Genomic DNA, 57,005 nt, shown 5'->3' on the forward strand with positions numbered 1-57,005 from the left:
GTAGCGGCGCGAATCGACGGCGGGGATGGCGGCGTTGTGCGGCAGCGACGTGCCCAGCGCTTCAGCCATGCTGGCCATCGTCGAGGCCGTACCCATGGTGTTGCAGGTACCGGCCGAGCGCGACATGCCCGATTCGGCCGACATGAACTGGTGCAGGGTGATGGAACCGGCCTTCATCTGCTCGTGCAACTGCCATACGGCGGTGCCGGAACCGATATCCTTGCCATTCAACTTGCCGTTCAGCATGGGTCCGCCGCTGACGACGATGGTGGGGATGTCGACGCTGGCCGCGCCCATCAGCAGCGCCGGCGTCGTCTTGTCGCAGCCGACCAGCAGCACGACGGCGTCCATCGGGTTGCCGCGGATCGATTCTTCCACGTCCATCGAAGCCAGGTTGCGCGTCAGCATGGCCGTCGGGCGCAGATTCGATTCGCCGTTCGAGAAGACGGGGAATTCCACGGGGAAACCGCCCGCTTCCAGGATGCCGCGCTTGACGTGCTCGGCCAGCTGGCGGAAATGCGCGTTGCAGGGAGTCAGTTCGGACCAGGTATTGCAGATGCCGATGATGGGCTTGCCGTGAAACTCGTGGTCAGGTATGCCCTGGTTTTTCATCCAGCTGCGGTACATGAAGCCGTTCTTGTCCTGCGAGCCGAACCACTCGGCAGAGCGCAGGGCAACCTTCTTTTTTGTCTCAGACATGCCATTCTCCTGGTTGTGCTATGCCGGATCTAATGTCGTCGGCCCGGGCAGCGATGTTGGAATACTAAAGAATCCTGCCATGCCTTTCCAATCAATTTTTAATGCGTTCCGATACCGAAAACGGTATCAGCATGCCGTAATGAAAACGCCCTGCGGGCACGTGGCGGCAGGGCGTGGGCTGTTTTCGCAGGGGTACTTATCCGACGGAAAAGCGGTACACGGTGTGCGTCCGATATTCCTCGCCCGGACGCAAGATGCTGTTCGGGAAGTGGAACTGGTTCGGCGAATCCGGGAAATGCTGGGTTTCCAGGCATAACGCGCTGCGGTAGCCGTTGGCGCACAGCTTGCCGGGCTGGCTGCCGTCGAGGAAATTGCCGGAATAAAACTGGACGCCGGGCTCCTGCGTGTACACCTGCATCATCCTGCCCGATTGCGGATCGCGCACGGTGGCGGCCAGGCTGAGCAGCTGACCCGGCTGTTGATTCAGCACAAAGTTGTGATCGTAGCCACGGCCGATGCGGAGCTGCTCGTGCGGCAAATCGATACTGTCGCCGATGACGGTGCTCTGGCGCAAGTCGAACGGCGTGCCGGACACGTCCGCCAGTTCGCCCGTGGGAATCGAACCCGCGTCCACGGGCAGATAGCGATCCGCATTGATCGTCACCTCGTGACCGAGGATATCGCCGTGCCCCGCCAGATTGAAATAGCTGTGGTTGGTCAAGTTGACGGGCGTGGCCTGATCCGTCACGGCGTGGTAGCGCAGGCTCAGGGCATTGTCGTTGTCCAGTTCGTACACGACGGTCACGTCCAGCTTGCCCGGATAGCCATCTTCGCCGTGCGGGCTGCTGCGCGTGAACGTGACGCCGGCGGCATCGTCCCGCGTGAACGGCTCGGCCTGCCACATGACTTGGTGAAAGCCCTGGTTGCCGCCATGCAAGTGATTCGGTGCATTGTTGACGGCCAGCTGGTAATCCTTGCCGTCGAGGCTGAAGCGTCCCTCGGCAATGCGGTTGCCGAAACGCCCGATGACGGCGCCCAGGAAAGCGCCATTGGCCAGATAGGGTTCGAGGCGCTCGAAACCGAGCACCACGTCGGCCAACGTACCGTCGCGGTCCGGCACGTGGATTGCGCTGATGATGGCGCCAAAGTCGAGCACTTTGACTTGCATGCCCTGGCGGTTCGTCAGGGTAAACACGGTGACGTGCTGGCCACCGGGCAGGATGCCGAACGGCGCTTGCGTCACTGAAACAGAATCAACTGGGGTCATGGCGTCGGGTCCGAAACGTTACAGGGTCGATGAGCGGCCAAACACGGGCATGCCTTGCGCATCCCAGCGCAGCGGTTTGACGAACGTGTGGCGATCCGGGTTCCACAGCGGGTCGCCGACGATTTCCGTGTAGGTGCGGGCATGGTACACCAGCAATACGCCGTCGCCGTCCTCGGCCGTCGTGAAGCTGTTGTGGCCGGGGCCGTAGATGCCGTGCTCGTAGCATGTGGCAAACACGGGCTCGGGCGACTTGCTCCACGAGAACGGATCGAGCAAATCGGCCGACGCATCGGCCCACAGCAAGCCCATCGCATAATTTTCATCTGTGGCGCTGGCCGAATAGCTGATGAAGATCTTGCCATTGCGTTTCAACACGGACGGCCCCTCGTTGACCCAGAAGCCGCGGATTTCCCAGTCGAATTCCGGCTTGCTCAACATCACGGGCGGACCGGCCAGCTGCCACGGCGTGGCCATCGGCGCGATATACAGGTTCGAATTGCCTTCGATGGCCACGTCCTTCTGCGCCCACAGGTAATACAGCACGCCGTCGTGCGTAAAGGTAGTGGCGTCCAGGCAAAAGGTGTCGATGCCCGTGTCGATCTGGCCCATGAATTCCCACTCGCCTTCCAGCGGGTTGGCATTCGTATTGCGGATCGCATACATGCGGTGCTGGAACAATTTATGCTTGATTTCGCGGCTCGGCGCGGCGGCGAAATACACATACCAGGCGCCCTGGTTGAAGTGCAATTCCGGCGCCCACACCAGTTCGCTGTACGGACCCGTGTCCGGCTTGTGCCACACGTCGACCGTGGGCGCGTCGGCCAGGCCGGCGATGCTGTCGGCGCGGCGCAGTTCGATGCGGTCGTACTGGGGCACGGAGGCCGTAAAGTAATAATAGCCGTCGCTGTGGCGGTAAATGTGCGGGTCGGCGCGTTGTTCGATCAGCGGTTTCAAGACGTCTGCCATGTTGCTTACTCCATTCAGTTATTCTTACGCGGCGACAAAACCGCGTTTGTGCATTTCCGACTTGACGCCGCTGTAGTACGCATCGCTGATGCGGTACTTGAACATCAGCAAGCCCATCAGCAGGTGAAAGAAGCCGGGGATGATCGACAGCATCAGGGCGATGCCGTTCAGGGCGAATTGCGTTTGCTCATGGTTCGGCTGGTAGTCGAAATACGCGAGCAGCACGCCCACCAGGCCGCCCGCCACCGCCATGCCCGCCTTCTGGCAGACGGAAATGCCGCCAAAGGCGAAGCCGGAAACGCGCTTGCCCGTCTTGACTTGACCGTAATCAATGGTTTCCGCGATGGCCGACCAGAACACGGGCGCATGCAAGTCCACCACGAAGGACAGCAGGAAATACAGGGCGAAGGCCAGCACCGTGTCGCTCGGTTTTACGAAGAAATAGATCGCCAGGCTGATCAGCGCGACGCCGATCTGCGTGTAGCGGAACAGTTTAACTTTGCAATAGAACTTGGTGATCCAGGTCGAGGCGATCATGGCCAGGATGGCGGCCACCACGCCCGTGGTCAAAAAGGCAGCCACCGTTTCCGTGCTGCCGCCCAGATAGTATTTCGCGTAATAAATGGCGACGGAACCGCGCACCACGTAGCCGATGGTGCCCGTGACGCACACGCCGCACAGCACCAGCCACTGGTCGTTCTGCAGCAGCACTTTCAATTGCGCCAGCAGCGGTTGCTTTTCCACTACGTGCACGACCCGCTCGGTGGTGGAGAAATAGCAGAACAGGAACAGGGCCACGCCCATGACGGCCATCACGGCCATGGCCGCCTGGTAGCCGACGGCCGGGTTGCCGCCGCCCCAGCGCTGCGACAGGACCGGCACGACGATGGTCACCATGAAGGCGCCGATCTTGGCGAAGAACAAACGGTAGCCGTTGGCCGACAGGCGGTCCTGCGGGTCGCTCGTCAAGCCGCTGATCAGGGAAATATACGGGATGCCCACGCCGGCCGTCATGATCGTCATCAGGATATACGTGGAATATGCCCAGATCAGCTTGGCGTCATACTGCCACTCGGGCGTGCTGAAGACAAAGAAGACGCTGACGCCATACGGCACTGCAAGCCACAGCAGGTAAGGGCGGTAGCGGCCCGAGGCAAAGCTGTAGCGGTCCGTGATCTGGCCCATGACGAGATCGGCGATGGCGCCGATGACTTTCACGGCCACGAACAGCAGGGCCAGGTCCGTGGTTTTCAAGCCATAGATATCGGTATAGAAAAAGGTGATGATCAACATCATCGACGAAATGACGACATTGAGCGCCATGTCGCCGGCGCCGAAGCCGACCTTTTCAACGGTGGATAATTTTTGCGTCTCCATGCTTTCCGTCCATTCTTTTTATGATGAATCGTGCGTGACTGTCCAACTGACAGGGGCGTTGCCGGCCGAAACCATGGCAACGCCCTTGGATACTGCTTTTTTCACTCATGTAAAACGTTCAGGGCAAGGCGCGTTGCCGAAGACAGTACGAGGAGTACGGCGAGGCAATGCAACGCAGCCATGGACGTTTTACATTTTCCAGCGTAAAGAGAGGCCAACTGTCCGGTCATAGCGCCGCATATCGCGCGCATACACGCCCGGTTCGTTCCAGTAATCCTTGAACTTGGTATCGAGCAAGTTATTCCCATCGAGGGTCACGGTGAACTGCTCGTTGATCTTGTACGACAACGAACCGTCGAGCTGGGCCGTCGGCGCCACTTTCAAGTCCAGGCCGGGGCCGCCCTGGTTGTAGCTGTCGATGAATTTCGAGCGCCAGTTGTAGGCCAGGCGGCCAGACCACGCATCTTTTTCGTACAGCAACACCAGGTTGTAGGCGTAGCGCGACACGCCCGTGATCGCATGGCTGCCCGTCTCGTCGTCGGTGGTGCCGCTCATGTAGGTGCCGTTCGCTTGCAAGCCCAGGCCGCTCAAGATGCCAGGCAAGCCGTCATAGAACTGCTGGTAGCCGATTTCCAGGCCTTGCAGCTTGCCGGCCGCCGTGTTGTACGGGCGGTCCACGTCATACGTCTTGCCGGCAATGGTTTCGCTGGAAATGCGCTGCTGGATATACCCGTCGAACTTGTGGTGGAACACGGTGGCGGTGACGGAACCGGCCGGTGCGAAATACCATTCCAGTGCCGCGTCGACATTGTCGCCCACGACCGGTTTCAAATTCGGATTGCCGCCCGCGCCCGTCGCCTTCACCGTTTCCGTCGAGTTGACGAGGGCCACGCCCGGGTTCAGCTGGGCAAAGCCGGAGCGGCTGATGGTGCGGCCCGCCGCAAAGCGGCCAACCAGGTCGGCGCGCAGCTTGATTTTCAGGGCCACGCTCGGCAGCACATCGGTGCTGGACGTGTCGCTGATGACGGGCGTGTAGACGCCATCCTGCGAGCTGTTGCCTTGCAAGCTTTGCTCCGTGCGTACGACGCGCACGCCCAGGGTGCCGTCGACGGGATAGTCAGCCAGCTTGAAGGCGACCTTTGCCTTGGTGTAGATGGAATACGTCTTTTCCGTGTCCTTGAAGAACGAACCCGGATCCATGGCGCGCGCCGCGCTGCTGCCCGTGACGGCTTCGCGGATGGTGCCCGTGTTATTGAGCAAGAAGCTGGCGCACGGCGTGTACCACTGCTTCAAACCATAGTCGGGGCCGCCGCTGGACATCGGTTCCGACAAGCAATTGAGGCCTGGAATCGACGTCACGCTCTGGCGGCCGAACGGAAATGCGACGCCGGACACGTCCGGTGCTTCCGCATTGCCCTCGAAACTCTTGATCGATTCGGCTTCGCGCTTGACGCCGCGCAAGCCGACGCTGATTTCCTTGAAGATGCCGCTGGCACTCGGCGTGTACGCCAGGTCGGCGCGCACATCGTTCGAGCTACCCTGGTCCTGGCCATAGCGGTCGAAAAAGCCCTTCAAATAGTAATTCGACGGGTCTTGCAAGTCGATGCCCGTGTAATCGACGTGCAAGGTGCCGTTCTGGTTGGTATTGATGGTGGCGTTCGGCACGACGGTGATGGCGTCGAGGATGGGGTTGCGCCATTTGAAGGTACTTTTGGTGCTGGCCACTTCCGACGTGAAACGCCATTCCGGGTTGATATCCCACAAACCGCCGACGGCAAACTGGTGCGTTTTCGTCTCGTTCTTGTTCGCCTGCGTCGACATGATGGTGTTGACGTTGGTCGAGGTGAGGGTTTGCAGCTGGTTGGTGCCGGGAATTTTGGTGGCGGACACGGGCGTGCCCCACCATGGCAAGCCGACGAAGTAATCGGACTCGGCATCGAGCAGGAAGCGCGTGGCCATGCCTTCCGCATACAGCTCGACATCGGCGTTCGGACGCCATTGCAGCACGGCATTGGCGGTCGTGCGGCGGCGGTCGCCCTTGATCGGCAGCAAACCCACCTGGTCCGGCCCCGTCAAACCGGGCAACAGGAAACTTTTATCCACGGGCGCCGTATTGAATGCGCGTTCTTCATGGTAACGGTGCTGCTGCTGCGACAAGCCCAGCAGCGCGCCCACTTCGCCGATTCCCGTCTTCCAGCGGTTCGCCACCATGCCGCTGATGTTCGGGTCGGTGGCTTTCGATTTGTCGCTGTAGACGGCGCGCGTATTCACGCTGGCCGTGAACTCCTTGAAGTCGAACGGGCGGTTGGTGCGCACGTCGATGATGCCGGCCACGCCGCCTTCAACCTGGTCCGCGCCCTGCGATTTGTACACGTCCACGCGCTGCAGCATGGTGGCGGGAATGTCGGCCAGGTTGACGTAGCGGCCCGTGGTGGTGAACAGTTCGCGACCATTGAGTAGGGTCGTGACATCGCGCAAGCCGCGGATCATGACGGCGCTGGCCTCGCCCGAATCGCGGCGGATCTGGATGCCGGAAATGCGCGCCAGGGTTTCGGCAACATTGTTATCAGGGAATTTGCCGATGTCGTCGGCCACGATGGAATCGATGACCTGGTCCGAGCGCATCTTGATCTGCTGCGAATTTTGCGCCGAGCGGCGCACGCCGCTGACGGTCACGACCGACACTTCTGCAGCAGGCTCGGCACTGGCATCGGCCGTCACCGCCTCCTGCGCCCATACCGAAGCCGTGCTCAGCAAGCCAATACCGGCCAATGCCGCAACGGCAGCCTTCAAGGTGAATGGACGAGGGGAAGTGGCCGCGAGCGGACCGGTGGCGTTGCGCATCATGAATCTCCAGATATTGTATTGATATTTTTGCACTGCTTGCATGTCGTTCGCATGCTCGGCGTTTATCTTAGGGGCTGGGCGATAATCTCTCCAATCAATTTTTCCACTGTGTCGATATCAATTTTGATATCGGCGGCTGGAGGACTTTGGAGGTCGTAAACAGACAACGGCAGGGGCGTCAGAGGAAAGAAAGTGACGGGATGGACGAATACGGAAGAATGCGCAGGGGGCCTGACGAAAGTCGAGCCCTTCCCGGTGGGAGACATGCTCAGGGAAAACGGCGGCATTGACTCGAAGAGAGCGGACCGGGAGGCATATGTGCTAACGAGCGGAGTCTTGATCAGGGGCCAGAATCTGGTCTCGTTGGAAGCGGCGACATAAACCGCACCTCACGGTAGCGGAATAACAACTGGAGCGCGGCATGAAATACCACGTGCCGCTCACATATGGGCACGCGGCGCATGCAATTTATGCAGGTTTGTAGCGCAAGGTTTTCTTGATTATTTTGCCGTTAACCAAGTAAATGCTCATTTCCGTCTCGCTGAAAGGTTCGGAATCGACACAAATATAAACGTCTTTTTCACCAAGTGAGCCAACACTGCCATTACACAAACGCAGTTGACTGCTATCGCTCAATTCCACGCGTGTAACATCCGCGCTACCCGCCGAGACACAGCTGCTGCGTGTCGAACATCTAGCCAACAGCATCCCGCCGCCGCTTTCGGTCGCCAGATGCACCTGCGCCGTCTTCCCGGCACGTGCGGCAATCTCAAAAACCGGTAGCGCCACCAGCTCCAGGCGCTGTTGCTGAGTCAGCTTGAAAAACGCCTCATTTTGAGCAAAGGTGAATCCACTCGCCATGATACCGCTGTCCGGCGGCGTGATCACCGCAGGTTTCTCTGGCGCAGAAGAAGAGCCACCGCCACCGCAAGCAGCTAATAACAACGCCGCCGTTCCCATACCAATCAATGATTTCAAATTCAATTTATTTTCCTGTTCCCTGTACATGAATCAATACTAAAAAGGGACTGGCCCAGCCAGTTCTTCCCGTCTTCTCGAATTTAATATTTTCTCAATATCAAATTATTAGTGCAGGATAGCAATATTTATTTAAAAATCAAAACTGGCATGGCAATGCAAGACGCTGCGGTACAGGTATCCCGTACGCTGATTGGCCTGCGGACCATACGGATGATGTCGAATCTTGAAGGAAAAATCTTGGTGCGGCTGGCGGGGATCGAACCCACGACCCTTGGCTTCGGAGGCCAATACTCTATCCACTGAGCTACAGCCGCGTAGGGGGAATTTCTGAAGTGATGCGAAGGATACCGTTTTTCTTTACCTACGTCTACGGAAACTGTCGTATCGCTGGCAATTGCATGTCACTGCTCAATTTTTGTGCCTATAATTGTGGGTTTCATAAAGGTTTACATCCAAGCATGTAAAAATGCTACCTTACACGGCCATCAGTTTCAAATCTGGACTAAGGACATCATGAGCGACGCACATAACGAACAACAATCAGCGATCAAAACGCCTAAACAATTGCTTGCCGCCGTAGCTGGCTTCTTCCTCATCACCGTCATCGGCATCATCCTGCTGGTGCAGTTCGTCACGGCGCAAAAACTGACGGGCGCCGGTACGGACAGCCAGTCGCCGGAAGCCATCGCCGAGCGCTTGAGCCCAGTGGCCAATGCCGGCTTTACCTTCAAGGATGCCAGCGGTCCGAAAGTGCTGCAAAGCGGCGAAGCCGTCTACACGGCCACCTGCGTGGCGTGTCATGGCGCCGGCGTGGCCGGTGCACCGAAGTTTGGCGATGCGGGCAGCTGGTCGGCCCGCCTGGCCCAGGGCTACGATACGGTCCTGAAACACGCGATCGAAGGCTTGCGCGCGATGCCGGCCAAGGGCGGCAATCCCGACCTCGACGATGTGGAAGTGGCGCGCGCCGTCGTCTACATCGCCAACGCTTCGGGCGGCAAGTTCAAGGAACCGGAAGTGCCGGCACCGGCCGCTGCCGCTGACGGCGCCGCCGCACAAGCCACGGAACCGGCCAAGTAAGCAGCGTCACACCCGTTTCCAGGAACCGCCCGCCAGGGCGGTTTTTTTTTACCCATCGTTTGCGCCAGATCACACGGCGTAAAAAAGCCGCCCGGCTTGCGCGGGGCGGCTGGCAACTTATGCCTGGGACTAGCGTCTTACCACATGATGACGCGGTCTTTCGGCGGCAGATACATCTTGTCGCCCGGTTTCACGTCAAACGCCTGGTAGAAGCCGGGCTGGTTGCGCATGGTGCCGTTGGCGCGGAACTGGCCTGGCGAGTGCGGGTCCGTTTTCAGCAAGACCAGTTGCTGCGCTTCGCGCATCTTCATGCGCCAGACCTGGGCAAAGCCCGCATAGAAGCGCTGCTCGCCCGTGAAACCGTCGATGACGGGGGCTTTCTTGCCGTTCAGCGACAATTTGTACGCTTTGTAGGCGATCGCCACGCCGGAATTGTCGGCGATGTTCTCGCCCAGGGTCAGTTCGCCGTTGACGAAGTGGCCCTTGACGGGGCTGAAGCTGTTGTACTGCGCCACCAGCTGCTTGGTTTTCTTGGCGAAGTTTTTATGGTCGGCCTTGGTCCACCAGTCGCGCAGGTTGCCGTCGCCGTCGTACTGGGCGCCCTGGTCGTCGAAGCCGTGGCTGATTTCATGGCCGATCACGCCGCCGATGGCGCCGTAGTTGACGGCGTCGTCCGCGTTGGCGTCGAAGAATGGCGCTTGCAGGATGGCGGCCGGGAAGACGATTTCGTTCAGTTCCGGGTTGTAATAGGCGTTCACGGTCTGCGGCGTCATGCCCCACTCGTCGCGGTCGATAGGCTGGCCCAGCTTGTTCAATTCGCGATTGTAATTGAGCAAGTGCGAACGCTGGATGTTGCCCACCAGGTCGTCCGACTTGACGTCCAGGCCCGAGTAATCGCGCCATTTGTTCGGATAGCCGATCTTGGTCGTGAACTTGGCCAGCTTGATTTGCGCCTGTTTCTTGGTGACGGGGCTCATCCAGTCGAGCTTGTCGATGCTTTGCTGGTAGGCCGTCATCAGATTTTTCACCAGCGCTTCCATGCGCACCTTGCGCTCGGCCGGGAAATATTGCTCCACGTACAGTTGGCCCACGGCTTCGCCCAGCGCGCCTTCGACGGCGCCCACGCCGCGTTTCCAGCGCGGACGCATTTCCGTCACGCCCGTCAGGGTGGTGCCATAAAACGCAAAGTTTTCATCGACATACGCTTTCGGCAGGTAGCCGGCGTTGGCGTGCAGCAAGTGCCACTGGAAATACGCTTTCCACGTTTCCAGCGGCGTCTTGTTGGCTATCTCGGCAAAACCCTTCAGGTAGCTGGGCTGGCTGACGATCACATAATTGACCTTGCCGGCGATGCCCGTGTCCTTCAGGTAGCGGGCCCAGTCGTAGCCTGGCGCCACGGCGGCCAGTTTCGCCAGTTCCACCTTGTTGTAGGTCTTGACGGGGTCGCGGTTCTGCACATTGCTCCATTGCGCCTTGGCCAGCTCCGTTTCCAGCGCGAGGATGGCTTTCGCATTCGCGGCAGCGTTCGCGTCGCCGGCCAGGCTGAGCATTTTTTCCACGTGGGCCAGGTATTTGGCGCGCGTGTCGGCCTTGCCTGCTTCCAGGTAGTAATCGCGGTCAGGCAAGCCCAGGCCGCTTTGCACGATGTCGGCCACGTATTTGGTGGAATCCTTGGCGTCCTGGTGGATGCCGAAGTCATAAGGCGAAGTCACGCCCAGCTTGCTGAAGTGGGCGATTACGGCCGGCAATTCCGCCTTGTCCTGCAGCACGGCGATCTTCGCCAGCTCCGCGTTCAACGGCGTCAGGCCCAGGCTTTCCAGCTTGGCTTCATCCATGAAGCTGTTATAAAAATCGCCGATTTTCTGGGCATTCGAACCGGCCGCGCGGGCCTTGTCGGCGGCCGCGCCTTCGACGATGCCGCGCAGCTGCGTTTGCGTATCGTCAGCCAGCTTGGCAAAGCTGCCCCAGCTCGACTTGTCGGCAGGAATGACCGTTTCCGCCAGCCATTTGCCATTCAGGTGCTGGAACAGGTCGTCCTGCGCGCGCACGGCAGGGTCGACGTATTCGACGGCGATGCCGGACGTCAGCGCGGCGGCGGCGACGGCCGTGGCGGGAGCGGCGGCGGCTTTCTTGGCCGTATCAGCGGCGCCAGCCATGCCGGACACGCCGGCCAGCAAACTCAGGGTCAATGCACTTAACAAATAACGATTCACGGTTGTCCTCTATATTGTATTGTGTGAAATATAAGGGTCAGAAGGCCCAGGGCTTCTGGCCCGGTTTTTGACTGTAGCATACCGGCCGAAACGACAGAAAGAACTTTGGCCAGAATGCAAAAAAGACCACGCGAGGTGGCCTTTTCTGTTGTTACAGTAGTACGTTTTTCACGACGACGCGCATGCGCTTACCAGATGATGACGCGGTTTTCCGGCGCAACATACATCTTGTCGCCCGGTTTCACGCCAAACGCTTCGTAGAAGCCAGGCTGGTTGACCATGGTGCCATTGGCGCGGTACTGGCCCGGCGAATGGGGGTCGGTCTTGATCTGCACGATCTGCTGCGCTTCGCGCATCTTGCTGCGCCACACCTGGCCAAAGCCCATGTAGAAGCGCTGGTCGCCCGTCAAGCCGTCGAGCACGGGTGCCGGCTTGCCGCCCAGCGAAATTTTATAGGCCTTGTAGGCGATCGCCACGCCCGAGTTGTCGGCGATGTTTTCGCCCAGGGTCAGGGCACCGTTGACGTGGTAGCCAGGCAATGGGCTGTAGCCATCGTATTGCTTGGTCAGCGCATCAGCCTTGGCGGCGAAATTCTTGCGGTCGGCCGGGGTCCACCAGTCGCGCAGGTTGCCGTCGCCATCGGACTGGCTGCCCTTGTCGTCGAAGCCGTGGCTGATTTCATGGCCGATGACGGCGCCGATGGCGCCATAGTTGACGGCGTCGTCCGCGTTGGCGTCGAAGAACGGCGGCTGCAGGATGGAGGCCGGGAAGACGATTTCATTCATCGTCGAGCTGTAATAGGCGTTCACCGTCTGCGGCGTCATGCCCCACTCTTCGCGGTCGATCGGCTTGCCCAGCTTGGCCACCTGGCGCGCGGAGCCGAAGTTGGCGGCGCGCATCATGTTGCCCACCAAGTCGCCCTGGACGATCTGCAGCTTCGTGTAATCGCGCCATTTGTTCGGATACGCGATCTTCGGCGTGAACTTGGCCAGCTTGGCTTGCGCTTCCTTCTTGGTTTCCGGGCTCATCCAGTCCAGGGTGTCGATGCTGTCCTTGTAGGCGGCCAGCACGTTTTTCACCAGTTCCTGCATGTGCGCCTTGCGTTCTGCCGGGAAGTATTGCGCCACGTACAGTTTGCCGACGGCTTCGCCCAGCACGCCTTCGACGGCACCCACGCCACGCTTCCAGCGCGGCTGGTTTTCCGTCACGCCGCTGAGAACCGTGCCGTAGAAGGCAAAGCTTTCATCGACGAAGTTTTTCGACAGGTAGCTGGCATAGCTGCGCAGCAACTGCCATTCGAAATACGCTTTCAGGGTGTCCAGATCGCTTGACGCCAGCACCTTGTTGTAGCCGGCCAGGTAGCTCGGCTGGTTGACGATGACGTAATCGACCTTGTTGGCGATGCCCAGCGCGGCCAGGCCGGACTTCAGGTCGTAGCCCGGGGTCAGCTCGTTCAGCGTGTTGATGTCGGTCTTGTTGTAGCGTTTGACAGGGTCGCGGTTCTCGACCTTGGTCCATTGCACTTCGGCCAGGGCCGTTTCCAGTGCCACGACAGCCTTGGCGCGGGCGGCGGCATTCTTGTCGCCGGCCATGGCCAGCATTTTTTCCACGTGCGCCTGGTATTTTTCTTTGACGCCAGCCTGCTTGGCTTCCAGGTAGTAGTCGCGGTCCGGCATGCCCAGGCCGCTTTGGCTCACGTAGGCCGCATATTTCGTCGAAGCACGGGCATCCTGGCCCACGTAGACGGCGTACGGCGTGGCCACGCCCGTCTGGCTCAGGTGGGCGATCAGGGCCGGCACGCCCTTCTTGTCGCGCAGCGAGCGGATGCGGTTCAGTTCGCCGGCCAGCGGCTTCGTGCCCAGCGCCTCCAGCTTGGCTTCATCCATGTAGCTGGCGTACAGGTCGCTGATTTTCTGCGCTTCGGAACCGGCCTTCTTGTTTTTGTCCTTTTGCGTGGCTTCGATGATGCCGCGCAACTGTGGCGTGGTGTCATCGCGCAGCTTGGCGAACGAACCCCAGCTCGACTTGTCGGCAGGAATCTCGGCCGTGGCCAGCCACTTGCCATTCAAATGGGTGAAGAAATCGTCCTGCACGCGCACGGCGGGGTCGATGTACTGCACATCGATGCCGGAAACGACGCCGGCGGCGGCAGGTGCGGAAGGTGCGACACTGGGGGCCACGGTCGGGGCGGCAACGGCGGATGCGGGTTCGGCGGCATGGGCAAACGCAGCCAACAGGGTCAGGGTCAGACTGCTCAAGAGATAGCGATTCACGGATTGTCCTTATGGGGCATGTCAAAAAGACCGGGCGGATAGCTTCGGGCGGATAGCCTGCCGCGCCAGGCGCTGCAGGAATGTAGCACGCAAGCATGCCTTTTGGCCATCCTTGCCCCTTGCTTGCCCCCCGCGCTTACCCCCTGCTTACCCTCAGTTGCCGGGCAAGGTGATACCGGCGCCCCCGCTGCCCATGCTCACGCCCGCGCCGCTCATGCCGCCCTTGCCACCGCCCTTGCGCCCGCCGTGCTCGCCACCGGGCGCGCCGCGCGATTCGCTGTGGGGCGCGGCGGCGTCCATCACGCGCGCCATCTGGCCGGCGATGAACTGGGCCACCATCTGGCGCTGGTTCTCGTCCAGAGCATCGTTGACGCTCAGCCACCATTCGCGCAGCTGCTTTTCTTCGGCCAGGCTCTGCGTGCTTTCCGTGTCCAGGCCGGCGAGCAAGTCACGCAGCTCCAGCCGGGGCGTTTGCAAACCCTGCGCCACGCCCGCTTGCAGGCGTTCGCGGCGCGCCTTGCGTTCGCGCAACAATTGACGCGATTTCCCTTCCACCTGCTGCCACAAGGTGGTCTGATTCGCATTGAGCTTCAATTCCGTCCTGAAATCGGGCGCCATCGGCAGCAAGTCTTCCAGGCGCATGTCGGCAATCGGCACGGCCGAGGCGGTCAAGGCGGTGGCGCCCAGCAGCAAGGCCAGGCTGAAACGGCGCACGGCGGGGAGAAAGGTCAACGAGGTCATGGGGGCTCCGGATAAAAAAAAGCCTGCGTCCGCAGACGCAGGCAAAACCACTTCGGGTCGAGAATGCGAGTCCACTATAGGGCCGCGGCACACGCTTTTTTTCGACTCTTACAAATGCTTACTCCCCTCAAGAGTAACTATACATCGCATACAAAACCGCAACATATGGCAAGCTGGCGAGCCCGTTTTCGCGCATAGACTGGGCCCAGGCACGCTTTTTCCACGGCCGGCCCACGCCGGCAGAGATTCAGGTCTATACTTTCAGGAAAGCGCCGCTCCACGGGGACTGGCGCTTGTGCAAGACACGCTAGCTGCAAAGGTGCAATGATGGGCAAACTCAAAAATACCGGCTTGATCGGCCTGGGCGTGGTGGCCGGTGTCGCCGTGTCGCTGCAATTTTCCGCCATGGCGCAAAAAAACGTCGAGCCGCCCCTGCCGCTGGAAGAGCTGCGCCAGCTGGCCGATGTGTTTGGCCTGATCAAGTCCGATTACGTGGAACCCGTCGAAGACAAGAAATTGCTGGAAGACGCCATTTCCGGCATGGTCGCCTCGCTCGACCCCCATTCCGCCTATCTGGACAAGAAAGCCTACGCCGAACTGCGCGAAGGCTCCGAAGGCAAGTTCGTCGGCCTGGGCATTGAAATTGGCCTGAGCGAAGACGGCTACATCAAGATCGTCTCACCCATCGAGGATTCGCCCGCCTACCGCGCCGGCATCAAGGCAGGCGATCTGATTACCCGCCTCGACGGCCAGCCCGTGAAAGGCGTCAGCCTCGACGACAACGTCAAGCGCATGCGCGGCGAGCCGGGCACCAAGGTGTCGCTGACCATTGCCCGCAAGGATGAACCGCAGCCGCTGGCCTTCACCATCACGCGCGAGGAAATCCACCAGAAAAGCGTGAAGGCGAAGATGGTCGAGCCGGGCTACGCCTGGCTGCGCGTGTCGCAATTCCAGGAACCGACCGTCGACGACATGGCCGCACAGATCACGGCGCTCTACAAGCAAGACCCGAACCTGAAGGGCATGGTGCTCGACCTGCGCAACGATCCGGGCGGCGTGCTGCAAGGCGCCATCGGCGTCTCGGCCGCCTTCCTGCCGAAGGATGCGGCCATCGTGTCGACCAACGGCCAGTTGCCGGACTCGAAACAGGTGTTCTACGGCCGCGCCGAATACTATACGTTCCGCTCGGAAGGCGATGCCTTGGCGAAATTGCCGGCCGCCATCAAGAAAGTGCCGCTGGTGGTACTGGTCAACACGGGTTCGGCCTCGGCCTCGGAAATCGTCGCCGGCGCCCTGCAAGACTACAAGCGCGCCACCATCATCGGCACGCAGACCTTCGGCAAGGGTTCCGTGCAAACCATCCGTCAGCTGACTGCCGACACGGCCGTCAAGCTGACGACGGCCCGCTACTACACGCCGAACGGCCGCTCGATCCAGGCCAAGGGCATCGTACCCGACCTGCTGGTCGATGAAAATGCGGACGGCGACGGCTTGAACGGCTTGCGCATCCGCGAAGCGGACCTCTCCAAGCACCTGAGCAACGACCGCGACAAGGAAAGCGCCAAGGCCGCGCCCGTCAACGACGAAATGGAAGAGCAATTGCGCATCATCGCCCTGGAAAAGACCCGCAAACCGCTGGAATTCGGCAGCCAGGACGATTTCCAGCTGCACCAGGCGCTGAACCACCTGAAAGGTTTGCCGGTGCAACTGGCCAAGGCCGAACCGGTGGTGGTGCAAGCCGACGTCAAGCAAGAACAGAAGAAGTAAGTAAGTAGCCAAATAGCGCCAGCAGCACAGCGGGGGGCGCCATGCCCCCCGTTACCCCGTCCACGCGACAAAAATCAATCTTCCGCCACACTTCCCCCCGCCCCGCAACACGAAACTCTCTACAGTCGAGCCCGTTTGTGTAAAATTTGCTTCACTTATCGGCACCGCGCCGATTGCCAAATTTGAAAGTTTAACCATGAAACAAGTCGTCATCAGCGGTACCGGACTGTACACGCCGCCATTTTCGATCTCCAACGAAGAGCTGGTCACCTGCTTCAATGCCTACGCGGAAAAATTCAATGCCGACAATGCCGACGCGATCGCCGCGGGCACGGTGACGGCGCTGGACCTGTCGAGCGTGGCCTTCATCGAAAAGGCGTCCGGCATCAAGTCGCGTTTCGTGATGGAAAAGGAAGGCATCCTCGATCCGGCCCGCATGGTGTCGCGCATTGCGGAGCGGGGCGATGACGAACTGTCGCTGCAGGCGGAAATGGCCGTCGCCGCCGCGCGCGACGCCTTGGCGCGCGCCGGCCGCACGCCGGCCGATATCGACATGGTACTGGTCGCTTGCAGCAATATGCAGCGCGCCTACCCGGCCATGGCCGTGGAAGTGCAGGATGCGCTGGGCATCGACGGTTATGGTTTTGACATGAACGTGGCGTGCTCGTCCGCCACCTTCGGCATCCAGCAAGCCGTCGCCGCCGTGCAAAGCGGCCAGGCGCGCGCCGTGCTGGTGCTGAACCCGGAAATCACCAGCGGCCACCTGAACTGGCGCGACCGCGACAGCCATTTCATTTTCGGCGACGCCTGCACCGCCATCATCGTCGAAGCGAAAGACACGGCCGTGTCCCAGCACCAGTTCGAGATCATCGGCACGGAACTGAAAACGCGCTTTTCTAACGCCATCCGCAACAATTTCGGCTTCCTCAACCGTTTTGACGAATCCGGCGTGGGCAAGGCGGATAAACTGTTCCGCCAGCAAGGCCGCAAAGTGTTCAAGGAAGTGTGCCCGATGGCCGCCGAGATGATCAAGGCGACCCTGGCCAAGGCAGGCGTGGAAGTGGCGCAAGTCTCCCGCTACTGGCTGCACCAGGCGAATCTGAACATGAATCTGCTGATCGCGCGCCTGATCCTGGGCCGCGACGCGGAAGCCAACGAAGCGCCCGTGATCCTCGACACCTACGCCAACACCTCGTCGGCCGGCTCCATCATCGCCTTCCATAAGTATCAGGATGACATGGCGGCGGGCGCCACGGGCGTCATCTGCTCGTTCGGCGCCGGTTATTCCATCGGCTGCGTGATCGTGCGCAAGGTGTAGAGACACGGGGTGGCATAGGGTGGAGTCCTTGAATTAGGCGAAGATCCGGGTGGATAACATGCGTTCGTGGCCACCTGGACGAAGATATAGCACAGGTTTTTTGCAATAAAGCCGCAGGAAATTTTCCGGCAGGGGCTTTGATGCGTTTATACTTGGTCGCTGAGCAACATCTTTTTCCATCCGCACGTCCCCATAAGGAACCCCACACGCATGCCCCATGACATCAGCCTGATCACCACCATCGCCGCCGCCCTCGGGTTCGGCCTCATCTTCGGCTTCATCGCCGCGCGCCTGAAACTGCCGGCCCTGGTCGGCTATCTGGCCGCCGGCATCATCATCGGACCGGCCACGCCCGGTTTTGTGGCGGATGCGGAAATAGCGGGACAATTGGCGGAAATCGGGGTGATGCTGATGATGTTCGGTGTCGGCCTGCACTTTTCCATCGAAGACTTGTGGGACGTGCGCAAGATCGCGCTGCCCGGCGCCATCCTGCAGATCGGCGTCGCCACGGCGATGGGCATGGGCCTGGCCCACTGGTGGGGCTGGACCCTCGGTGGCGGACTGATCTTTGGACTGGCCCTATCGGTCGCCAGTACCGTGGTGCTGCTGCGTGCGCTGGAAGAACGGGGTATCCTCGATTCCCTGAATGGCCGCATCGCCGTCGGCTGGCTGGTGGTGGAAGACCTCGTCACCGTGCTGGTGCTGGTGCTGCTGCCGGCGTTTGCCGGCGTGCTGGGCGGCAAGGTCGCACCGGATGCCGAGGCCGTCAGCCTGTGGCAAACCCTCGCTATTACCCTGGGGCAAGTAGCCGGCTTCATCGTCTTCATGCTGGTGGTCGGCCGCAAGCTGTTCCCGTGGATTTTGTGGCAAGTGGCGCGCACCGGCTCGCGCGAACTGTTCACCCTGTGCGTGATCGCCGCCGCCGTCGGCATCGCCTATGCGTCGACCAAGCTGTTCGGCGTGTCCTTCGCGCTGGGCGCCTTCTTCGCCGGCATGGTGCTGCGCGAATCGGAACTCAGCCACCGCGCCGCGGAAGAGTCCTTGCCCCTGCGCGACGCGTTCGCCGTGCTGTTCTTCGTGTCCGTCGGCATGCTGTTCGAGCCGAACATCCTCATCGAGAAGCCCCTGCAAGTGCTGGCCGTGTGCGCCATCATTATCTTCGGCAAGTCGATTGCCGCCTTCCTGCTGGTGATGGCGCTGCGCTACCCGCCGAAAACGGCCATCATCGTCTCGGCCAGCCTGGCGCAGATCGGCGAATTCTCGTTCATCCTGGCCGCCCTGGGCCTGTCGCTGGGCCTGATGCCGCAGGAAGGCCAAAGCCTGATCCTGGCCGGCGCCATCCTGTCCATCGCCTTGAATCCGCTCGTGTTCAGCATGGCCAAGCCGCTGCTGCGCGTGATGAGCAACAGCGATTTCGCGCGCAAGTTCGAACGCACGACCGACCCGCTGGCCGAACTGCCGATGACGGTGCCGCAGGAAAAACTGTCGGGCCAGATCGTCCTGGTCGGCTATGGCCGCGTGGGCCGGCGCATCGCCGCCGCCCTGATGGAGCGGGGCATCCACTTCGTCGTGGCAGAGGAAAACCGCGAAATCGTCGACCAGCTGCGCAAGCAGGGCATTCCGGCCGTGGCCGGCAATGCGGGCGAACCGGCCGTGCTGATCCAGGCGCACATCACGCACGCCACCATGCTCGTCATCGCCACGCCGGACACCTTCCACGTGCGCGCCATGATCGAGACGGCGCGCGCGCTGAACCCCAACATCATGACGGTGGTGCGCACGCACAGCGAGGAAGAGGCGGAATTGCTGCGTGCGGAAAACGCGGGCAAGGTGTTCATTGGCGAGCACGAGCTGGCCAATGGCATGGCCGAGCACGTGCTGCAGAGTTTTGATGCGGCGAAGAAGGGGCATGGCGGGCATTAAGCCGGCGCCCTTTCCGTCCAGCAAGCCTGCCCGCTCCCCAGCCGGCAGGCTTTCTTTTTACAGGCTGGCGGCCAGTTCCGCGCCTTCCCGTATCGCCCTCTTGGCGTCGAGTTCGGCCGCCAGCGCGGCGCCGCCGATCTTATGGAAGCGGGGGCCGCCCGCCGCCAGCGGCTTGCCATCCTTGCCCATGTCCGGCATGAGCTCCGTCAAGCTGTCCTGGCCCGCGCAGATGACCACGTTGTCCACCGCCAGCAGGCGCTGCTCGCCGCCCACGGTGATGTGCAAGCCCTGCGCGTCGATCTTGTCGTAGCTCACGCCGGCCAGCATGGCCACGCCGTTTCTCGCCAGCGCCGCGCGGTGCACCCAGCCCGACGTCTTGCCCAGTCCCGCGCCCACTTTCGACGTCTTGCGCTGCAACAGGAAGATTTGCCGCACGGGCGCAGGCGCCACGGGCGGCACCAGGCCGCCGCCAGTGGCCGCATCCAGGTCCACGCCCCACTCGCCTGCCCAGGTGGCCACGGGCAGCGGCAGCGGGTGCGCCGGGTCGTGCAGCAGGTATTCGCCCACGTCGAAGCCGATGCCGCCCGCGCCGATGATGGCCACGCGCGCGCCGACAGGCTTCTTGCTTTGCAGCACATCCAGATACGACAGCACTTTCGGGTGGTCGATGCCGGGAATGGCCGGCAAGCGCACCTTGATGCCGGTGGCGACGATGACGTCGTCATAGCCGCCGGCCAGCAATTGCTCGCGCGTCACGCGCTGGCCCAGGCGCAGCTTGACTTCCAGCAGCGCCAGCCGGCGGGCAAAATAGCGGATGGTTTCCGTGAATTCTTCCTTGCCGGGAATTTGCATGGCCACCTTGAACTGGCCGCCCACGCTGTCGCTGCTGTCGAACAGGGTCACCTCGTGCCCGCATTCGGCCGCCACGCAGGCGGCGGACAGGCCGGCCGGGCCGGCGCCGACGACGGCCACCCGGCGCGGCACGGCCTTTTTCGCGTACACGAGTTCCGTTTCATGGCAGGCGCGCGGGTTGACGAGGCAGCTGGCGCGCTTGTTGGCGAACGTGTGGTCGAGGCACGCCTGGTTGCAGCCGATGCAGGTGTTGATCTCGTCCGTGCGCCCGGAGGCGGCCTTGGCGACAAAATGGGGGTCGGCCAGGAAAGGGCGCGCCATCGACACCAGGTCGCAGTCGCCCCGCTCCAGGATGGCATTCGCTTCGTGCGGCATGTTGATGCGGTTCGACGCCACCACGGGAATGCCGACTTCGCGGCGCAGCCGGCCCGCCACGGAGGCGAAGGCGGCACGCGGCACCGAGGTGACGATGGTGGGCACCCTCGCCTCATGCCAGCCGAAGCCCGTATTGAGAATCGTCACGCCGGCGTGTTCCAGGGCCTTGGCCACCGCCACCACGTCATCCCAGGTATTGCCGCCCTCGACCAGGTCGAGCAGGGAATGGCGGTACATGATGATGAAGTTGGGGCCGACGGCGGCGCGGATGCGGCGCACGATGTCCACGGGCAGGCGCATGCGGTTTTCGATGCTGCCGCCCCAGCGGTCCTGGCGCAGGTTCGTGCGCGCGCACAGGAACTGGTTCAACAGGTATCCTTCGCTGCCCATCACTTCGATGCCGTCATAGCCGGCCTTTTGCGCCAGGCGCGCGCAGCGCACGTAGTCGCAGATGGTGCGCTCGATGCCCCGTTCGCTCAGGGGACGGGGGCGGAATGGCGAGATCGGCGATTTCTTCGCCGACGCCGAGACGACGAACGGCTGATAGCCATAGCGGCCCGCATGCAGGATCTGCATGACGATCTTGCCGCCCTCCTCGTGCACGGCGCGCGTCACCTTGCGGTGGTTCGGCACGTCGCCGAGGAAATTGAGCGTGCCGCCGAACGGCAGCAGCCAGCCCTGGCGGTTCGGCGAGATGCCGCCCGTGACGATCAGCCCCACGCCGCCGCGCGCCCGTTCGCGGTAAAACGCGGCGAGCTTGCCATAATGATAAAAACGGTCTTCCAGGCCCGTATGCATGGACCCCATGATGACGCGGTTGCGCAAAGAGGTAAAACCCAGGTCGAGCGGGGCCAGCAGGTGGGGATAGGCAGTCATGGTGATCGGTCCGGTAGAGGTGGTATGCAGGCCGTACGGTAGCAAGCATTGCCGCTCGCCGCAGCGTATTTCTCTAGACCGGGAGTTCTAAATCGCCCGGCGCACGGGCCGGCGATGCGTACAGCTTGTGCCGGGCGCAAGTTTCCCGTAGGCTAGGTGCATGACGCGACTCTTCCTTTGCCTGCTGATGCTGTGCGCCGTCCCCGCTACCGCGCTGGCGCAGGCGATACGCATGGACAAGCTCAAGGTCGACGTCAAGCGCATCGAGGTCGACGGGCAGCGCATGTATGAAGTCGATGCCAGCGGCAGCGTGCAGGCGCCGCCGGCGTCCGTCTGGAAGACCCTGACCACCTACGAGCGCATGCATGAATTCGTGCCGGACCTGAGTTCCTGCCGCGTGCTGTCGCGCAACGGCAATGAAGTCATCATCGAACAGCAGGGCATGGCGCGCTTCCTGTTCATGAACCACCCCATCCACCTGGTGGTGCGGGCCACGGAAACGCCGTTTACGGCCATCGACATCGCCCTGATCTCCGGCGACATGCGGCATTACGAATCGCGCTGGAATCTGTACCCCATCCCCGAGACGGGCGGCACGCGCATCGTCTTTTCCAGCCGGCTGATGCCGGGCTTCTACGTGCCCGGCATGCTGGGCACGACCATGATACGCGGCGATATCGAGCGCATGATGGCGGCCGTGCTCGCACGCATCGACAGCCAGTACGCCGATAAATCCGGATAAAACTACGCCAGGTAGGTATCGCGGTCGCGGATTTCCGCGAAGTTTTCCAGGCTGCCCAGCTTTACCGTGACGGGATTCAGGCTCGCCTGCGGCTGCATCGAGCGCCAGGCGAACAGCCATTCCTGCTCGGGCGCCTCGGCGCGCGTCTTGGTGAAGGCGGCGCCCAGGGCGGCGCGCTGGCCATACTCGACCAGGCCATCGATGCCGGCCCAGCTGGGCAAGGTGCGCTGCACGGCGCGGTGCAGGCGTTCGCCGAATTCTTCCGTATTGTGGATGATCAAACAGGCGTCGGCCGGGGCGAACAGGTCGAACAGTTGCTTGTCCCACACTTGGGAAAAGCTCAGGGTCAAACAATTGCCCGCAGGCATCAGGCGGAACTGGCCCAGGCTCAGCGCCAGCTCAAGTTCGCTGCGCTGGCCGTAGCGGTGCAGGGTGGGGGGACGTTTGTAATCGTGCATGCTGGACTCGTTCTTCAATAGTAGGGTAAACCGGCGCGCCGCTTAACGTGGCGGGCGGATATGGCGCCGGATGCGCTGGGCCGTCGCGGCCAGATAAATTTCGCGCAGTAAATAAATAAAACAGCCGATCAGGCAAATCACGGCCAGCACAAAGAAGGCCGCGATGTATTTATCCAGGGTCAGGTTCAGAATATCGCCCAAAAACAGCATGGCGATGATGACGCAGACGAAGAAACCGCACGCCGTGCTGAGCGAAATCGAGTAATTGATCAGATGGGTACGCCGATACAAGGTATCTAGCTCATCCATATAGAAATCGTTATAGCCGATGTCGAGCCGGTCTTCCAGCACGCGCGTGCGGTCGATGATGCGGCCCAGGCGGTTGGTCAGCACCACCAGCATGGTGCCGATACCGGTCAACAGGAAAACCGGCGCAATCGCCAGCTGGATGATATGGCCGATGTCGCCGATCTGTATGTTCATGGATAAAAAGTCGTGGGTTTACACCGGCGCCCGACCGTGGCGCCAGCACAGGCCATAGTGTAGCAGGTGGCGCACGCCGGCTGGCCGCTTTGCCAACCGGCGGGCTCTGGCGTCATGCGAAACCGCGCCCCGGCACGAAGCGCTCGGTGGCGCGCACCAGCGCCGAAGCGATGCCGTGCTCGAGCGCGCCATGGCCCGCATCCGGAATCATTTCCAGCTGCGCGCCCGGCCAGGCTTGCTGCAGGCGGTAGGCCGACAGCGGCGGGCAGATGGCGTCGTAGCGGCCTTGCACGATGACGGCCGGCAAATGCGCGATGCGCGCCATGTTGCGGATCAGCTGGTCTTCCTCGAAGAAACCCAGATTGGCCATGTAGTGCGATTCGAGCCGGCCCACGCCCAGGTCGAGCGCATCGTTCGGCGCATCTTCCGGCTGCGGCATCAGGTACACGCGGCGGCCTTCGAAGCGGCTCCAGGCGCGCGCGGCGGGCCAATATACGGCGGGATCGCTGCTGAGGATGCGTTTCACGTAGGCCGCCAGCAAGTCGCCCCGTTCCTCTGCGGGAATAGGCGCGGCGAATTCCGCGTACAGTTCCGGATAAAACCAGCGCACGCCCTCGATGAACCAGTCGATTTCCGCCTGCGTACACAGGAAAATGCCGCGCAGCACGAAACCGAGGCAAGCCTCCGGATGCGCCTGGCCATACGCGAGCGCCAGGGTCGAGCCCCACGAGCCGCCAAACACCAGCCATTGCTCGATGCCGAACTGGGCGCGCAAGCGTTCGATATCGGCGATCAGCAGCTGCGTCGTGTTGTTGCGCCATTCGCCCAGCGGCGTGGACTTGCCCGCGCCGCGCTGGTCGAACAGGATCACGCGATAGCGCTGCGGGTCAAAAAAGCGGCGGTGCTGCGGCGACAGGCCCGCTCCCGGGCCGCCGTGCAGGAACAGCACGGGAATGCCGTCGGGATTGCCGCACTCTTCCCAATAAATGGTGTGGATGTCATCGACCGCCAGCATGCCGTGCCGGTTCGGCGACAGGACGGGAAACAGGGGGGACAAAGAATCGGGCATGGCGGTCCTCAGAATGGCAGTCGGGGCGCCAGGCACGAGTCCTGGCAACTGTTCCAATTATAGTGCGCCGCCGGCGCCTCAGGCCAGCAGCAAGGGCAGGCGGTTCGACGACTTGATTTCGCGCATCGACAGGCTGGACTGGATTTCCGCCACGCCAGGCAGGCGGCGCAGCACGGTCGAGACGAATTCGCCATACGCTTCCAGGTCGCGCGCCACCACTTGCAGGAAATAATCGGCTTCACCCGCCACATTGTGGCACGACAATATCTCGGGAATCGTCGCGATCGCCTGCTCGAACTGCGACGGCTGTTCGCCGCCATGGTTGGCAAACACGACCCGCACGAACGCCACCAGGCCGATGCCCAGCTTCTTGCGGTTAAGCAAAGCTTGGTAGCCGGTAATAAAACCTTCCTCTTCCAGGCGGCGCAAGCGGCGCCAGACGGGGGTTTCGCTCAGCTTCAAGCGCTCGGCCAGGCGCGCATTCGACAGCCGTCCTTCATCCTGCAACAGCCTGAGTATCTGCAAATCGGTGGCGTCGAGGCTAACTTCTGAAATTTTCATCTATTTTTTGTTTTTATACGAGTGGAATCTACCCGAATACTAGGGCATGCAGGGCAGGAAAAGCAAGCACATTTCATCGCTGCAAGAACATAATGGGACCCGGCGAGCAGGCCGCACCGTGTGCATGCTCCCGCTTTTCTTTTCGACCGAGCCATGTCCGATTCTACCTTCCTGATGTACCTGCTGGCACTGGCCGGCGCCTTTTTATTACCGGGCCCCGACATGGCGCTGGTGCTGGCGACGGGCGCCGCGCGCGGCGTGGCCACGGCGCTGGTGACGGCCGTGGGCATCGCCGGCGCGCGCGCCGTCCACGTGGCGCTGTCGGGCGCGGGCCTGGCGGCGCTGATGGTGACGCATCCGCAAGCCTTGCAATGGGTCAAATGGGCGGGCGCCGCCTACCTGCTGTACCTGGCGCTGCGCCTGCTGCAGTCGGCCCTGTCGAGCAAAACGGCACAGGAAGCGGCCGCCCCCGCCACGGCGCATGGCGCCCGCGCCAGCCTGGTGCGCGGCTTCCTGACGAATCTGCTCAATCCGAAGGCACTGCTGTTTTGCAGCATGTTCCTGCCGCAATTCGTCGTCGGCAGCGAGCAGGTCGGCATGCAATACCTGCGCCTGGGCGCCGTCCTGGTGCTGGTGGGCCTGCTGTTCGACGCCCTGTACGCCGTGCTCGCCGCGCGCCTGGCGCGCCGCCTGCGCGGCAAGCCTTCGCCTTACGGCAAGTTCGTGCTGCCTGCCGTGTTCGTGCTGCTGGCCGGGCGGCTGGTGCTGGGCTGATCGGCCATCGCATCCATGAAGAAGGCCGGGTAATCGGCCAGCAGGCTGCGCTCAAAGTCGTTGACCTTGCGAAATTGCCGCAGACCTGGCGCCATGGCCCGGCCCGCATCCCAGCTGCGCCAGGCATTCGGCGCATCGAATTGCGCCAGCAAGGCGTCGCCCAGGTCCTGGTACACGGCCGCCATGTGCGGCTTGGCTTGCAGCACTTGCAGATACAGGGCCGTCGCTTCCGGCCATTGGCCCAGCTTGGCGCGCAAATTGCCTTCGAACAGGGCCAGGACGGGCTGCTGCATCCCCGTTTGCGTCCTGGCTTCCTGCACGGCGGCCAGCGCGGCCGCGACGCCCTCTTTATCCTTGGCCAGCAGCGCGCGCGTCAAGTCGTGGATGGGCTGGCACTCCTGCATGGCCCGCTGCTGCTCACGCGACAGCTTGTCGACCAGCGCGCCCGTGGAAAAATGGTCTTCCAGCAAGGTCAAGAAAGCCTCGAAGGGTTTTTCTGCCGCAAACAGGCGCTCCGCCTCGGCGCGCAACGCCGGATGCGCCTGCGGACTCAGCGGCGGCAACAGCGCCGCCTGCGCCAGCACGCGCTCGAGCGGCGACGCGTCGGCCGCCAGCGGGCGTGGCCGGTACGCGGCCAGGGAATACGTGGCGGGCGCCCCCGCCGTCATGGCGCCGATGCGGAAATGGCGCGTGGCCGTGCCGCCCACCTCCTGGTAATGCAAAGTAAAGTCGGCGGGAATGCGCTTGCCATCGGCCAGCATCTTCAGCACCAGCGGGTGGCCGCCCCAGGTATAGCGCAGGAACTGGGCAAACGCCGTCGCATCGGCGCCGCTGACGGGGCTGCCGGCTATCCCCAGGCGCAGCAGGGGCTGCCCGTCGAGCGACCACAGCACGGCGCCGTCGAGCACTTGGGGGACCAGTCCGCCGCGCCGCCTTGGCGCCAGCACCGATAAAGTCTGCTCTTCATACACGGGCAAGGTCGCATGCTGTTCCAGCTTGCCGGCCTGCAGCATGCCGGCGATGCCCTGCCGGTGGCGCAACTCGATGGCGCGAAAGCCGACGGCGTCGAACAGCGAATAACCGTCATAGGTTCCCGCCGCCGTATCGATGAGGTAGCGGCGGCGCGTAGCAAAATCGAACATGGACAAGCTCATGCCATCGCGCACGCTCAGGTAATGGGGGCCCAGCACGACATCGCTTTCCTGCGTCTCGCGCGCGGGCAGGCTGGTTTTCACGCCGGGTTTGACGACCCGTTCGGTCACCACCGTGACGTGGAACGCGACGCTGGCCTGGGCCGCGCTGGCGCCCAGGAAAAGAATGGCGGCCACGCTGGCGCGGCGCAAGGCGGGAACTAGGGTCATGGAGATGATGCAGTGGAGAAATACTGATTTTAAGGCAAATCCGGCGATTCCCTTGTTTTTCTTGCAAGCATAAAAAAAGACAGCCGCAGCTGTCTTTTTGTTTTACCTCAACAACGATTACGACATGTGCTGGCCGCCGTTGATCGAGATATTGGCGCCCGTGACGAAGGCTGCTTCATCGGAAGCCAGGTAAGCCACCAGGCCGGCCACTTCTTCCGGCTTGCCCAGGCGCGCCATCGGAATTTGCGGGATGATTTTGCTGTCGAGCACTTCCTGCGGAATCGCCATGACCATCTTGGTGCCGATGTAGCCTGGCGAGATGGTGTTGACGGTGACGTTCTTGCGCGCCACTTCCAGCGCCAGCGACTTGGTGAAACCATGCATGCCGGCTTTCGCGGCCGAATAGTTGGTCTGGCCGAAGGCGCCCTTCTGGCCATTCACGGACGAGATATTGATGATGCGGCCCCAGCCGCGTTCCACCATGCCGTCGCAGACGGGCTTGGTCATGTTGAAGACGGAATCGAGGTTGGTGCCCATCACGGCGTCCCAGTTCGGCTTGTCCATCTTCTTGAACGTCATGTCGCGCGTGATGCCGGCGTTATTCACCAGCACGTCGACAGGACCGATTTCCGCTTCCACGGCCGCCACGCAGGCCGCTGCTGAATCGTAGTCGGCCACGTCGCACGGATACGCCTTGAAGTCGTAGCCCATGTCCTTGGTCGTCGCCAGCCATTCCGCGACCTTCGGATTGCCTGGGGAATATGTGGTCACCACGCGATAGCCGAGCGCCGCCAGCTTGAAACACACCGCTTCGCCCAGACCACCCATGCCACCAGTTACCAATGCAACTCTTGCCATTTTCATCCCCTCAGTGTCGTTCTGTTGCTAAAAAATTAATAATTTAATGAAAGCAATCCAGCTCCGCCGCGTGACGGCGGCGTACCGCACCCAGTCGTCACGCACAGCGCGCGACGGCCTGGGTGCGGTGCCAGCTACTTAGTCGCGCTCGATGGCTAAAGCTACACCCATGCCGCCGCCGATGCACAATGCGGCCAGGCCTTTCTTGGCGTCGCGGCGGATCATTTCGTGGATCAGGGTGACCAGGATGCGCGCGCCGGACGCGCCGATCGGGTGGCCGATGGCAATCGCGCCGCCGTTCACGTTGATCTTGCTGGTATCCCAGCCCATTTCCTTGTTGACGGCAATCGCTTGCGCGGCAAACGCTTCGTTGATTTCCATCAAGTCCAGCTCTTCATGCGTCCAGCCGGCTTTTTTCAGGCACAGGCGCGATGCGGAGACGGGGCCCATGCCCATGACGGCCGGGTCCAGGCCCGACGAGGCGTAGGCCTTGATGCGTGCCAGCGGCTTCAAGCCCAGTTCCTTCGCTTGCGAGGCGGACATCATGATGACGGCGGCGGCGCCGTCGTTCAAGCCGGAAGCGTTGCCGGCCGTGACGGTGCCGTCCTTGGCGAACGCGGGGCGCAGGCCGGCCAGCGATTCCAGGGTCGAACCGGGCTTGATGTATTCGTCGCTGTCGAAGACAACGGTGCCTTTTTTATTGGCGATTTCCAGCGGCAGGATTTCATCCTTGAACTTGCCCGCTTTTTGCGCCGCTTCCGCCTTCAGTTGCGACTGCAGCGCGAATTCATCCTGCTCGGCGCGCGTCACTTCGTATTTCTTGGCGACGTTTTCCGCCGTGATGCCCATGTGGTACTGGTTGTACACGTCCCACAGGCCGTCGACGATCATGGTGTCGATCATCTTGAAGTCGCCCATGCGGAAACCGTCGCGCGAGCCGTTCATCGCGTGCGGCGAAGCGCTCATGTTTTCCTGGCCGCCGGCGATGATGATGTTGGCGTCGCCGCACTTGATCGCTTGCGCCGCCAGGTGCGTGGCCTTCAGGCCGCTGCCGCATACCTTGTTGATGGTGAATGCCGGGATGCTGCTCGGCAAGCCAGCCTTGATGACGGCCTGGCGCGCGGCGTTCTGGCCGACGGCAGCCGTCAGCACCTGGCCCAGGATCGCTTCGCCGATCAGGTTCGGGTCGATGCCGGTTTGTGCCAGCAAGCCCTTGATTACATGCGCGCCCAGTTCGGACGCAGGAATCTTGGCCAGACTGCCACCGAATTTGCCGACTGCGGTACGGCCGGCGGCCACGATTACGACATCATCCATTTATTTCTCCGATATGCTGGCCACGAGGGCCAAGGTCAAGGTGCTAATAGAATCCCATTGGAATCCTGTGAATCCGGGAAGACACAGCAAGCTGTGTTTCATTCTAGCGCGGCATGCGCCGCAGTTCCAGCGCCGCACCGCAGGCGGCGGCGATGACAGCCTGCCTGCGGTGGCGGCGGGCGACCTGGCGCGGCGGATAGCCGCTGCCGGGCCGCAACGCGCTTACGCCTGGCGAGCAGGACGCGTGTTTTTATTTTTATCATACCCTTCATCGGTGCCGCCGAAAGTGGTTTTTAGAAAATTATTGAAGGGAATAATCAGGGGTACGGGCGTTTGCTTTACCACCTGCAACAGCTCGCCAAATTTTTGACGCGATGCAGCAAACTCACCCTTTGTCACAGTGTCGAATTTCTCCTGGGTTTCTTGAGCAACATCCTTTGCCTGGCGGCTATATGCACCGATGCGTTCGATGGCCAGTTGCGACTGCGCGCGCGACAGTTCCAGCAGCGCTTGCGGGTCCTTCGCGGACAGCAGCTGATTGCCCGCCACAGTAGCGGCCGCCAGCGCCGTGCGGGCCGCATCGAGCTGCAATTCCAGCACGCTGGCGCCGCTGTCGACAGCGGCCTGCGCATACGCTTGCGCGCTGATCAATTGTGCTTCCACCACGGCCTTGCCGGCCCGTGCCCATTGTTCGGAAAATGAAAACATCGTGTTCCTCCCCAAAGAGTAGGCAGCGCATGTTGCGCCGCACAGTGCTCAACTGTAAGCGGTGGTTCATTGCTGAACCTTGATATTTATCAAACTTTGCTGTTGGTTTGTTTCCAACCCAACGCTGGTCAGGACAACAACTTGATACCGTCCAGCGAGGCCGCGCACTGCTCGCGTATCACGCTGACGAAATCGCGCACGTACGCCTTGTCCTGCAGATGCTCCGGCACGGACACGTACAAATCGCTCCACAAGCCGTGCTCGCCCACCGGGCGCGCCACGACGTAATCGTAATCGACGTAATTCTTGATGGCCCAGTTCGGCAAGGCGGCAATGCCCCGCCGGCTCGCCACCAGTTGCAGCACGGCCACTGTCAATTCGGCCGTGCGGCGTTCAAACGCGATGCCGGCCGGCCGCAGCACTTCGCGGATCAGGTCGATGCGCTCTTCCGGCACGGGATAGGTAATTAATGTTTCGCCCGTAAAGTCGGCCGCCGCCAGCCGGCGCTGCGCCTGCAGCCGGTGCTTTTGCGCCATCACCACCAGCATTTCAAAGCAGAACAGGGGAAACACGGTGAAATCGGGGCCGTACGGCGAGCCGATCACGAGATCCGCCTCGCCCGAACGCAGCAAGTCCGCCGGTTCGCTGTGAAAGCCGGAAACCAGGTCGATCTCCACTTCCGGCCAGCGCTGGCGGAAGGCATCCATCACCGGCATGAGCCAGTCGAAACAGGTATGGCATTCGAGCGCCACGCGCAGCTGCCCCTTGTCGCCCTGCGACAGGCGCGCCACGTCGCGCTCGGCCAGCTCGATCTCGGGCAGCAGCTTGTCGGCCAGGGCCAAGAGCCGGCTGCCCGTGGCCGTAAACGCGATCGGCATCGACTTGCGCTCGAACAATGGCGCCTTGTAGCGCTCTTCGAGCAGGCGGATCTGGTGCGACAGGGCCGACTGGGTCAGGTTGAGCAGCTGCGCGGCGCGCACCAGGCTGCCGGACGAACGCAGGGCACTCAAGGTGCGCAGGTGACGGATTTCTAGCATCGGAGAAATGGATTCTGTGCGTGAATTATTTTCATGTTATTCGGTAAAATGTTTCGTTTTGATTATAGACCAAGTTGCCGCACACTCTAGCGCATTCACATTAAATCTCGATGACATCATGACCATTCGTACCCACGTCCTTGGCTTTCCCCGTATCGGCGCCGCGCGCGAACTGAAACTGGCGCTGGAAAGCCACTGGCGTGGCGAGCTTTCCGAGGCGGACCTGGAAGCGACGGGCCGGCAACTGCGCGCGCGCCACTGGGCCCAGCAGCGCGACGCCGGCCTCGATTACGTCACCGTGGGCGACTTCGCCTTTTACGATCAGGTGGCCAGCCATATCCAGCTATTGGGCTGCGAACCGGCCCGCTTCCACTTTGCGCCAGAGCAATCGCCGCTGGCGCGCTATTTCACCATGGCGCGCGGCGCAGACACCCACGCCGCCCATGCCGGCTGCGGCCACGCGCACCATGCACACGCCGCAGGCACTGCCGCGCTGGAAATGACCAAGTGGTTTGACACCAATTACCATTACCTGGTGCCCGAACTGTCGCCGCAGACCCGCTTTTCGCTCGCTTGCGAGCGCCTGCTGGCGGAAGTGGCCGAGGCGCAGGCCCTGGGCCACCCGGTCAAGGCGGCCCTGATCGGCCCCCTCACCTTCCTGTGGCTAGGCAAGGAAAAGACGCCAGGCTTCGATCGCCTGGCCCTGCTGGAACAATTGCTGCCCGTCTACGGCGCCCTGCTCGACCGCCTGAAGCGGCAAGGCGTGACGTGGGTGCAGCTCGACGAGCCGATCCTGGGCCTGGACTTGCCCAATGCGTGGCGCAGCGCCTTCGAAAGCACGTATTGGCAGTTGAACCAGGTGGGCGTGAATATCCTGCTGGCCACGTACTTCTCGCCGCTGGAAGAAAACCTCAGCCTGACGTGCCGCCTGCCCGTGGCCGGCCTGCATGTCGACGGCATCCGCGCGCCGCATGAATTGATCAGCGTGACGGACTGGCTGCCCGCGCATAAAGTCTTGTCGATTGGCATCGTCGACGGGCGCAATATCTGGCGCACCGACCTCGACGCGGCCCTGGCCGTGCTGCGGCCGCTGGCGGCCAGGCGCGACGGCCATTTGTGGCTGGCGCCGTCGTGCTCGCTGCTGCACGTGCCGTTCAGCCTGGAAGCGGAAACGGAGCTCGACACCGACATCCGCAACTGGCTGGCGTTCGCCACGGAAAAACTGGCGGAGATCGCCATCCTCAAGGGCGCGCTCGCCGACCACCCCGATGACGCCGCACTGGCACAGTCCCGCCGGGCTGTCGCCGGGCGGCGCGCCAGTCCCCGCGTGCACCGCCCGCAAGTGGCGCAGCGCCTGCAGGCGCTGTCTCCCACCGTCGACCGCCGCGATTCCGGCTTCCCGCAGCGCCAGGCCATGCAGCGCGCGCGCTTGCAACTGCCCGATTTCCCCACGACGACCATCGGTTCCTTCCCGCAGACGCCCGCCATCCGCGCCGCCCGCGCCAGCCACAAGCGGGGCGAACTGGCGAGCGCCGAGTATGAACGGCAGATGCGCGCCGAAATCGCCCGCACCGTGGGGCGCCAGGAAGCGCTGGGCCTGGACGTGCTCGTGCATGGCGAAGCGGAACGCAACGACATGGTCGAATACTTCGGCGAACAATTGGACGGTTTTGTCTTCACGCGCCACGGCTGGGTGCAATCGTACGGCTCGCGCTGCGTCAAGCCGCCCGTCATCTACGGCGACGTGCAGCGCCCGGCCGCCATGACGGTGGCCTGGACGGTGCACGCGCAAAGCCTGACCAATAAACCGATGAAGGGCATGCTGACGGGGCCCGTGACGATCCTGCAATGGTCGTTCGTGCGCGACGACCAGCCGCGCGCCGCCACGGCGCTGCAGATCGCCCTGGCCATGCGCGACGAGGTAGCCGACCTGGAAGGGGCCGGCATCGGCATCATCCAGATCGACGAGCCGGCCCTGCGCGAAGGCTTGCCGCTGCGCCGCGGCCAGTGGGACGCCTACCTGGACTGGGCCACGCGCGCCTTCCGCATCGCCGCCTGCGTCGTCAGCGACGCGACGCAGATCCACACCCACATGTGCTATGCGCAGTTCAACGACATCCTGCCGCAGATCGCCGCCATGGATGCCGACGTCATCACGATAGAGACGAGCCGCTCGGACATGGCGCTGCTGGCGGGCTTTGGCCAGTTCCAGTATCCGAACGAAATCGGCCCCGGCGTATACGACATCCACTCGCCGCGCATCCCCTCGACCCTCGACATGGTGACATTGCTGCAAAAGGCCAGCGCCGTCATTCCCCCGGCGCATTTATGGGTCAACCCGGACTGCGGCTTGAAGACACGGGGCTGGGCGGAAACGGAGGCGGCCTTGCGCAATATGGTGGCGGCGGCAAAGCAGATGCGCGCCGGCTAAGCGCTGCAGTACCGCCCTATCAGCTGCGCCAATAGTGCCATGGGAAAAACGGGGGCGCCTGCACTGCCGCAGCCGCCCCCGTTTTCTCCCATGCACATACTGTTCTTATAGCAACTTCAGCCAGGACATTGAAAAGCCATGTCAAACAAGTAGGTGATTTGCCAGCCTTTCTTTCCTCGACCGAGATATATGCGGGCATGCTCCTTGCACCACCCGCGGTAATAAGACAGGGCATACCTGTTGTCAGAAAAATCCCGCCATTGGGTATTCTTTAATGCCGCATCGATTTCGCCGACATCCGGTTCACCACTGAGCAGGCACGTTTCCGCAATCACCCCGCCACTTGCGCCTCCACAGTCAACAATATAGTTTTGCAGTGACGTTCCCTGTATTTTGAGCGAAAGATACAAATTCTTCGTCGATGGCGCTCTGTATTTCTCTTGAAGTAACAGTAGGGACATTAAAACTAAAACAAATAAGAACCCGAACCTATTCTTTTTCATCTTGCAAAGCCATGCATTTTTATTGTTGTGCCTGCGGAAGGCAAACCTTCCATTTCAGACGATGATTTCTTGCGAGGACCTCCCCCACCAGATAAGCTGCATTTGTTCCATTGTTAATGTTATCACAAGCAATCCAGGGTGGCGACGGCGCAGCGGATGCGCGCCGCTTGATCCTGAAACAGCACCGTCAGGGCGCATTCTCGGCTGCTTTCGGGGCGCCGTCCGTTTTTTTTGACATGAAGTAGGTGTTGCCCTGCGGAATAGCACGCGCCAGGCCCCTGATGCCGATTTTTTTGCAGTAGAATGCAAGAAATTTACTGCTCCCATTGTTGCCGTACGGAACATCTGGCCTGCCGCAGTTTCACTTTGATAAATGTTTATGTCCAAAAGCCCGTCGCAGAAGCCTATCGAAATCAAGATTTCCACCGTCGTTGCCGTCTCCGCCATTCTGCATAGCGCCGATACGCAGGCACTCGATGCCGCCTTGCGCGACATGACGGGAGGCGTGGCGGACTTTTTCGAGGACGACCTGGCCGTGCTGGACGTGGCAGCCTTGCCGCCCGGCAGCGTGCCCATCGACTGGGCCGCCCTCGTGGCCCTGCTGAAAAAATACCGTTTGAATGCCGTGGCCGTGCGCAATGCGCCGGCCGACATGCATGACGCCATCCTGGCGCAAGGCTTGAGCCTCGACAGCGGCAAGACGCGCGACGATGCGCCGCCCAAGGATGGTCCCAAGGATACCCCCACTGCCGCCGCCCAGTCGGGCGCCGACGCCCAGGTGATGGTGATCGACACGCCCGTGCGCGCCGGCCAGCGCATCTATGCGCGCGGCTGCGACCTGATCATCACCGCCGTCGTCAACAATGGCGCCGAAATCATCGCCGACGGCAGCATCCACGTATATTCCTCGCTGTACGGCCGCGCGCTGGCTGGCGCCTCGGGCAATGCCCAGGCGCGCATCTTCGCGCTGGCCATGGAACCGGAACTGGTCTCGATCGCCGGCGTGTACCGCACGTTCGAGGATGGTTTCCCCGCAGAAATGGCGCGCGGACCCGCGCAAATTCGTTTGGCTGGAGACAGAATCGATATACACTCTGTCAATCCGGTCACTCCCGTGAACCGCTCTTAAGCTGCACAATTCAAGAGATATCTGAAAAGGATTATTTGTGGCAAGAATTATTGTTGTGACGTCCGGCAAGGGCGGTGTCGGCAAGACGACCTCTAGCGCCAGTTTTTCCACTGGCCTGGCCATGCGCGGCCACAAGACAGCCGTGCTCGACTTCGACGTGGGCCTGCGTAACCTCGACCTGATCATGGGTTGCGAGCGCCGCGTCGTCTACGACCTGATCAATGTGATTAATAAAGAGGCCACGCTGAACCAGGCCTTGATCAAGGACAAGCACTGCGACAACCTGTTCATCCTGCCAGCCTCGCAAACGCGCGACAAGGATGCCTTGTCGGAAGAAGGCGTGGAACGCGTGTTGAACGACCTGATCAACATGGGCTTCGAATTCATCATCTGCGATTCGCCGGCCGGCATCGAGCATGGCGCGCTGATGGCGCTGACGTTTGCCGATGAAGCCATCATCGTCACCAACCCGGAAGTGTCGTCGGTGCGCGATTCGGACCGCATCCTGGGCATCCTGCAAGCCAAGTCGCGCCGCGCGCAGACGGGCGGCGAGCCCGTCAAGGAACATTTGCTGATTACCCGCTACTCGCCGAAACGCGTGGAATCGGATGAAATGCTGTCCTACCAGGACGTGCAGGAAATCCTGCGCATCCCGCTGGTGGGCATCATTCCGGAATCGGAGCAAGTGCTGGCCGCCTCGAACCAGGGCAACCCGGCCATCCATTTCACGGGTACGGACGTGGCGCAAGCCTATGAAGACGTGGTGTCGCGTTTCCTCGGCGAAGATGTCGAGTTGCGCTTTACCAACTATGAAAAGCCTGGATTACTCCAGCGCATTTTTGGGGCGAAGTGATATGGCCTTGCTTTCTTTCCTGTTCCCCCCCAAGCCGAAGACGGCCACCGCGGCCAAGGAACGCCTGCAGATCATCATCGCCCGCGAACGCAGCGGACGCGATGGTCCGGACTTCCTGCCCGCCCTGCACAAGGAATTGATCGCCGTCATTTCCAAGTACACCAAGGTCAATGCCGACGACATCAAGATTTCGTTGGACCGCCAGGGCAACCTGGAAGTACTCGACGTCAACGTGGTACTGCCGGACGCGTAAGGCCTAATCCGGCCTGACCGTAAGCAATTCCTGCGCCACCGCGGCGCAGGCGTTCACGTGCTGGTTGCCGATCTGGCGGAACACGGCGTAGCCGATGGCTGCCGCCACCGCCTGGCCGGCAAACGGCACGAAGCGCGCCACCTGCTTGGTGGCAATCTTGACGCCACTGCGCTTGAGCAGCTGGAGGATCAGTTCGCGCGACACCAACTTTCCCACCAGCATGCCGCCCATGCCCACCGCCGCGCGGTAGGCCATCATCTTGAACTGCGGGTTCAGGCGCTCGATCTGCTCGGGCGTGAGGCCGAATTCGTGGTTGATATCGTTGATCAGCATGGAAAACAGGCCCACGTCGGACATCAGGTCGATGCCGGGAATGGGAATGGCCGAAGCGCCCGCCGACATCATGGCACGCCGCTGCACCAGGCGCCGGCAACGCTCGCGCACTTGCTCGATGTCGGCATGGCTGGCCGGTATCAGGGTCCAATCGGTGGTGCTCTTGTCTGCCATGGCCGTTTCTCCGCGAGTGATGGGTAGATGAACAAGTGTAACGTAAAGGCCTCAGCTGCCGATTTCACTGGACACAGTTGCAATCTCTGTTATATTTCACTTGAGCATTCCTTAACATTACGATAAGCAGAGCGGACCGTCTGTTTGTTGCTACACACTCCAGCCAATTATGCGAATTGCCGTACTCGATAGCGACCATAGCCAGGCAGAACTGATCTGCCAGGTGCTCACCGCCGCCGGCCACGCTTGCCACGAGTTTCAGAGTGCCAAGGACATGCTGGGGCAACTGCGCAAGGACAGTTGCGACATGCTGATCCTCGACTGGCATGTGAGCGATCTGGACGGCGCCGAAGTGTTGCGCCGTGCCCGGGAAAAACTGGCGCCCAAGGCGCCCGTGTTGTTTATGACCAACAGTTCCGGCGAAGACGACGTGGTGGCGGGCATGACGGCCGGCGCCGACGACTACATGATCAAGCCCTTGCGGCGCAGCGAACTGACCTTGCGCACCCAGGCGCTGCTGCGCGTGGCGTACCCGGCCCAGAATGGCGCCGAAACCTTGCAATTCGGTCATTACACGTTTGAAACCCGTCCCGGCCGCCTGCTGCGCGATGGCGAAGTGCTCGACGTGACGCACAAGGAATTCGCCCTGGCGCTGCTGTTCTTCCGCAACCTGGGCCGTCCATTGTCGCGCGCCTACATCCACGAAGCCGTGTGGCAGCGCGACACGGCCCTGCCCTCGCGCACCATGGATACCCACGTCTCGCGCGTGCGCAACAAGCTGCAGCTGAAACCGGAACACGGCTACAGGCTGGTACCCGTCTACAGTTACGGTTATCGCCTGGAAAAACTGGGCGGCTGAACGGCGGCAAACGGCTGACCTGCTCAAAGCACGGGCACAAAGCGTTATAATGTCGGCATAAGCCATCCCAACAGCCCTGAAATGCAACTGCTCGCCGTAGGCCTCAACCATACCACCGCCCCAGTGTCGCTCCGCGAACAGCTGGCGTTTGCGCCTGAGCACTTGGGCCAGGCGGTGATGGCGGCGCGCACCTGGTTCCAGCGCATCGACTTGCGCGACAACGACGAAGCGGCCATCTTGTCGACCTGCAACCGCACCGAGCTGTACGCGGCCAGCCACGTGCCCAATCCGCTCGACGCGGGCGCGCATTTCCTGGCCGATTATCACAAGCTCAACTACAGCGAGCTGCGCCCCCACTTATATATGTTGCCGCAGCACGATGCCGTGCGCCACACCTTCCGCGTCGCCTCCGGGCTCGATTCGATGGTGCTGGGCGAAACGCAGATCCTGGGCCAGATCAAGGACGCCATCCGCACGGCCGACGAGGCGGGCGGCCTGGGCACATATCTGCACCAGTTGTTCCAGCGCAGCTTTTCCGTCGCCAAGGAAGTGCGCAGCAGCACGGAAATCGGCGCCCACAGCGTGTCCATGGCGGCCGCCGCCGTGCGCCTGTCGCAGCGCATCTTCGACAAGATTGCCGAGCAGAACGTGCTGTTCATCGGCGCCGGCGAAATGATCGAATTGTGCGCCACGCACTTTGCGGCGCAAAACCCGAAAAGCATCACCATTGCCAACCGCACCATGGAGCGGGGCGAAGAACTGGCGCACCGCTTCAACGGCAAGGCCATCCGCCTGGCCGACTTGCCGGAACAGTTGCACCAGTTCGACATCGTCATCTCGTGCACGGCGTCGTCGTTGCCGCTGCTGGGCCTGGGCCTGGTCGAGCGCGCCATCAAGGCGCGCCGCCACAAGCCCATGTTCATGGTCGACCTGGCCGTGCCGCGCGACATCGAAGCGGAAGTGGGCCGTTTGAACGACGTCTTCCTGTACACGGTCGACGACCTGGGCAAGGTCGTGCAGACGGGCCTGGAAAGCCGGCAAGCGGCCGTGGCGCAAGCCGAAGCCATCATCGAGACGCGCGTGCAATCGTTCATGAGCTGGGTCGACGACCGCGCCATGGTGCCCGTCATCCAGCATTTGCATGAAAACAGCGAATCCTTGCGCCTGATGGAAGTGGAACGGGCGCGCAAGATGCTGGCCAAGGGCGCCGACATCGACGCCGTCCTGGAAGCGCTGTCGAAAGGCTTGACGGCCAAATTCCTGCACGGCCCGCAGCAAGCGCTGCACCACGCGCAAGGCGACGAGCGCAAGCAGCTGGTCACCCTGTTGCCGAAACTGTTCCGCCCCCGCCGTTAGCGCAGCCCCGCTGGCCGCCCGCGCGGCCGCCCCTGCCCGCCTGCCGGGCCCGTATCATCCCTACACCTTTTACCGCGAATCGCTATGAAACCATCCATGCTGGCCAAACTCGATCAACTGGCGAACCGCCTGGTCGAACTCGACGAACTGCTGATGCATCCGGACGCCACGTCGAACATGGACAGCTACCGCAAGATGACGCGCGAGCACGCCGAACTGGGCCCGCTGGTGGCCCTGTACCATTCCTACCAGGAAGCGGGCAACGATATTGCGACAGCGCAAGAGATGCTGGGCGATCCCGACATGAAGGAATTCGCCCAGGAAGAAATCGAGGCGGCCAAGACCACCATGGCGCGGCTGGAACGCGAATTGCAAACCATGCTGCTGCCGAAGGATGTCAACGACGAGCGCAATATCTTCCTGGAAATTCGCGCCGGCACGGGCGGCGATGAATCGGCCCTGTTCGCCGGCGATTTATTGCGCATGTACACACGCTTTGCCGAGCGCAACCGCTGGCAGGTGGAACTCGTGTCCTCGTCCGACTCCGACCTGGGCGGCTACCGCGAAGTGATCGTGCGTATCGTCGGCAATGGCGCGTATTCGAAACTGAAATTCGAGTCGGGCGGCCACCGCGTGCAGCGCGTGCCGGCCACGGAAACGCAGGGCCGCATCCACACGTCGGCCTGCACGGTGGCCGTGATGCCGGAAGCGGATGAAGTAGAGGACGTCAACATCAACCCGGCCGACCTGCGCATCGACACCTACCGCGCCTCGGGCGCGGGCGGACAGCACATCAATAAAACGGATTCCGCCGTGCGCATCACTCACTTGCCGACCGGCATCGTGGTGGAATGCCAGGATGACCGCAGCCAGCACAAGAACAAGGCGCAGGCGATGAAAGTGCTGGCCGCACGCATCAAGGACGTGCAGCTGCGCGAACAGCAGTCGAAGGAAGCGGCCACCCGCAAGAGCCTGATCGGCTCGGGCGACCGCAGCGAGCGCATCCGCACGTATAATTTCCCGCAAGGCCGCCTGACGGACCACCGCATCAATTTGACCTTGTACAAGCTGGACTTCATCATGGATGGGGATTTGACGGACTTGACGAATGCCTTGGCGGCAGAGCACCAGGCGGAGCTGCTGGCAGCGCTGGGCGATTAAAAAGCGTCCATGGCGGCGTTGCAGCGCCTGGCCGTACATTCGTACTGCCTGCGGCGCTGCGCCTTGCCCTGAACACTTTTTAACGCGCTCAGCCAAATCAAGGGTTTAAGTAGCGGCTAATCAATAAAAATCCGCCCTTGTGCGAAAATGACCAGCTCGATTCCATCCACCTCACCGTGTCGCCCATGAAAAATTCACGCACCGTCCTCCTGTTGACCGCCGCCCTGTGTTTCCTGATGCTGGGCGTGGCCATGTATTTGCAGCATGCCATGAACATGGCGCCGTGCCCGCTGTGCGTGATCCAGCGCTACCTGTTCCTCGCCATCGGCATCGCCTGCCTGGCCGGCGCGGCGGCCAACCGGCCGAAGATCGGCGCGGGCGTCGGCGTGCTGGCGGCCCTGGGCGGCCTGGGCGTGGGCGCCAAGCACCTGTACGTGCTGGCCAACCCCGGCTTTTCGTGCGGCATCGACCCGGTGGAAACGGCGCTGAACAAGGTCTTCACGGCCGAACTCATGCCCTTCATGTTTGAATCGTATGGCGCCTGCGAAAACGCGGGCGAGCCATTCTTCGGCCTGTCGATCCCGCAATGGGCGTTCATCTGGTTCGCCATCTTCGCCCTCACCTTGCTGTGGACCTTGCTGCGCCGTCAGAAATAATTGAAAGCACTATGCCAGAAACACTGATCCCCGCCGGCAGCACTGTCGGCGCCCTGCAAATCCGTCCCCTGCTCGATCCGCTCGACAACCGCATCCTGCTGGGCCACGCGCTGGGCCTGTCGCGCGTGAGCCTGATCACGCAATCGGAGCGAGTCCTCACTTCCGACGAAGCGGCGCGGTTGTCAGCCTTGCTGGCACGCCGCCTGCAAGGCGAGCCGATCGCCTACATCGTCGGCCAGCGCGAGTTTTTCGGCCTGCCGTTCGAAGTGAACGACGCCGTGCTGATCCCCCGCCCCGACACGGAAGTGCTGGTGGAACTGGCGCTCGAACGCCTGCCGCCCGGCGGACGGGTGCTCGACATGGGCACGGGCAGCGGCGCCATCGCCGTCGCCATCGCGCACACGCGGCCCGACGCCGTCGTCACGGCACTCGATGTGAGCAGCACGGCGCTGGCCGTGGCGCGCCGCAACGCCAGCGCCAACGGCGTCAACATCACCTTCATGGCCAGCGACTGGTTTGAGGCGCTGGGCACGGAAAAGTTCGACCTGATCGTCTCGAATCCCCCCTACATCGCCAGCGGCGACCGCCACCTGGCCGAAGGCGATCTGCGCTTCGAGCCGGCCGGCGCGCTGACCGACCACGCGGACGGCCTGTCGGCCCTGCGCACCATCGTCTCCGGCGCCGCGCGCCACCTGGCGTCAGGCGCCTGGCTGCTGATGGAACACGGCTACGACCAGGCGGCATCCGTGCGCGGCTTGCTGGCCGACGCCGGCTACAACAAAGTGCAAAGCTGGCGCGACCTGGCCGGCATCGAACGGGTCAGCGGCGCCCGCCACGGCTGACCGCCATTCGCTGCGCAAAGCTTGATCCGGCAGCGCGCCAGATCCCCCGCAGTTTGTTAAAATATCAAGCGAATTCCTGACCGAAGCGCCGTCCCTGTTCCCCGGGGCGGACGCTGGCGACGCGGCGTTTTTTGGGCCGGCGCCGACGCATTTGCCAAAATTCGGTTAATCTCAGCACAAATTATTTATATGCTGCACAAGAAAGGAAGCTCAAATTGCCCAACCTGTTGACTCGCCGCCTGGCATTGCTGACCGAAGATGCCAACCGCGCGCTGCTGGGCGGCTTGCGCGGCATCGAGCGTGAAACCCTGCGCGTCGACCATGCCGGCCATCTGGCTTCCACGCCCCACCCCGCCGCCCTGGGCTCGGCGCTGACGCACCCTGAAATCACCACCGATTACGCCGAAGCGCTGCTCGAATTCATCACCCCGGCGGAACAGGACATCGCCACGACATTAAGCAAACTGGACACCGTGCACCGCCACGCCTACAGCCGCCTCGGCGACGAGCTGCTGTGGAGCCAGTCGATGCCGTGCCAGCTGCCGCCCGAAGCGGACATCGAAATCGCCAACTACGGCAGCTCGAACATGGGCATGCTCAAGCACGTCTACCGGCGCGGTCTGGCCTTGCGCTATGGCAAAGCCATGCAATGCATCGCCGGCATCCACTACAACTACTCGCTCGACGAGCAGCTGTGGCAAGCGCTGGCCGGCAATCCGGACACCAGCGCCAGCCCCACCCACGCGGCGGCCACGCCGAAAGACGTGCAGTCGGAAAGCTACCTGGCGACGATCCGCAATTTCCGCCGCTACAGCTGGCTCCTGATGTACCTGTTCGGCGCTTCGCCTGCCCTATCCAGCGGTTTCCTGCGCGGCCGCGCGCACAAGCTCGACACCCTGTCCGACGATACCCTGTTCCTGCCGTACGCCACCAGCCTGCGCATGAGCGACCTCGGCTACCAGAACGATGCCCAGTCCGGCCTGCGCCCGCACGAAAACAGCCTGGACGACTACGTCAACGCCCTCACGCACGCCGTCAACGACCCGTATCCGCCGTATGCTGCGCTGGGCACAAAGAAGGATGGCGAGTGGATTCAGCTCTCCACCAACGTGCTGCAGATCGAAAATGAATACTATTCGACCATCCGTCCGAAACGCGTGATCCGCACGGGCGAGCGCCCGATCCAGGCCCTGTGCCTGCGCGGCGTGCAATACATCGAAGTGCGCTGCATGGATGTCGACCCGTTCGAACCGGTGGGCATCAGCCTGGAAACGGGCCGCTTCCTGGACGCCTTCCTGCTGTTCTGCGCGCTCGACGACAGCGGTCCCATCTCGGCCGAGCAAAGCGCCTGCTACACGAACAATTTCGCCCGCACCGTCAAGGAAGGCCGCAAGCCGGGCCTGACCCTGCGCCGCGACGGCGAAGAGATCACCCTGCAGGCCTGGGGCGAAGAGTTGCTGGCGCGCATCGCGCCCGTGGCGGCCTTGCTCGACGCGCGCCTTGGCGGCACGCAGCATGCGGACAGCCTGGCTGCGCAAGCCCGCAAACTGGCCGACCCGGATGCGACGCCATCGGCGAAGGTATTGGCCGAACTGCGCGCCAACGGCGGCTCGTTTGCCGCCTTCGGCCTGCGCCAGAGCGAACGCCACGCCGCCTATTTCCGCGCGCAGCCGGCAACGCAGGAACAAAGCGCGTATTTCGACGAGATGGCCGCCAGCTCGCTGGCCGAGCAGCGCGCCATGGAAGCGGCGCCAGCCGGCAGCTTCGACGATTTCGTCGCCGCTTACCGCGCCAGCACCCTGTGCTCGCACACCTGAGTCTGACCTTGCGCAAAGCGCCCCCATGCTGACCTTCTACAATGAATTGCACAGCCAGCACCGGGGCCGCTTCGAAATGTTTCGCGGCACCCTGGTGCCCTGCTTCGAGACGCCCGAGCGGGCCGACATGGTGGTGGCCGAACTGGGAAGGCGCAACCTGGGCCGCATCGTCACGCCGCACGGCGTGCCGCTGACGTCGCTGGAGCGCATCCACACACCCCGCTACCTGCATTTTTTGCGCCACGCCTGGCACGACTGGCTGGCGCTCGATCCCGACAACGCGGGCAAGGACGCCTTGCCATCCGTGTGGCCCGTGCGCACCTTGCGCAGCGATATCGAACCGGATGACTTCACGGCCAAGCTGGGACTGTACTCGATGGACAATGGCACGCCGCTGACGGCCGGCACGTGGACGGCGGCCAAGACGGGCGCCGACTGCGCCGTCAATGCGGCCCATGCGCTGCGCCTGGGCGAGCGGGCCACGTTCGCCCTGACGCGCCCTCCAGGCCACCATGCGGGCAGCGATTTCTTCGGCGGCTACTGTTTTCTGAACAACGCGGCGCTGGCCGCGCAGCATCTGCTCGACGACGGCGCGCGCAAGGTCGCCATCCTCGATATCGATTACCACCACGGCAACGGCACGCAAAGCATCTTTTACCAGCGCGACGACGTGCTGTTCGCCTCGCTGCACGCCGACCCGCGCAGCGAATATCCGTTTTATCTGGGCCACGCCGATGAAACGGGCAGCGGCGCGGGGCTCGGCTACAACGTCAACTTGCCGCTCCCCCCGGGCACGTCCACGGCCAGCTGGTTCGCCGCGCTGGAAACGGCTTGCCTGCGCATCAATATGTATGCACCCGACGCGCTGGTGGTCTCGCTCGGCGTGGACACCTTTGCCGGCGACCCGCTGTCGCACTTCGCCCTGCAAAGCGGCGACTACCTGCGCGTGGGCGAACGCCTCGCGCATCTGAACCTGCCCACCGCCTTCATCCTCGAAGGGGGCTATGCGGTGAAGGAAATCGGCATCAATGTCGTCAACGTGCTCGAAGGCTTTGAAACGGCCGATTAAGCCAGCCTACATATTGCGGAACAGCGCCATGAACGGCTGGCTCACGGCCAGGGTTTCCGGCCGCGTTTTCAGGCGCAAGGCGCCACGCCCCACCTCGTCGCGCGTGACGGACGCCACCATCTTCATGTTGACGATGGTGGAACGGTGGATCTGCTTGAAGATGGCCGGGTCGAGCACGTCGAGCAGTTCGCGGATCGGCTTGCGCAGCAGCGCCTCGCCTTCCGCCGTCATGACGGCCGTGTACTTGGTGTCGGACTGAAAATAGGCGATGTCTTCCACCATGATCAGCCGCGTATCCTTGCCGCTGCTGGCCGTCAGCCACACCAGCGGCGGCGACTTGGCCGCCGCCGGCAAGGCGCTGCTCAATTGCTGCAGCAGGCCGGCCAGCGCGCCGTCGCCCGCCTGGTTCTTGCCGGCCCGTGCCTGCACGCGCTGCACGGTCGCCTGCAGGCGCTCGCGGGCTATCGGTTTCAATAAATAATCGACGGCGCCGTTATCGAAGGCGTCGATCGCGTACTGGTCGTAGGCGGTGACGAACACCACCTGCGTGGCGGGACTCGCTTCCAGCGCGCCGGCCGCCACTTCCAGCCCCGTCAAGCCCGGCATGCGGATGTCGAGGAAGGCGATGTCGGGGCGCAGGGTGGCGATGGCCTCGAGCGCCGCGCCGCCGTCGTCGCAGGCGGCGACGATGCGCAAGCCGGGCCACTCTTCGGCCAACAGGCCCACCAGCGCATCGCGCAGCAGGGCTTCGTCTTCGGCGATGACGCAAGTCATCTCAGGCTGATGCATAGGAAACTCCTTGCGCCGTGCTGTCGGGCACCGTGATGGTGGCCGTCACGCCATCGGGGAAATTGGCGACAATGGCAAACGCGGCGGCATTGCCGTAGGTCAAACGCAGGCGCTCGCGCACATTGCGTAAGCCAATGCCCGTGCCGGCGCCGTCGTCGCTGAGCCCCTTGCCATCGTCGGCCACCGTGACGATCACCGTGCCGTTGCCGCTGCGCGCCATGATCCAGATGGTGCCGCCGCCGCTTTTCGGCTCCAGGCCATGCTTGATGGCGTTTTCCACCAGGGTTTGCAGCATCATCGGCGGCAGTTCCGCCTGGCGCAGGTATTGCGGCACCTCAATCTGCAGGTTCAGGCGTGCACCCATGCGGATTTTCAGGATATCGAGGTAGGCGCGCGCCCGTTCCAGCTCCGTGCCCAGGGTCGACATGGCTTGCTCCGTGCGCGGCAGCGAGTGGCGCAAATACAGGATCAGGTTGCCGAGCATTTCGTCGGCGCGCACGGGGTCGCTGCGCGTGAGCAACTGCGCGCTGGCCAGGGTGTTGTACAGGAAGTGCGGCTCGACCTGCGCATGCAGCAGGCTCAGCTTGGCCACCGTAAGTTCCTTTTCCGTCACCGTCTGGCGCGCCTCGGCCTGCTCGCCGCGGCGGCGCTGCGCCACCCGGCGCGTCATCGCCCGCGTCACCGCTTCCGCGTTTTCCAGGTTGCTGCCATGGTCGACGAGGAACCAGTCGGTCCAGGCGTTGCGCGCCGGTTCGCAGATCAGGGTCACGCTGCCCGCCTCGCCATTCGGCGTGACGGTGGCGAGAATCTGGTTCGGCCGCGGCTCAAGAAAGCCCAGCAGGCGCATGCGCGGCAAGCCCGTGTGCGTGTAGGGCGCCGCGCGGCGCACGCGGGCCTGCACCTGCAGGCTGTCGCGCGCGCTTTCGACCACTTCGCTGCCCGGCAGTTCGCGGATGGCCGCATCGATCATGTCGAACGCCTCGCCCGCCTCGAACGGAATCTCGATCTGGCGCCGCTGGCGGCTCGACAGGGTGCCGGCATTGACGGCGCCGGCGATCAGGCGCACGCGCCGCACGTGCGAAAACGCATTCGTGACGACGGCGCTGGCCAGCAGCGCGCCGACGATGACAAAAAAGCCTTCCGTCTGCCCGAAGATATGGCGCAGGAAATTCTCGACCAGAATCGCCGTGGCGATGATGTAGGCGACCATCGTGGCCACGGTGATGCGCAGGATAAAGAAGAGGCTGGTCATGATTTTTCCTTGGGGAGTGAAGTGGGGCCAAGCATAACTATCGGCGCCAGCGGCGGTGGCCATTATGCGATGGAAGGGCAATACTGGCGACAAAGGCAAGAAAATAAAGCTTCAATCCGCGCCACGCGCAAATAAAATCGCTTGCAATTAAATAGCGCACGATATATATTGTGTACATGGACGCCGCACACCGCTTCTTCAGACGGGCATCCTGGGGCACCAGCCCACGAAACAAGTAGCACACTATTTAGTAGTCAACTATTTAATCAACTCAAGGAAAACCATCATGTCGATCAAACAAGTCCTGTACCGCGCCCAAGCTACCGCCACCGGAGGCCGCGAAGGCCGCGCCGTATCGTCCGACAATGTGCTGGACGTCAAGCTGACCACGCCAAAAGAACTGGGCGGCAATGGCGCCGTCGGCACCAATCCGGAGCAACTGTTCGCCGCCGGCTACTCGGCCTGCTTCATCGGCGCCATGAAATTCGTCGGCGGCCGCGACAAGATCGCCCTGCCGGCGGACCTGTCGATCGAAGGCAACGTCGGCATCGGCGCCATCGAGACAGGCTTCGGCATCGAAGTGGAACTGAAGATCTCGCTGCCAGGCATGGAACGCGCCGCCGCCGAAGCGCTGGTCGCCGCCGCCCACATCGTGTGCCCGTACTCGAACGCCACGCGCGGCAACATCGACGTCACCCTGACGATCGTGTAATAGCACACGCGGCGCTGCACGCGTTGCACCTCCCCGGCCGCGCCCTAAGGCGCCGCCGGGGATTTTTTTCAGCGCAGCGCCTGCAGCAGCTTGTCCGCCAGGGCCGGCGCCGAGGCGGGATTCTGCCCCGTGATCAGTTCGCGGTCGACCACCACGTTGCTGCTCCACGGCGCCTGGTTCTGCACATACTGCGCGCCGGCCGCCTGCAAGCCCGACTGCGGATAGAACTTCATCGTGCCGCCGCCGAGCGCGCCCTGCGCCGCCAGTTCTTCCTGGTTGCTGATCACCGTCATGCGGTAGCCGCTGTAGATCCAGCCGGCCGGCGCGGGCGGCGTCTGGCCCGCTTCCAGCGCGGCCGTAAATTGGACCGCCTGCGGCAGGGCCGACAGCAGGGCGATTGGGCCGTGGCACAGCAGCGCCGTCGGCTTGCCGTCCGCGTGGAACTGGCGCAGCAAGGCGCCCAGGCCGGCATCCTTCAACAAGTCCTGCATGGGCGCGTGGCCGCCCGGCACCAGCACGGCCGCATAGTGGCCATAGCCGATCTGCGCCACCCGTTTCAGGCTGATCACGGGCGAGCGGCCCGGCACCGTCAGCGCCAGCTGGTCCAGCAGCGCCTTGTGCGCCGCGTGCGCGGCCGCGTCTCCGCCAAAGTAGTCAGCCGTATCCGAGCTGGCGTCCAGCGTGGGCGCCTGGCCCTGCGGCGTGGCGAACGTCACCGTGTGGCCCGCGTCGAGCAGCTTTTTGACGGGTTGCATCAATTCATTCAGATAAAAGCCCGTCGCGAAGACCTTGCCATCGCGCAGTTCGAGGTGGTTCGCGTCGGACAGCACGACGAGAACGTCGGCCGCCTGGGTGGTGGAAAAGGCGGCGAACAGCACACTGCTTAAGAGTAATTTTTTCATCATGAGGATTCCAGTAGAGAAGCCGCCAGCATATTCCGAATCAAAATGGAGAAAAATGATGAATAATGCAGCTGACTAATGCCGAATACGACCGAATTGGAATGAAATGGATAAATTGCAGGCGATGCAGCTGTTCCGCCGCGTGGCCGAGCTGGGCAGCTTTCGCCGCGCGGCCGATGAACTGGACCTGTCGGCCTCGTATGTGAGCCGGCGCATCGGCCAGCTGGAGCAGGAACTGGGCGGTCGCCTGATGACGCGCACCACGCGCCAGCTGGCCCTGACGGAAACGGGCGCCGCCTACCTCGAGCACTGCCGCAAGCTGCTCGACGAACTGGCGCAGGCCGAGGACATGGTGGCCCACTCGACGGCCCACGTGACAGGCCGCCTGCGCATCAACGCGCCATTATCGCTGGGCGTGGGCGAGCTGGCCGAGGGTCTGGCCGATTTCATGGCCGAGTGGCCGGCCTTGCGCCTGGACGTCGACCTGAAGGATGAATACGTGGACCTGGCGGCGGCCAACTACGACCTGGGTTTCCGCGTCACCACGGCGCTCACCGATTCGAGCTATGTGGCGCGCCACATCCACGACTACCGCCTGCACATCTGCTGCGCGCCCGCCTACCTGGAACGCCACGGTCCCCTGTTGGACCCCACGGACCTGACGCGCCAGCGCTGCTTCATCTACAGCCACGCCCTGTTCGGCAGCCGCTGGCCGCTGCGCCATGCGGGGCCGCACAGCGACATCGAAGTGCCGAACTGGGTGCGCACGAATAACACCCTGTTCATGCGCAGCCTGATCCTGCGGGGACTGGGCATCGGCATCCTGCCCACCTTTGTCTGCCGCGCAGAACTGGCCAGCGGCGCGCTGGTCGAGCTGTTTCCCGAGGTGGAGCGTCCCAGCCTGGCGCTGTTTGCCATCTACCCGTCGCGCCAGCTGGTGGCGCCCCGCGTGACGCGCTGCATCGAGCACCTGAAGCAGTGGTATGCGCAGCGCTATCCCGCGCCGGCGGCGTGAAGCCGGTAAAATCATGGCCACTCTCAATCAAGGATGACCCATGATCAGCTGGCAATGGAACACGTTCGACGAACTCGGCCCCCACGATTTGTACCAGGTGCTGGCCTTGCGCCAGCGCGTGTTCGTCATCGAACAGCAGTGCATTTACCCGGACCTCGATGGCCATGACCAGCAAGCCATGCACTTGCTGGGCTGGCAAACGGTCGACGGCCAGCGCCGGCTGGCCGCCTATCTGCGCGTGCTGGCGCCGGGCGCCAAGTATGTGGAAATGTCGCTGGGCCGCGTGCTGACGGCGCCCGAGGCACGCACCACGGGCGCGGGCAAGCAGCTATTGCTTGAGGGCATCTCGCGCGCCGAACGCCAGCACCCGGGCCACGCCATCCGCATCGGCGCGCAGCAGTACCTGGAGCGCTTCTACCAGTCCTTCGGCTTTGTCACCGTCAGCGCGCCCTACGATGAAGACGGTATCGAGCACGTCGACATGCTGCGCGCCGTGCAGCCGGGCGCGGCGGCATGACGACGGCCCTGATTTCCTGGAGCGGCGGCAAGGATTCCTGCCTGGCCCTGTGGCGCGCGCGCAACGCCGGCACGAGCGTGCCGCTACTGATCACGGCCATGGATGAAGATGGCCGCAAATCGCGCTCGCACGGCGTGCCGCCGGAGCTGCTCGAGGCACAGGCGGCCAGCCTGGGCGCGCGCCTGCAGCGCTATCACGCCAGCTGGGCCAGCTACGAGGAGCAATTCATCGCCATGCTGCGCGCGGCGAAAGACGCAGGCATAGAACACGCCATCTTCGGCGACATCGACTTGCAGCCGCACCGCGACTGGGAAGAAAAAGTCTGCGCCGCGGCCGGCCTGACGGCCCATTTGCCCCTGTGGGGCGGGGATCGCCGCGCGCTGGTCGATGAGTTCCTTGCCGCCGGCTTCAAGGCCATCGTCGTCTGCATCAATGGCCAGCACCTGCCGCGCGAATTTTGCGGACGCGAGTTCGACGCCGCCTTCCTGGCCGACCTGCCGCCCGGTGTCGACGCCTGCGGCGAAAACGGCGAATTCCACACCTTCGTCTACGATGGGCCCGCCTTCAGCGCACCGGTGGCGCTGCGCCGCACGCAAGTGCTGCAATATGACGCGCCGGCCAATCTGGGCGGCGCCACGTATTACTTCCAGGAACTGGCGCCAGTTTGAATTGGCCGCAAAAGCAACAAGGGCGACTCCATGGAGTCGCCCTTTGTCCGTGCACCTTGCGCGTACTTACTTTTTCACCACTTCTCGCAGCGTGATATCGAACACCAGGCCGGCGTAAGGCGGGATCACCACCGCACCCGACTTGTCGCGGGTGCCGCTCACGCCATAGCCCAGGTCATACGGAATGAGCAGACGGCGCGTGCCGCCTTCCTGCATGCCGACCAGGCCACGGTCCCAGCCCAGAATCATTTGTCCGATGCCGAGGATAAACGTAAAATTTTTGGGAGGAACTACCGTTTCGAATTGCACGCCTTTGCCGTCCGGCTTGCTCGCGTCATACAGCCAGCCCGTATAGACCACCGTCAGGGTATCGCCCGCCGCGGCCGCCTTGCCGGTACCTTTCACCAGGTCGGGAAAGAGGAATTCCTTCACTTGCGTATTCGGGTCAAGCACGACCGGCTTCTCGGTGTTGGCAGCAGCGCCGCAAGCGGTCAGGGCCACGGCGCAAGCGAGGGTGGCGATCATTTGAAATACCGATTTCATGGTTTCCCTTTAAATATTGGTGTGTGGCTAAGCCCGTACGGTGCGGACCGGTACGGGCTGGAGTTTAACAGGACTCGCGTAGCCCATTTGTAAGCAGACGTAAGCAGGGCAATAAATGTGCCTAAATGCAACGTTGACACAATATCTATATTTCCACCTGCGTGCCCAGTTCGATCACCCGGTTGCTCGGAATCTGATAGTAGTCGGCCGCCGTGCGCGCATTGCGCGACATGGTGACGAACAGGTGCTCGCGCCACGGCATCATGCCGGCGCCCGGCGTCGAGATGATGGTCTGGCGGGCGATGAAGAATGACGTTTCCATCATCTCGAAGTCCAGTCCCTGCTGGGCGCACTGCGCCAGCGCGGCCGGAATGTCCGGTTCATCCTTGAAGCCGTAATGCACGTTGACCTGGTAGCACTGGTGGCCCAGGTCCACCACGCGCACGCGCTCGGAAGGCGCCACCCACGGCTCTTCATGCATGAAGACGGTGAGGAAGATCACCCGTTCATGCAACACCTTGTTGTGCAGCAAGTTATGCAGCAGCGCGTGCGGCACGCCATCCGTTTCGCCGCGCAGGAAGATGGCCGTGCCGGGCACGCGCAGCGGCGGCGCGATGAACAGCGACGAGAGGAAATCGTCGAGCGGAATCGCATGCTTTTCCAGGTTCTGGAACACCAGCTGGCGGCCCCGCTTCCAGGTCAGCATGACGATGAACAAAATCGAGCCCAGCAGCAGCGGGAACCAGCCGCCGTGGAACAGTTTCAGGGCAGTCGCCGACACCAGGTTGACGTCGATGATCAGGAAAAAGCCCGTGGCGGCCCAGCACAGGGCCAGGTTCATCTTCCAGCGGTAGCGGATGACGAAGAAGGTCAGGATCGTCGTCGACAGCATGGTGGCCGTCACGGCGATGCCGTAGGCGGCGGCCAGGTTTTCCGAGGAACCGAAGCCGATGACGGCCAGCAGCACCACGGCCAGTTGCAGCCAGTTCACGGCGGGGATGTAGATCTGCCCGATTTCGCTTTCCGACGTGTGCCGCACGCGCATGCGCGGCAGGAAGCCCAGCGCGATCGCTTGCTTGGTCATCGAGAAGGTGCCGGAAATGGTCGCCTGCGAGGCGATCACGGTGGCCATGGTCGACAGGATCACCAGCGGATACACGCTCCACGCGCCCAGTTGCTGGTAAAACGGATTCGAGACGGCTTCCGGATGGGCCAGCAGCAAGCCGCCCTGGCCCAGGTAGTTCAGCGCCAGCGCGGGAAAGGCGATCAGGAACCAGGCCAGGCGGATCGGCTTCTTGCCGAAGTGGCCCATGTCGGCGTACAGCGCCTCGGCGCCCGTCAGCGCCAGCACCACGGCGCCCAGGGCGACAAAGGCGACGAAGCCGTTATTCATCAGGAAAGTGGCTGCGTGCAGGGGATTGAGCGCGGCCAGGATGGCCGGCGACTTGATGATGTTGACCACGCCCATGCCGGCCAGCGCGGCAAACCACAGCACCATGACGGGAGCAAAATAGCGGCCGATGCCGGCCGTGCCGTGCGACTGTACCGAGTACAGGCCCACCAGCACGGCGATCGTCAGCGGCACCACGTAGGGACTGAAGGCGGGCGTGGCCACTTCCAGGCCTTCGATCGCCGACAGCACGGAAATGGCCGGCGTGATCACGCTGTCGCCATAGAACAGGGTGGCGCCGAAGACGCCGATCACCATCAGCGGGAAATGCCAGCGCGACAGGCGGCTGACGGACGACAGCACCAGCGCCATCAGGGCCATGATGCCGCCCTCGCCGCGGTTGTCGGCGCGCAACACCAGGGTCACGTACTTGAGCGAGACGATCAGGGTCAGGCCCCAGAAAATCAGCGAGACAATGCCCAGCAGGTTCTCGTGCGAGAGCAGCAGGCCGTGGGCCGGGTCGAAGACGGTCTTCAGGGTGTACAGCGGACTGGTGCCGATATCGCCGTAAACGATGCCGACGGCCGCCAGCGTCAAGCCGGCAAGGCCGCTTTTTTTATGTTCCGACGTCAAGGTTGCACCCGTTTTTGTTTTGTTGCATCGCACAATATGATAGGTATTAGCAAATAGCAAGAGTATTTTTGCATGGTTCCGCAGCTGCCCCAAGGTCGTGGTTTTGTGCCGCTCCGCCTTGCTGCGCGGACATGCGGCCATTGATTTGTTGCCATTCTACGCCTCGCCAGCGGCGCCGGGCAGCCCCCGATGTTTTCAGCCATAATGACAGACTGTCTACTCTCCAGCGAAGCCCATCATGAATCCAGGCATGCTCTACGCCTCCCTCGCCTTCCTGTGCTGGGGCCTGTTCCCCCTGTATTTCCACGCCATCGGCGAGATCGCGCCACAGGAAATCCTGGCGCACCGCATGGTCTGGTCGCTGTTGTTCCTGGGAATCGTGCTGACCGTGCGCCGGCAGTGGAGCTGGCTGGGCAGCCTGAAGGCGCAGCCCAGGGTCGTGGCCAGCTTCGTCGCCAGCGCGTTTTTGCTGTCCGCCAACTGGTTCATCTATATCTGGGCCGTCAACAACGGCCACGTGGTCGACGCCAGCCTCGGCTACTTTATTACGCCCCTGATCAATGTCATGCTGGGCTTTTTGCTGCTGCACGAGCGCCTGCGCCGCCTGCAATGGTTGGCCATCGGCCTGGCCGCCTGCGGCGTGGCCTGGCTCACTTGGCAGGCGGGACAGGTGCCGTGGATCGCCCTGCTGCTGGCGGCCACCTTCGGCGGCTATGGCTTGCTGCGCAAGACGGCCGCGCTGGGCGCGCTGGAAGGCTTGTCGTTTGAAACACTGATTTTATTTCCCCTGGCGCTGGCCTACATGCTGTGGCTGGCGTGGCATGGCCAGAGCGGCTTCGTCAACACGGATTCCACCGCCACGCGCGCGCTGCTGCTGGCGTCCGGCCCCATCACGGCCATTCCCCTGCTGCTGTTTGCGGCCGGCGCGCGCCGCCTGCCGCTGGCCGTGCTGGGGCTGTTGCAATACATCGCCCCCACGGGCCAGCTCTTGATCGGCGTGTGGGTCTTCCACGAATCGTTCACGCCCGAGCGCATGCTGGGCTTCCTCGTCATCTGGACGGCGCTGGCCCTGTACGCGGCCGAAGGGCTGTGGACGGCCCGCAAGGCGCGCGCCGCCGCCTAGTCCTGCCCCTGGCGTCCGTTTCCGCAGCGCGCAGCGCTGGCCGGAAGCGGGCGTTTACCGTATCCTGTCCGTCTTTGTATATCACCCGAGATTTCTAATGGCAAATTACGTCTACACCATGAATCGCGTGGGCAAAATCGTCCCGCCCAAGCGCCAGATTCTGAAAGATATTTCCCTGTCCTTCTTCCCAGGCGCGAAGATCGGCGTGCTGGGCCTGAACGGCTCCGGCAAATCGACCCTGCTGAAAATCATGGCAGGCATCGACACCGACATCCAGGGCGAAGCCGTGCCGATGCCGGGCCTGAACATCGGCTACCTGCCGCAGGAACCGCAGCTGGACCCGGCAAAAACCGTGCGCCAGGAAGTCGAGTCGGGCCTGGGCGAAGTGTTTGAAGCGCAAGCCAAGCTGGAAGCCGTGTACGCCGCGTATGCCGAGGAAGACGCCGATTTCGACGCCCTGGCCACGGAACAGGCACGCCTGGAAGCGATCATTTCGACCTCCGACGGCGGCAATCTGAATCTGCAGCTGGAAATGGCCGCCGACGCGCTGCGCCTGCCGCCATGGGACGCCACCATCGGCGTGCTGTCCGGCGGTGAAAAGCGCCGCGTCGCGCTGTGCAAGCTGCTGCTGTCGAAACCCGACATGCTGCTGCTCGACGAGCCGACCAACCATCTGGATGCGGAATCGGTCGACTGGCTGGAACAATTCCTGCTGCGCTTCCCCGGCACCGTGGTGGCCATCACCCATGACCGCTACTTCCTCGACAACGCGGCAGAGTGGATTCTGGAACTGGACCGCGGCCACGGCATTCCATGGAAGGGTAACTACTCGACCTGGCTGGACCAGAAGCAAGCCCGCCTGAAGCAGGAAGAAGCGACGGAATCGGCGCGCCAAAAGGCGCTGCAGAAGGAATTGGAATGGTCGCGCCAGAACCCGAAAGCGCGCCAGGCCAAGTCGAAAGCCCGTCTGGCCCGCTTCAACGAGCTGTCCGAACACGAATACCAGAAGCGCAACGAAACGCAGGAGATCTTCATTCCCGTGGCAGAACGCCTGGGCAATGAAGTCATCGAGTTCAAGAACGTGTCGAAAGCGTTCGGCGACCGCCTGCTGATCGATAACCTGAGCTTCACCGTGCCGCCAGGCGCCATCGTCGGCATCATCGGCCCCAACGGCGCCGGTAAATCGACCCTGTTCAAGATGATCACCGGCAAGGAAACACCGGACAGCGGCGAAGTGGCCATCGGCCAGACGGCGCGCGTCTCCATCGTCGACCAGAACCGCGATTCGCTGGCCGACAACAAGTCCGTCTTTGAAGATGTGTCCGGCGGTGCCGACATGCTGACGGTGGGCCGCTTCGAAATGCCGTCGCGCGCCTACCTGGGCCGCTTCAACTTCAAGGGCTCGGACCAGCAAAAGCAAGTGGGCAACCTGTCCGGCGGTGAACGCGGCCGTCTGCACCTGGCGAAAACCCTGTTGATGGGCGGCAACGTCCTGCTGCTCGATGAACCGTCGAACGATCTGGACGTGGAAACCTTGCGCGCGCTGGAAGACGCCCTGCTGGAATTTGCCGGCAGCGTCATGGTCATTTCCCATGATCGCTGGTTCCTCGACCGTATCGCCACGCACATCCTCGCTTTCGAAGGCAACTCGCAGGTCACCTTCTTTGACGGCAACTATCAAGAATACGAAGCCGACAAGAAGAAACGCCTGGGCGAAGAAGGCGCGAAACCGAAACGTATCCGCTACAAGCCCTTGACCACGTAATTTCGGTCCGGCAACGCAAAAAGGCAGTTACCTCGCGGTAACTGCCTTTTTTTCAGCATACTTCCAGTTTTTAAAACCGTAGCGAGCGGCAACGAATTGTGGCTGAGAAGCGGAGCTGTGCTGTAGCACAGTGAGCATCGGAGGCCGCAAAGCGTGCCGCGCAGTAGGTTTTTAGAAGTTGTAGCGTGCGCCCAGTGCCAGGCCGGTTGCCTTGCGGCCCTGGTCGGCGCTCTTGCCGAAGTGTTCCACTTCCGCCGTCAGCGAGACTTTCTCGTTGATCGCGTACTGGGCGCCGACGGAAGCGTACACGCCCGTCTTGTCGTTGCCGCTGATGCCGGTCGACAGGCCGGTGCCGCTCAAGCTGTTCTTGACCTTGGCCACACCCAGCTTGCCGAACACGCCGACTTTGTCGGTCACGGGCATGGTGGCCTTGCCGGCCAGGTAATAGCCGTGCGAATCGCTTTTCACGGAACCGTTGCCGGCGCCGGTGACATAGCTGTAATCCTTGCTGCCGAAATCGGCATAGCCGCCTTCGATTGCCCAGGTTTTATCGAAATCGTAACCGGCGAAGATCTTGGCGCCAGCCTTGTAGCCGCTGTGATTATCGGCGCTGGTGGCGCCAGGAATATCGAAGTTATAACGGTTGCCCGTGACGCCAGCACCCACATACGCGCCTTCGGCGTGTGCGGCGCTCATGCCGGTCAGTGCGGTAACGGATGCGATCATTGCAAACAGGATTTTCTTCTTCATCATGTTCTCTCTCTCAATTAGTGAATGGTGCCTGGATTCGCAGTTCAGCGAAGTGCGATGACTACACAATAACAGCCGAAAAAAGCTACGTCTTTCTCCATTCCGTAAGAACTGTGACAAGATGTAAGCTGACATTGCAAACTGACAATAACCGTAAAATGCGCACTGTTGAGCGAACTTAAGATAGACTTAAGAACATTAGCGATTTTCAGTCCAGAGGAGAAGTGCATGCACAAACGCCAGTTTCTCGCCGCCGGCATGGCCGCCGCGGCCCTGCCCGCCATCGCCCGGGCGGCGCCCGCCGGCCTGCGCGGTCCTGCCCTGCTGACCATCACGGGCAGCATCGACAAGCCGAACCGGGGTCCGTTCGACGCCGTGCGCGACCAGATGATGCACAAACAAAAGATCAGTTTTGAACGGGCGCGGGCCTTCGACTTTGCGGCGCTGGCGAACTTGCCGGCGCGCACCATCCACCCCACCCTGGAATACGATGGCAAGGCGCATGCCCTGCGCGGACCGCTGCTGGTCGAGGTATTGAAGGCGGCCGGCGCGCCCGAGGACGATGCCGTGCGGCTACTGCTGCGGGCCGT

General features: G+C 62.5%; 51 protein-coding genes and 1 tRNA gene (2 of these 52 running past the window's edge). 24 read left to right on the forward strand and 28 right to left on the reverse strand.

Annotation, left to right across the window (positions count from 1 at the left end; translation table 11 throughout):
* The 7 genes from OX459_RS17055 to OX459_RS17085 all read right to left on the reverse strand — a co-directional run.
* On the reverse strand, nucleotides 1-699 hold the 5' end (the start) of the coding sequence (locus OX459_RS17055) for an IlvD/Edd family dehydratase (protein WP_289905912.1). It extends 1,044 nt beyond the left edge of the window; the window shows 699 of its 1,743 coding nt (coding positions 1-699); the start codon lies at nucleotides 697-699; its stop codon lies off the left edge, out of view.
* 196 nt (nucleotides 700-895) lie between these two features.
* Nucleotides 896-1,966 carry an aldose epimerase family protein gene (locus OX459_RS17060; protein WP_289905913.1) on the reverse strand — a complete coding sequence of 357 codons (1,071 nt, stop codon included), beginning with the start codon at nucleotides 1,964-1,966 and terminating at the stop codon, nucleotides 896-898.
* An 18-nt stretch (nucleotides 1,967-1,984) separates the two neighbouring features.
* Nucleotides 1,985-2,932 (reverse strand): glycoside hydrolase family 43 protein, encoded by a 948-nt coding sequence (locus OX459_RS17065; RefSeq protein WP_289905914.1) that lies wholly within the window; start codon nucleotides 2,930-2,932, stop codon nucleotides 1,985-1,987.
* 24 nt (nucleotides 2,933-2,956) lie between these two features.
* On the reverse strand, nucleotides 2,957-4,309 hold the full coding sequence (locus tag OX459_RS17070) for an MFS transporter (protein WP_289905915.1): 1,353 nt from the start codon (nucleotides 4,307-4,309) through the stop codon (nucleotides 2,957-2,959).
* A 189-nt stretch (nucleotides 4,310-4,498) separates the two neighbouring features.
* A complete protein-coding gene (locus OX459_RS17075) occupies nucleotides 4,499-7,156 on the reverse strand; it encodes a TonB-dependent receptor (protein WP_289905916.1) in 2,658 nt (885 codons plus the stop codon).
* 468 nt (nucleotides 7,157-7,624) lie between these two features.
* Entirely contained in the window at nucleotides 7,625-8,164 is a 540-nt protein-coding gene (locus OX459_RS17080; RefSeq protein WP_289905917.1) for a hypothetical protein, read from the reverse strand.
* A gap of 211 nt (nucleotides 8,165-8,375) precedes the next feature.
* Nucleotides 8,376-8,451, reverse strand: a tRNA-Arg gene (locus OX459_RS17085).
* Nucleotides 8,452-8,650: 199 nt separating this feature from the next.
* On the opposite strand from OX459_RS17085, the gene OX459_RS17090 reads away from it, so the two are divergent.
* Nucleotides 8,651-9,214: a c-type cytochrome gene (locus OX459_RS17090; protein ID WP_289905918.1), complete on the forward strand. Its 564-nt coding sequence runs from the start codon at nucleotides 8,651-8,653 to the stop codon at nucleotides 9,212-9,214.
* A 137-nt stretch (nucleotides 9,215-9,351) separates the two neighbouring features.
* Here OX459_RS17090 and OX459_RS17095 read toward each other — a convergent pair whose 3' ends face one another.
* From OX459_RS17095 to OX459_RS17105, 3 genes are all read right to left on the reverse strand, one after another.
* Complete coding sequence (locus OX459_RS17095; protein ID WP_289905919.1) at nucleotides 9,352-11,427, reverse strand: M13-type metalloendopeptidase; 2,076 nt, start codon at nucleotides 11,425-11,427, stop codon at nucleotides 9,352-9,354.
* Between the two features lie 188 nt (nucleotides 11,428-11,615).
* Complete coding sequence (locus tag OX459_RS17100; protein WP_289905920.1) at nucleotides 11,616-13,700, reverse strand: M13-type metalloendopeptidase; 2,085 nt, start codon at nucleotides 13,698-13,700, stop codon at nucleotides 11,616-11,618.
* A 153-nt stretch (nucleotides 13,701-13,853) separates the two neighbouring features.
* On the reverse strand, nucleotides 13,854-14,441 hold the full coding sequence (locus tag OX459_RS17105) for a hypothetical protein (protein ID WP_289905921.1): 588 nt from the start codon (nucleotides 14,439-14,441) through the stop codon (nucleotides 13,854-13,856).
* 324 nt (nucleotides 14,442-14,765) lie between these two features.
* On the opposite strand from OX459_RS17105, the gene OX459_RS17110 reads away from it, so the two are divergent.
* From OX459_RS17110 to ybaL, 3 genes are all read left to right on the forward strand, one after another.
* Nucleotides 14,766-16,208: a S41 family peptidase gene (locus tag OX459_RS17110; RefSeq protein WP_099665870.1), complete on the forward strand. Its 1,443-nt coding sequence runs from the start codon at nucleotides 14,766-14,768 to the stop codon at nucleotides 16,206-16,208.
* 196 nt (nucleotides 16,209-16,404) lie between these two features.
* Complete coding sequence (locus OX459_RS17115) at nucleotides 16,405-17,526, forward strand: beta-ketoacyl-ACP synthase III (RefSeq protein ID WP_289899626.1); 1,122 nt, start codon at nucleotides 16,405-16,407, stop codon at nucleotides 17,524-17,526.
* A 210-nt stretch (nucleotides 17,527-17,736) separates the two neighbouring features.
* Complete coding sequence (ybaL, locus tag OX459_RS17120; protein WP_176381492.1) at nucleotides 17,737-19,449, forward strand: YbaL family putative K(+) efflux transporter; 1,713 nt, start codon at nucleotides 17,737-17,739, stop codon at nucleotides 19,447-19,449.
* Between the two features lie 57 nt (nucleotides 19,450-19,506).
* On the opposite strand, the gene OX459_RS17125 is transcribed toward ybaL, so the two are convergent.
* The gene (locus OX459_RS17125; RefSeq protein WP_289905922.1) at nucleotides 19,507-21,552 is read right to left on the reverse strand and encodes an NADPH-dependent 2,4-dienoyl-CoA reductase; all 2,046 of its coding nucleotides are present in this window, start codon (nucleotides 21,550-21,552) and stop codon (nucleotides 19,507-19,509) included.
* A gap of 160 nt (nucleotides 21,553-21,712) precedes the next feature.
* Here OX459_RS17125 and OX459_RS17130 point away from each other — a divergent pair, with 160 nt between their 5' ends.
* Nucleotides 21,713-22,294 carry an SRPBCC family protein gene (locus tag OX459_RS17130; RefSeq protein WP_289905923.1) on the forward strand — a complete coding sequence of 194 codons (582 nt, stop codon included), beginning with the start codon at nucleotides 21,713-21,715 and terminating at the stop codon, nucleotides 22,292-22,294.
* 2 nt (nucleotides 22,295-22,296) lie between these two features.
* Here OX459_RS17130 and OX459_RS17135 read toward each other — a convergent pair whose 3' ends face one another.
* From OX459_RS17135 to OX459_RS17150, 4 genes are all read right to left on the reverse strand, one after another.
* Nucleotides 22,297-22,752 carry a hypothetical protein gene (locus tag OX459_RS17135; RefSeq protein ID WP_099408108.1) on the reverse strand — a complete coding sequence of 152 codons (456 nt, stop codon included), beginning with the start codon at nucleotides 22,750-22,752 and terminating at the stop codon, nucleotides 22,297-22,299.
* 42 nt (nucleotides 22,753-22,794) lie between these two features.
* On the reverse strand, nucleotides 22,795-23,235 hold the full coding sequence (locus tag OX459_RS17140) for a DUF2721 domain-containing protein (RefSeq protein ID WP_034783716.1): 441 nt from the start codon (nucleotides 23,233-23,235) through the stop codon (nucleotides 22,795-22,797).
* Between the two features lie 112 nt (nucleotides 23,236-23,347).
* Nucleotides 23,348-24,304: a prolyl aminopeptidase gene (gene pip / locus OX459_RS17145; protein ID WP_289905924.1), complete on the reverse strand. Its 957-nt coding sequence runs from the start codon at nucleotides 24,302-24,304 to the stop codon at nucleotides 23,348-23,350.
* Between the two features lie 78 nt (nucleotides 24,305-24,382).
* Complete coding sequence (locus OX459_RS17150; RefSeq protein WP_034752896.1) at nucleotides 24,383-24,865, reverse strand: Lrp/AsnC family transcriptional regulator; 483 nt, start codon at nucleotides 24,863-24,865, stop codon at nucleotides 24,383-24,385.
* 153 nt (nucleotides 24,866-25,018) lie between these two features.
* Here OX459_RS17150 and OX459_RS17155 point away from each other — a divergent pair, with 153 nt between their 5' ends.
* Nucleotides 25,019-25,639, forward strand: a complete 621-nt coding sequence (locus OX459_RS17155) for a LysE family translocator (protein ID WP_251349515.1) — start codon at nucleotides 25,019-25,021, stop codon at nucleotides 25,637-25,639.
* On the opposite strand, the gene OX459_RS17160 is transcribed toward OX459_RS17155, so the two are convergent.
* From OX459_RS17160 to OX459_RS17180, 5 genes are all read right to left on the reverse strand, one after another.
* Nucleotides 25,576-27,000, reverse strand: a complete 1,425-nt coding sequence (locus OX459_RS17160) for a hypothetical protein (protein WP_289905925.1) — start codon at nucleotides 26,998-27,000, stop codon at nucleotides 25,576-25,578. The genes OX459_RS17155 and OX459_RS17160 overlap by 64 nt on opposite strands.
* Nucleotides 27,001-27,117: 117 nt before the next feature.
* Nucleotides 27,118-27,858 (reverse strand): acetoacetyl-CoA reductase, encoded by a 741-nt coding sequence (gene phbB, locus OX459_RS17165; RefSeq protein ID WP_035823615.1) that lies wholly within the window; start codon nucleotides 27,856-27,858, stop codon nucleotides 27,118-27,120.
* A 138-nt stretch (nucleotides 27,859-27,996) separates the two neighbouring features.
* Nucleotides 27,997-29,175 carry an acetyl-CoA C-acetyltransferase gene (locus OX459_RS17170; RefSeq protein WP_034783723.1) on the reverse strand — a complete coding sequence of 393 codons (1,179 nt, stop codon included), beginning with the start codon at nucleotides 29,173-29,175 and terminating at the stop codon, nucleotides 27,997-27,999.
* Between the two features lie 222 nt (nucleotides 29,176-29,397).
* Nucleotides 29,398-29,883 (reverse strand): phasin family protein, encoded by a 486-nt coding sequence (locus OX459_RS17175; protein WP_289905926.1) that lies wholly within the window; start codon nucleotides 29,881-29,883, stop codon nucleotides 29,398-29,400.
* 128 nt (nucleotides 29,884-30,011) lie between these two features.
* Entirely contained in the window at nucleotides 30,012-30,920 is a 909-nt protein-coding gene (locus tag OX459_RS17180) for a LysR family transcriptional regulator (protein WP_289905927.1), read from the reverse strand.
* A gap of 118 nt (nucleotides 30,921-31,038) precedes the next feature.
* On the opposite strand from OX459_RS17180, the gene metE reads away from it, so the two are divergent.
* Nucleotides 31,039-33,351 (forward strand): 5-methyltetrahydropteroyltriglutamate--homocysteine S-methyltransferase, encoded by a 2,313-nt coding sequence (gene metE, locus OX459_RS17185; RefSeq protein WP_289905928.1) that lies wholly within the window; start codon nucleotides 31,039-31,041, stop codon nucleotides 33,349-33,351.
* Nucleotides 33,352-33,467: 116 nt separating this feature from the next.
* Here the strand turns inward: metE and OX459_RS17190 are convergent, their stop codons facing one another.
* The gene (locus OX459_RS17190) at nucleotides 33,468-33,854 is read right to left on the reverse strand and encodes a hypothetical protein (protein ID WP_289905929.1); all 387 of its coding nucleotides are present in this window, start codon (nucleotides 33,852-33,854) and stop codon (nucleotides 33,468-33,470) included.
* 379 nt (nucleotides 33,855-34,233) lie between these two features.
* Between OX459_RS17190 and minC the strand changes: the two genes are divergently transcribed.
* Genes minC through minE form a run of 3 tightly spaced genes read left to right on the forward strand, consistent with a single transcriptional unit; the run spans nucleotide 34,234 to nucleotide 36,089 of the window.
* Complete coding sequence (gene minC / locus OX459_RS17195; protein WP_035828495.1) at nucleotides 34,234-34,983, forward strand: septum site-determining protein MinC; 750 nt, start codon at nucleotides 34,234-34,236, stop codon at nucleotides 34,981-34,983.
* A 37-nt stretch (nucleotides 34,984-35,020) separates the two neighbouring features.
* Nucleotides 35,021-35,836, forward strand: coding sequence for a septum site-determining protein MinD (gene minD / locus OX459_RS17200; RefSeq protein ID WP_034783730.1), 816 nt, complete (start codon nucleotides 35,021-35,023; stop codon nucleotides 35,834-35,836).
* A 1-nt stretch (nucleotide 35,837) separates the two neighbouring features.
* Nucleotides 35,838-36,089: a cell division topological specificity factor MinE gene (minE, locus tag OX459_RS17205; protein WP_034752886.1), complete on the forward strand. Its 252-nt coding sequence runs from the start codon at nucleotides 35,838-35,840 to the stop codon at nucleotides 36,087-36,089.
* A 3-nt stretch (nucleotides 36,090-36,092) separates the two neighbouring features.
* On the opposite strand, the gene OX459_RS17210 is transcribed toward minE, so the two are convergent.
* Entirely contained in the window at nucleotides 36,093-36,596 is a 504-nt protein-coding gene (locus OX459_RS17210; RefSeq protein WP_099665879.1) for a hypothetical protein, read from the reverse strand.
* 169 nt (nucleotides 36,597-36,765) lie between these two features.
* Here OX459_RS17210 and OX459_RS17215 point away from each other — a divergent pair, with 169 nt between their 5' ends.
* The 7 genes from OX459_RS17215 (at nucleotide 36,766) to OX459_RS17245 (ending at nucleotide 44,356) form a co-directional block, all read left to right on the forward strand.
* Nucleotides 36,766-37,455, forward strand: a complete 690-nt coding sequence (locus tag OX459_RS17215; RefSeq protein ID WP_099665880.1) for a response regulator transcription factor — start codon at nucleotides 36,766-36,768, stop codon at nucleotides 37,453-37,455.
* Between the two features lie 81 nt (nucleotides 37,456-37,536).
* Entirely contained in the window at nucleotides 37,537-38,811 is a 1,275-nt protein-coding gene (hemA, locus tag OX459_RS17220; protein ID WP_077398499.1) for a glutamyl-tRNA reductase, read from the forward strand.
* Nucleotides 38,812-38,895: 84 nt separating this feature from the next.
* Complete coding sequence (gene prfA, locus OX459_RS17225) at nucleotides 38,896-39,972, forward strand: peptide chain release factor 1 (protein ID WP_077398497.1); 1,077 nt, start codon at nucleotides 38,896-38,898, stop codon at nucleotides 39,970-39,972.
* A 185-nt stretch (nucleotides 39,973-40,157) separates the two neighbouring features.
* Nucleotides 40,158-40,628, forward strand: a complete 471-nt coding sequence (locus tag OX459_RS17230; RefSeq protein ID WP_077408913.1) for a disulfide bond formation protein B — start codon at nucleotides 40,158-40,160, stop codon at nucleotides 40,626-40,628.
* Between the two features lie 11 nt (nucleotides 40,629-40,639).
* Nucleotides 40,640-41,470 carry a peptide chain release factor N(5)-glutamine methyltransferase gene (gene prmC, locus OX459_RS17235; protein WP_289905930.1) on the forward strand — a complete coding sequence of 277 codons (831 nt, stop codon included), beginning with the start codon at nucleotides 40,640-40,642 and terminating at the stop codon, nucleotides 41,468-41,470.
* A 215-nt stretch (nucleotides 41,471-41,685) separates the two neighbouring features.
* Nucleotides 41,686-43,287 (forward strand): glutamate--cysteine ligase, encoded by a 1,602-nt coding sequence (gene gshA, locus OX459_RS17240; protein ID WP_289905931.1) that lies wholly within the window; start codon nucleotides 41,686-41,688, stop codon nucleotides 43,285-43,287.
* A gap of 25 nt (nucleotides 43,288-43,312) precedes the next feature.
* On the forward strand, nucleotides 43,313-44,356 hold the full coding sequence (locus tag OX459_RS17245) for a histone deacetylase family protein (RefSeq protein WP_099665884.1): 1,044 nt from the start codon (nucleotides 43,313-43,315) through the stop codon (nucleotides 44,354-44,356).
* A 6-nt stretch (nucleotides 44,357-44,362) separates the two neighbouring features.
* Here the strand turns inward: OX459_RS17245 and OX459_RS17250 are convergent, their stop codons facing one another.
* A complete protein-coding gene (locus OX459_RS17250) occupies nucleotides 44,363-45,145 on the reverse strand; it encodes a LytTR family DNA-binding domain-containing protein (RefSeq protein ID WP_289905932.1) in 783 nt (260 codons plus the stop codon).
* The gene (locus OX459_RS17255; RefSeq protein WP_289905933.1) at nucleotides 45,132-46,397 is read right to left on the reverse strand and encodes a histidine kinase; all 1,266 of its coding nucleotides are present in this window, start codon (nucleotides 46,395-46,397) and stop codon (nucleotides 45,132-45,134) included. Before OX459_RS17255 ends, OX459_RS17250 begins: the two co-directional genes overlap by 14 nt.
* Before the next feature lie 286 nt (nucleotides 46,398-46,683).
* Here OX459_RS17255 and OX459_RS17260 point away from each other — a divergent pair, with 286 nt between their 5' ends.
* On the forward strand, nucleotides 46,684-47,109 hold the full coding sequence (locus OX459_RS17260) for an organic hydroperoxide resistance protein (RefSeq protein WP_034783746.1): 426 nt from the start codon (nucleotides 46,684-46,686) through the stop codon (nucleotides 47,107-47,109).
* Between the two features lie 68 nt (nucleotides 47,110-47,177).
* On the opposite strand, the gene OX459_RS17265 is transcribed toward OX459_RS17260, so the two are convergent.
* Nucleotides 47,178-48,014, reverse strand: a complete 837-nt coding sequence (locus OX459_RS17265) for a type 1 glutamine amidotransferase domain-containing protein (protein WP_289905934.1) — start codon at nucleotides 48,012-48,014, stop codon at nucleotides 47,178-47,180.
* A 103-nt stretch (nucleotides 48,015-48,117) separates the two neighbouring features.
* Here OX459_RS17265 and OX459_RS17270 point away from each other — a divergent pair, with 103 nt between their 5' ends.
* From OX459_RS17270 to OX459_RS17280, 3 genes are read left to right on the forward strand one after another with little or no spacing between them, the layout of a single operon-like run.
* Nucleotides 48,118-49,026, forward strand: coding sequence for a LysR family transcriptional regulator (locus OX459_RS17270; protein WP_289905935.1), 909 nt, complete (start codon nucleotides 48,118-48,120; stop codon nucleotides 49,024-49,026).
* A 40-nt stretch (nucleotides 49,027-49,066) separates the two neighbouring features.
* On the forward strand, nucleotides 49,067-49,543 hold the full coding sequence (locus OX459_RS17275) for a GNAT family N-acetyltransferase (protein ID WP_289905936.1): 477 nt from the start codon (nucleotides 49,067-49,069) through the stop codon (nucleotides 49,541-49,543).
* Nucleotides 49,540-50,211, forward strand: a complete 672-nt coding sequence (locus OX459_RS17280) for a diphthine--ammonia ligase (RefSeq protein WP_289905937.1) — start codon at nucleotides 49,540-49,542, stop codon at nucleotides 50,209-50,211. The genes OX459_RS17275 and OX459_RS17280 overlap by 4 nt, the downstream gene beginning before the upstream one ends.
* A gap of 66 nt (nucleotides 50,212-50,277) precedes the next feature.
* Here OX459_RS17280 and OX459_RS17285 read toward each other — a convergent pair whose 3' ends face one another.
* Entirely contained in the window at nucleotides 50,278-50,754 is a 477-nt protein-coding gene (locus OX459_RS17285; RefSeq protein WP_289905938.1) for an FKBP-type peptidyl-prolyl cis-trans isomerase, read from the reverse strand.
* A gap of 145 nt (nucleotides 50,755-50,899) precedes the next feature.
* On the reverse strand, nucleotides 50,900-52,777 hold the full coding sequence (locus OX459_RS17290) for a potassium transporter Kup (protein WP_077398475.1): 1,878 nt from the start codon (nucleotides 52,775-52,777) through the stop codon (nucleotides 50,900-50,902).
* 238 nt (nucleotides 52,778-53,015) lie between these two features.
* Here OX459_RS17290 and rarD point away from each other — a divergent pair, with 238 nt between their 5' ends.
* Nucleotides 53,016-53,900: an EamA family transporter RarD gene (rarD, locus tag OX459_RS17295; RefSeq protein ID WP_099665892.1), complete on the forward strand. Its 885-nt coding sequence runs from the start codon at nucleotides 53,016-53,018 to the stop codon at nucleotides 53,898-53,900.
* Between the two features lie 97 nt (nucleotides 53,901-53,997).
* Nucleotides 53,998-55,665, forward strand: a complete 1,668-nt coding sequence (gene ettA / locus OX459_RS17300) for an energy-dependent translational throttle protein EttA (protein ID WP_034752850.1) — start codon at nucleotides 53,998-54,000, stop codon at nucleotides 55,663-55,665.
* Nucleotides 55,666-55,836: 171 nt separating this feature from the next.
* Here ettA and OX459_RS17305 read toward each other — a convergent pair whose 3' ends face one another.
* Nucleotides 55,837-56,418 (reverse strand): porin family protein, encoded by a 582-nt coding sequence (locus OX459_RS17305; protein WP_099665893.1) that lies wholly within the window; start codon nucleotides 56,416-56,418, stop codon nucleotides 55,837-55,839.
* A gap of 225 nt (nucleotides 56,419-56,643) precedes the next feature.
* Here OX459_RS17305 and OX459_RS17310 point away from each other — a divergent pair, with 225 nt between their 5' ends.
* A protein-coding gene (locus OX459_RS17310; RefSeq protein WP_289905939.1) for a molybdopterin-dependent oxidoreductase crosses the window boundary here: on the forward strand, nucleotides 56,644-57,005 show its 5' portion. The gene runs 220 nt beyond the window's last position; 362 of the gene's 582 nt are visible here — the first part of the coding sequence; the start codon lies at nucleotides 56,644-56,646; its stop codon lies beyond the right edge, outside the window.

This window comes from Janthinobacterium sp. SUN026, assembly GCF_030397625.1.
GTDB lineage: Bacteria > Pseudomonadota > Gammaproteobacteria > Burkholderiales > Burkholderiaceae_D > Janthinobacterium > Janthinobacterium kumbetense.

Bases quoted from the DNA above. Each gene is read 5' to 3' on its own strand.
- OX459_RS17150 (WP_034752896.1), bottom strand. From the start codon at position 24,865: ATGAAAATTTCAGAAGTTAGCCTCGACGCCACCGATTTGCAGATACTC.
- minC (WP_035828495.1), top strand. From the start codon at position 34,234: ATGTCCAAAAGCCCGTCGCAGAAGCCTATCGAAATCAAGATTTCCACC.
- OX459_RS17250 (WP_289905932.1), bottom strand. From the start codon at position 45,145: ATGCATCAGCCTGAGATGACTTGCGTCATCGCCGAAGACGAAGCCCTG.
- hemA (WP_077398499.1), top strand. From the start codon at position 37,537: ATGCAACTGCTCGCCGTAGGCCTCAACCATACCACCGCCCCAGTGTCG.
- OX459_RS17110 (WP_099665870.1), top strand. From the start codon at position 14,766: ATGATGGGCAAACTCAAAAATACCGGCTTGATCGGCCTGGGCGTGGTG.
- OX459_RS17215 (WP_099665880.1), top strand. From the start codon at position 36,766: ATGCGAATTGCCGTACTCGATAGCGACCATAGCCAGGCAGAACTGATC.
- ettA (WP_034752850.1), top strand. From the start codon at position 53,998: ATGGCAAATTACGTCTACACCATGAATCGCGTGGGCAAAATCGTCCCG.
- rarD (WP_099665892.1), top strand. From the start codon at position 53,016: ATGAATCCAGGCATGCTCTACGCCTCCCTCGCCTTCCTGTGCTGGGGC.
- OX459_RS17190 (WP_289905929.1), bottom strand. From the start codon at position 33,854: ATGAAAAAGAATAGGTTCGGGTTCTTATTTGTTTTAGTTTTAATGTCC.
- pip (WP_289905924.1), bottom strand. From the start codon at position 24,304: ATGCCCGATTCTTTGTCCCCCCTGTTTCCCGTCCTGTCGCCGAACCGG.
- OX459_RS17140 (WP_034783716.1), bottom strand. From the start codon at position 23,235: ATGAACATACAGATCGGCGACATCGGCCATATCATCCAGCTGGCGATT.
- OX459_RS17160 (WP_289905925.1), bottom strand. From the start codon at position 27,000: ATGACCCTAGTTCCCGCCTTGCGCCGCGCCAGCGTGGCCGCCATTCTT.
- OX459_RS17170 (WP_034783723.1), bottom strand. From the start codon at position 29,175: ATGGATGATGTCGTAATCGTGGCCGCCGGCCGTACCGCAGTCGGCAAA.
- prmC (WP_289905930.1), top strand. From the start codon at position 40,640: ATGCCAGAAACACTGATCCCCGCCGGCAGCACTGTCGGCGCCCTGCAA.
- ybaL (WP_176381492.1), top strand. From the start codon at position 17,737: ATGCCCCATGACATCAGCCTGATCACCACCATCGCCGCCGCCCTCGGG.
- OX459_RS17075 (WP_289905916.1), bottom strand. From the start codon at position 7,156: ATGATGCGCAACGCCACCGGTCCGCTCGCGGCCACTTCCCCTCGTCCA.
- metE (WP_289905928.1), top strand. From the start codon at position 31,039: ATGACCATTCGTACCCACGTCCTTGGCTTTCCCCGTATCGGCGCCGCG.
- OX459_RS17130 (WP_289905923.1), top strand. From the start codon at position 21,713: ATGACGCGACTCTTCCTTTGCCTGCTGATGCTGTGCGCCGTCCCCGCT.
- OX459_RS17105 (WP_289905921.1), bottom strand. From the start codon at position 14,441: ATGACCTCGTTGACCTTTCTCCCCGCCGTGCGCCGTTTCAGCCTGGCC.
- OX459_RS17230 (WP_077408913.1), top strand. From the start codon at position 40,158: ATGAAAAATTCACGCACCGTCCTCCTGTTGACCGCCGCCCTGTGTTTC.
- OX459_RS17060 (WP_289905913.1), bottom strand. From the start codon at position 1,966: ATGACCCCAGTTGATTCTGTTTCAGTGACGCAAGCGCCGTTCGGCATC.
- OX459_RS17255 (WP_289905933.1), bottom strand. From the start codon at position 46,397: ATGACCAGCCTCTTCTTTATCCTGCGCATCACCGTGGCCACGATGGTC.
- OX459_RS17175 (WP_289905926.1), bottom strand. From the start codon at position 29,883: ATGTTTTCATTTTCCGAACAATGGGCACGGGCCGGCAAGGCCGTGGTG.
- OX459_RS17155 (WP_251349515.1), top strand. From the start codon at position 25,019: ATGTCCGATTCTACCTTCCTGATGTACCTGCTGGCACTGGCCGGCGCC.
- OX459_RS17265 (WP_289905934.1), bottom strand. From the start codon at position 48,014: ATGATGAAAAAATTACTCTTAAGCAGTGTGCTGTTCGCCGCCTTTTCC.
- OX459_RS17210 (WP_099665879.1), bottom strand. From the start codon at position 36,596: ATGGCAGACAAGAGCACCACCGATTGGACCCTGATACCGGCCAGCCAT.
- OX459_RS17135 (WP_099408108.1), bottom strand. From the start codon at position 22,752: ATGCACGATTACAAACGTCCCCCCACCCTGCACCGCTACGGCCAGCGC.
- OX459_RS17280 (WP_289905937.1), top strand. From the start codon at position 49,540: ATGACGACGGCCCTGATTTCCTGGAGCGGCGGCAAGGATTCCTGCCTG.
- OX459_RS17065 (WP_289905914.1), bottom strand. From the start codon at position 2,932: ATGGCAGACGTCTTGAAACCGCTGATCGAACAACGCGCCGACCCGCAC.
- OX459_RS17260 (WP_034783746.1), top strand. From the start codon at position 46,684: ATGTCGATCAAACAAGTCCTGTACCGCGCCCAAGCTACCGCCACCGGA.
- OX459_RS17275 (WP_289905936.1), top strand. From the start codon at position 49,067: ATGATCAGCTGGCAATGGAACACGTTCGACGAACTCGGCCCCCACGAT.
- OX459_RS17080 (WP_289905917.1), bottom strand. From the start codon at position 8,164: ATGTACAGGGAACAGGAAAATAAATTGAATTTGAAATCATTGATTGGT.
- phbB (WP_035823615.1), bottom strand. From the start codon at position 27,858: ATGGCAAGAGTTGCATTGGTAACTGGTGGCATGGGTGGTCTGGGCGAA.
- prfA (WP_077398497.1), top strand. From the start codon at position 38,896: ATGAAACCATCCATGCTGGCCAAACTCGATCAACTGGCGAACCGCCTG.
- OX459_RS17090 (WP_289905918.1), top strand. From the start codon at position 8,651: ATGAGCGACGCACATAACGAACAACAATCAGCGATCAAAACGCCTAAA.
- OX459_RS17115 (WP_289899626.1), top strand. From the start codon at position 16,405: ATGAAACAAGTCGTCATCAGCGGTACCGGACTGTACACGCCGCCATTT.
- OX459_RS17125 (WP_289905922.1), bottom strand. From the start codon at position 21,552: ATGACTGCCTATCCCCACCTGCTGGCCCCGCTCGACCTGGGTTTTACC.
- minE (WP_034752886.1), top strand. From the start codon at position 35,838: ATGGCCTTGCTTTCTTTCCTGTTCCCCCCCAAGCCGAAGACGGCCACC.
- OX459_RS17245 (WP_099665884.1), top strand. From the start codon at position 43,313: ATGCTGACCTTCTACAATGAATTGCACAGCCAGCACCGGGGCCGCTTC.
- OX459_RS17285 (WP_289905938.1), bottom strand. From the start codon at position 50,754: ATGAAATCGGTATTTCAAATGATCGCCACCCTCGCTTGCGCCGTGGCC.
- OX459_RS17070 (WP_289905915.1), bottom strand. From the start codon at position 4,309: ATGGAGACGCAAAAATTATCCACCGTTGAAAAGGTCGGCTTCGGCGCC.
- OX459_RS17270 (WP_289905935.1), top strand. From the start codon at position 48,118: ATGGATAAATTGCAGGCGATGCAGCTGTTCCGCCGCGTGGCCGAGCTG.
- OX459_RS17305 (WP_099665893.1), bottom strand. From the start codon at position 56,418: ATGATGAAGAAGAAAATCCTGTTTGCAATGATCGCATCCGTTACCGCA.
- OX459_RS17180 (WP_289905927.1), bottom strand. From the start codon at position 30,920: ATGCTAGAAATCCGTCACCTGCGCACCTTGAGTGCCCTGCGTTCGTCC.